At 66.8% G+C, this 56798-nt stretch carries 53 protein-coding genes (1 of these 53 cut by a window edge); 22 read left to right on the top strand and 31 right to left on the bottom strand.

Annotated elements, in window-relative coordinates; all coding sequences use genetic code 11:
• From ACYP33_RS20325 to ACYP33_RS20305, 5 genes are all read right to left on the bottom strand, one after another.
• Window positions 1–1147, bottom strand: the 5' portion of a protein-coding gene (locus ACYP33_RS20325) for an RAD55 family ATPase (RefSeq protein ID WP_414449072.1). Its footprint begins 395 nt before the window's first position; the window shows 1147 of its 1542 coding nt (coding positions 1–1147); it begins with the start codon at window positions 1145–1147; the stop codon falls past the left edge of the window.
• Window positions 1148–1490: 343 nt separating this feature from the next.
• Window positions 1491–1847, bottom strand: a complete 357-nt coding sequence (locus tag ACYP33_RS20320; RefSeq protein ID WP_459623628.1) for a hypothetical protein — start codon at window positions 1845–1847, stop codon at window positions 1491–1493.
• A gap of 16 nt (window positions 1848–1863) precedes the next feature.
• Entirely contained in the window at window positions 1864–2424 is a 561-nt protein-coding gene (locus ACYP33_RS20315) for a hypothetical protein (RefSeq protein ID WP_459623626.1), read from the bottom strand.
• A 14-nt stretch (window positions 2425–2438) separates the two neighbouring features.
• A complete protein-coding gene (locus ACYP33_RS20310) occupies window positions 2439–2789 on the bottom strand; it encodes a hypothetical protein (RefSeq protein WP_459623625.1) in 351 nt (116 codons plus the stop codon).
• 105 nt (window positions 2790–2894) lie between these two features.
• The gene (locus ACYP33_RS20305; protein ID WP_414440138.1) at window positions 2895–3209 is read right to left on the bottom strand and encodes a hypothetical protein; all 315 of its coding nucleotides are present in this window, start codon (window positions 3207–3209) and stop codon (window positions 2895–2897) included.
• Window positions 3210–3604: 395 nt separating this feature from the next.
• On the opposite strand from ACYP33_RS20305, the gene ACYP33_RS20300 reads away from it, so the two are divergent.
• A complete protein-coding gene (locus tag ACYP33_RS20300; protein ID WP_414440139.1) occupies window positions 3605–4192 on the top strand; it encodes a TetR/AcrR family transcriptional regulator in 588 nt (195 codons plus the stop codon).
• 110 nt (window positions 4193–4302) lie between these two features.
• A complete protein-coding gene (locus ACYP33_RS20295) occupies window positions 4303–5007 on the top strand; it encodes an SDR family oxidoreductase (RefSeq protein WP_414449068.1) in 705 nt (234 codons plus the stop codon).
• Between the two features lie 120 nt (window positions 5008–5127).
• On the opposite strand, the gene ACYP33_RS20290 is transcribed toward ACYP33_RS20295, so the two are convergent.
• A complete protein-coding gene (locus ACYP33_RS20290; protein WP_414449067.1) occupies window positions 5128–5841 on the bottom strand; it encodes a response regulator in 714 nt (237 codons plus the stop codon).
• 269 nt (window positions 5842–6110) lie between these two features.
• Between ACYP33_RS20290 and ACYP33_RS20285 the strand changes: the two genes are divergently transcribed.
• Entirely contained in the window at window positions 6111–7253 is a 1143-nt protein-coding gene (locus ACYP33_RS20285; RefSeq protein WP_414440142.1) for a porin, read from the top strand.
• 214 nt (window positions 7254–7467) lie between these two features.
• Here the strand turns inward: ACYP33_RS20285 and ACYP33_RS20280 are convergent, their stop codons facing one another.
• A complete protein-coding gene (locus tag ACYP33_RS20280) occupies window positions 7468–9033 on the bottom strand; it encodes a methyl-accepting chemotaxis protein (RefSeq protein ID WP_459623621.1) in 1566 nt (521 codons plus the stop codon).
• Between the two features lie 665 nt (window positions 9034–9698).
• Between ACYP33_RS20280 and ACYP33_RS20275 the strand changes: the two genes are divergently transcribed.
• From ACYP33_RS20275 to ACYP33_RS20225, 11 genes are all read left to right on the top strand, one after another.
• Window positions 9699–11342 (top strand): restriction endonuclease, encoded by a 1644-nt coding sequence (locus ACYP33_RS20275; RefSeq protein ID WP_459623620.1) that lies wholly within the window; start codon window positions 9699–9701, stop codon window positions 11340–11342.
• Between the two features lie 777 nt (window positions 11343–12119).
• A complete protein-coding gene (locus tag ACYP33_RS20270; protein ID WP_459623618.1) occupies window positions 12120–12845 on the top strand; it encodes a (2Fe-2S)-binding protein in 726 nt (241 codons plus the stop codon).
• Window positions 12845–13825 (top strand): FAD binding domain-containing protein, encoded by a 981-nt coding sequence (locus tag ACYP33_RS20265; RefSeq protein WP_459623617.1) that lies wholly within the window; start codon window positions 12845–12847, stop codon window positions 13823–13825. Before ACYP33_RS20270 ends, ACYP33_RS20265 begins: the two co-directional genes overlap by 1 nt.
• Before the next feature lie 49 nt (window positions 13826–13874).
• Complete coding sequence (locus ACYP33_RS20260; RefSeq protein ID WP_459623615.1) at window positions 13875–16106, top strand: xanthine dehydrogenase family protein molybdopterin-binding subunit; 2232 nt, start codon at window positions 13875–13877, stop codon at window positions 16104–16106.
• Between the two features lie 28 nt (window positions 16107–16134).
• Window positions 16135–17187, top strand: coding sequence for an XdhC family protein (locus tag ACYP33_RS20255; RefSeq protein ID WP_459623614.1), 1053 nt, complete (start codon window positions 16135–16137; stop codon window positions 17185–17187).
• 232 nt (window positions 17188–17419) lie between these two features.
• Window positions 17420–18016, top strand: a complete 597-nt coding sequence (locus tag ACYP33_RS20250) for a TetR/AcrR family transcriptional regulator (RefSeq protein ID WP_459623612.1) — start codon at window positions 17420–17422, stop codon at window positions 18014–18016.
• Window positions 18017–18066: 50 nt separating this feature from the next.
• Window positions 18067–19521 carry an MFS transporter gene (locus ACYP33_RS20245; RefSeq protein WP_459623610.1) on the top strand — a complete coding sequence of 485 codons (1455 nt, stop codon included), beginning with the start codon at window positions 18067–18069 and terminating at the stop codon, window positions 19519–19521.
• 58 nt (window positions 19522–19579) lie between these two features.
• The gene (gene vapB, locus ACYP33_RS20240) at window positions 19580–19837 is read left to right on the top strand and encodes a type II toxin-antitoxin system VapB family antitoxin (protein WP_459623608.1); all 258 of its coding nucleotides are present in this window, start codon (window positions 19580–19582) and stop codon (window positions 19835–19837) included.
• Window positions 19837–20238: a PIN domain-containing protein gene (locus tag ACYP33_RS20235; RefSeq protein WP_459623606.1), complete on the top strand. Its 402-nt coding sequence runs from the start codon at window positions 19837–19839 to the stop codon at window positions 20236–20238. The genes vapB and ACYP33_RS20235 overlap by 1 nt, the downstream gene beginning before the upstream one ends.
• Before the next feature lie 119 nt (window positions 20239–20357).
• Entirely contained in the window at window positions 20358–20663 is a 306-nt protein-coding gene (locus ACYP33_RS20230) for a hypothetical protein (RefSeq protein WP_414449055.1), read from the top strand.
• 6 nt (window positions 20664–20669) lie between these two features.
• Window positions 20670–21002: a PIN domain-containing protein gene (locus ACYP33_RS20225; protein ID WP_459623604.1), complete on the top strand. Its 333-nt coding sequence runs from the start codon at window positions 20670–20672 to the stop codon at window positions 21000–21002.
• Window positions 21003–21141: 139 nt separating this feature from the next.
• Here the strand turns inward: ACYP33_RS20225 and ACYP33_RS20220 are convergent, their stop codons facing one another.
• Window positions 21142–22080, bottom strand: a complete 939-nt coding sequence (locus ACYP33_RS20220) for a LysR family transcriptional regulator (protein ID WP_459623602.1) — start codon at window positions 22078–22080, stop codon at window positions 21142–21144.
• Between the two features lie 255 nt (window positions 22081–22335).
• Between ACYP33_RS20220 and ACYP33_RS20215 the strand changes: the two genes are divergently transcribed.
• From ACYP33_RS20215 to ACYP33_RS20200, 4 genes are all read left to right on the top strand, one after another.
• Complete coding sequence (locus ACYP33_RS20215) at window positions 22336–23448, top strand: NADH:flavin oxidoreductase/NADH oxidase (RefSeq protein ID WP_459623600.1); 1113 nt, start codon at window positions 22336–22338, stop codon at window positions 23446–23448.
• A gap of 211 nt (window positions 23449–23659) precedes the next feature.
• Complete coding sequence (locus ACYP33_RS20210; protein WP_459623598.1) at window positions 23660–24220, top strand: carboxymuconolactone decarboxylase family protein; 561 nt, start codon at window positions 23660–23662, stop codon at window positions 24218–24220.
• 28 nt (window positions 24221–24248) lie between these two features.
• Complete coding sequence (locus tag ACYP33_RS20205) at window positions 24249–24920, top strand: peroxiredoxin-like family protein (RefSeq protein WP_459623596.1); 672 nt, start codon at window positions 24249–24251, stop codon at window positions 24918–24920.
• A gap of 71 nt (window positions 24921–24991) precedes the next feature.
• Window positions 24992–25708, top strand: a complete 717-nt coding sequence (locus ACYP33_RS20200) for an SDR family oxidoreductase (protein WP_459623595.1) — start codon at window positions 24992–24994, stop codon at window positions 25706–25708.
• Window positions 25709–25846: 138 nt separating this feature from the next.
• Here ACYP33_RS20200 and ACYP33_RS20195 read toward each other — a convergent pair whose 3' ends face one another.
• Together ACYP33_RS20195 and ACYP33_RS20190 are read right to left on the bottom strand one after the other, a co-directional pair.
• Complete coding sequence (locus ACYP33_RS20195) at window positions 25847–26749, bottom strand: LysR family transcriptional regulator (RefSeq protein ID WP_459623593.1); 903 nt, start codon at window positions 26747–26749, stop codon at window positions 25847–25849.
• 653 nt (window positions 26750–27402) lie between these two features.
• Window positions 27403–28314, bottom strand: coding sequence for a LysR family transcriptional regulator (locus ACYP33_RS20190; protein ID WP_414449047.1), 912 nt, complete (start codon window positions 28312–28314; stop codon window positions 27403–27405).
• Window positions 28315–28431: 117 nt separating this feature from the next.
• Here ACYP33_RS20190 and ACYP33_RS20185 point away from each other — a divergent pair, with 117 nt between their 5' ends.
• Window positions 28432–29385, top strand: a complete 954-nt coding sequence (locus ACYP33_RS20185; RefSeq protein ID WP_459623592.1) for an NAD-dependent epimerase/dehydratase family protein — start codon at window positions 28432–28434, stop codon at window positions 29383–29385.
• Between the two features lie 15 nt (window positions 29386–29400).
• Here the strand turns inward: ACYP33_RS20185 and ACYP33_RS20180 are convergent, their stop codons facing one another.
• The 6 genes from ACYP33_RS20180 to mdh all read right to left on the bottom strand — a co-directional run bounded on the left by ACYP33_RS20180 (window position 29401) and on the right by mdh (window position 36460).
• A complete protein-coding gene (locus ACYP33_RS20180) occupies window positions 29401–30060 on the bottom strand; it encodes an HAD family hydrolase (RefSeq protein ID WP_459623590.1) in 660 nt (219 codons plus the stop codon).
• Window positions 30061–30297: 237 nt separating this feature from the next.
• Entirely contained in the window at window positions 30298–32268 is a 1971-nt protein-coding gene (locus ACYP33_RS20175; RefSeq protein ID WP_459623588.1) for a sigma-54-dependent Fis family transcriptional regulator, read from the bottom strand.
• A 95-nt stretch (window positions 32269–32363) separates the two neighbouring features.
• Window positions 32364–32681 carry a toxin-antitoxin system YwqK family antitoxin gene (locus ACYP33_RS20170; RefSeq protein ID WP_459623587.1) on the bottom strand — a complete coding sequence of 106 codons (318 nt, stop codon included), beginning with the start codon at window positions 32679–32681 and terminating at the stop codon, window positions 32364–32366.
• A 64-nt stretch (window positions 32682–32745) separates the two neighbouring features.
• Window positions 32746–33213 carry a hypothetical protein gene (locus ACYP33_RS20165; protein ID WP_459623585.1) on the bottom strand — a complete coding sequence of 156 codons (468 nt, stop codon included), beginning with the start codon at window positions 33211–33213 and terminating at the stop codon, window positions 32746–32748.
• 438 nt (window positions 33214–33651) lie between these two features.
• On the bottom strand, window positions 33652–35178 hold the full coding sequence (gene exaC, locus ACYP33_RS20160; RefSeq protein WP_459623583.1) for an acetaldehyde dehydrogenase ExaC: 1527 nt from the start codon (window positions 35176–35178) through the stop codon (window positions 33652–33654).
• Between the two features lie 109 nt (window positions 35179–35287).
• Entirely contained in the window at window positions 35288–36460 is a 1173-nt protein-coding gene (gene mdh, locus ACYP33_RS20155) for an iron-dependent methanol dehydrogenase (protein WP_459623581.1), read from the bottom strand.
• A 724-nt stretch (window positions 36461–37184) separates the two neighbouring features.
• Here mdh and ACYP33_RS20150 point away from each other — a divergent pair.
• Window positions 37185–38288, top strand: a complete 1104-nt coding sequence (locus tag ACYP33_RS20150) for an SAM-dependent methyltransferase (RefSeq protein WP_459623579.1) — start codon at window positions 37185–37187, stop codon at window positions 38286–38288.
• Window positions 38289–38399: 111 nt separating this feature from the next.
• Here ACYP33_RS20150 and ACYP33_RS20145 read toward each other — a convergent pair whose 3' ends face one another.
• The 8 genes from ACYP33_RS20145 to ACYP33_RS20110 form a co-directional block, all read right to left on the bottom strand.
• Window positions 38400–39737, bottom strand: a complete 1338-nt coding sequence (locus tag ACYP33_RS20145; protein WP_414440190.1) for an aminotransferase class V-fold PLP-dependent enzyme — start codon at window positions 39735–39737, stop codon at window positions 38400–38402.
• Window positions 39738–39795: 58 nt separating this feature from the next.
• Complete coding sequence (locus ACYP33_RS20140; protein WP_414440191.1) at window positions 39796–40683, bottom strand: EamA family transporter; 888 nt, start codon at window positions 40681–40683, stop codon at window positions 39796–39798.
• A 112-nt stretch (window positions 40684–40795) separates the two neighbouring features.
• Window positions 40796–42064 (bottom strand): ATP-grasp domain-containing protein, encoded by a 1269-nt coding sequence (locus ACYP33_RS20135; protein ID WP_459623577.1) that lies wholly within the window; start codon window positions 42062–42064, stop codon window positions 40796–40798.
• Between the two features lie 15 nt (window positions 42065–42079).
• Window positions 42080–43414 (bottom strand): ATP-grasp domain-containing protein, encoded by a 1335-nt coding sequence (locus tag ACYP33_RS20130; RefSeq protein WP_414449036.1) that lies wholly within the window; start codon window positions 43412–43414, stop codon window positions 42080–42082.
• A gap of 3 nt (window positions 43415–43417) precedes the next feature.
• Window positions 43418–44764, bottom strand: coding sequence for an ATP-grasp domain-containing protein (locus ACYP33_RS20125; RefSeq protein ID WP_459623576.1), 1347 nt, complete (start codon window positions 44762–44764; stop codon window positions 43418–43420).
• A 10-nt stretch (window positions 44765–44774) separates the two neighbouring features.
• On the bottom strand, window positions 44775–45527 hold the full coding sequence (locus tag ACYP33_RS20120; protein WP_414449034.1) for a hypothetical protein: 753 nt from the start codon (window positions 45525–45527) through the stop codon (window positions 44775–44777).
• A 29-nt stretch (window positions 45528–45556) separates the two neighbouring features.
• Window positions 45557–45850: a 2Fe-2S iron-sulfur cluster-binding protein gene (locus ACYP33_RS20115; RefSeq protein WP_459623575.1), complete on the bottom strand. Its 294-nt coding sequence runs from the start codon at window positions 45848–45850 to the stop codon at window positions 45557–45559.
• Between the two features lie 317 nt (window positions 45851–46167).
• The gene (locus ACYP33_RS20110) at window positions 46168–47421 is read right to left on the bottom strand and encodes an MFS transporter (protein WP_459623573.1); all 1254 of its coding nucleotides are present in this window, start codon (window positions 47419–47421) and stop codon (window positions 46168–46170) included.
• A 122-nt stretch (window positions 47422–47543) separates the two neighbouring features.
• Between ACYP33_RS20110 and ACYP33_RS20105 the strand changes: the two genes are divergently transcribed.
• Window positions 47544–47996: a winged helix-turn-helix transcriptional regulator gene (locus ACYP33_RS20105; RefSeq protein WP_414440198.1), complete on the top strand. Its 453-nt coding sequence runs from the start codon at window positions 47544–47546 to the stop codon at window positions 47994–47996.
• Window positions 47997–48058: 62 nt separating this feature from the next.
• Here ACYP33_RS20105 and ACYP33_RS20100 read toward each other — a convergent pair whose 3' ends face one another.
• Window positions 48059–49474 (bottom strand): purine-cytosine permease family protein, encoded by a 1416-nt coding sequence (locus ACYP33_RS20100; protein WP_459623571.1) that lies wholly within the window; start codon window positions 49472–49474, stop codon window positions 48059–48061.
• Between the two features lie 664 nt (window positions 49475–50138).
• Here ACYP33_RS20100 and ACYP33_RS20095 point away from each other — a divergent pair.
• A complete protein-coding gene (locus ACYP33_RS20095; protein WP_414440200.1) occupies window positions 50139–51062 on the top strand; it encodes a LysR family transcriptional regulator in 924 nt (307 codons plus the stop codon).
• Window positions 51063–51145: 83 nt separating this feature from the next.
• Here ACYP33_RS20095 and argE read toward each other — a convergent pair whose 3' ends face one another.
• The 6 genes from argE to ACYP33_RS20065 all read right to left on the bottom strand — a co-directional run.
• The gene (gene argE, locus ACYP33_RS20090; protein WP_459623569.1) at window positions 51146–52348 is read right to left on the bottom strand and encodes an acetylornithine deacetylase; all 1203 of its coding nucleotides are present in this window, start codon (window positions 52346–52348) and stop codon (window positions 51146–51148) included.
• Window positions 52341–53018 (bottom strand): DUF1028 domain-containing protein, encoded by a 678-nt coding sequence (locus ACYP33_RS20085; protein WP_459623567.1) that lies wholly within the window; start codon window positions 53016–53018, stop codon window positions 52341–52343. The genes argE and ACYP33_RS20085 overlap by 8 nt, the downstream gene beginning before the upstream one ends.
• Before the next feature lie 10 nt (window positions 53019–53028).
• Window positions 53029–53466, bottom strand: a complete 438-nt coding sequence (locus ACYP33_RS20080; RefSeq protein ID WP_414440203.1) for a RidA family protein — start codon at window positions 53464–53466, stop codon at window positions 53029–53031.
• Window positions 53467–53499: 33 nt separating this feature from the next.
• Entirely contained in the window at window positions 53500–53934 is a 435-nt protein-coding gene (locus tag ACYP33_RS20075) for a RidA family protein (protein ID WP_459623565.1), read from the bottom strand.
• A complete protein-coding gene (locus ACYP33_RS20070; RefSeq protein WP_459623563.1) occupies window positions 53934–55265 on the bottom strand; it encodes a flavin-containing monooxygenase in 1332 nt (443 codons plus the stop codon). Before ACYP33_RS20070 ends, ACYP33_RS20075 begins: the two co-directional genes overlap by 1 nt.
• Window positions 55266–55629: 364 nt before the next feature.
• On the bottom strand, window positions 55630–56798 hold a 1169-nt coding region (locus ACYP33_RS20065; protein WP_459623561.1), incomplete at its 5' end, for a M20 aminoacylase family protein.

Here is a 56798-nt window from a genome sequence, read left to right as displayed (position 1 = left end):
TCACGAGCCGATCCGCGCCCGAGCTGCGGATCAGATCGAGCGTGGTGGCGGCCAGTTCGTCCACTTCGAGTTCGACGGCCGGCTGCCACTGCATGATCAGCCGCCCGTCCGCGAAGCCCTCGCGCAGCCGGATGCCGACCGTTTCGGCCTTGCCCACCAGCCGCTGCGGCGATTCGTAGAAGCCCAGGTACACCACCTTCTCGCCGCGTTCGACGCCGGCCTGCAGGAACTGCAGCGCGAGCAGCGTCTTGCCGACGCCGGCCGGGCCGATCAGCGTGGTGGTCGAGCCGCGCACGAAGCCGCCGCCGAGCAGGTGATCGAGGTGTGGCAGGCCGGTGCCGAGCCGCTGGCTCAGGTCGCGTTCGTCCTCGAGATTCGCGTAGCGCGCCTCCAGGCGCGGATACATCGCGTGGCCGCGGCCGGTGATGCGGAAGAAATGCTTGCCGAGCATGTGATTGCGCGCGCGCATCTTGTGCACTTCGATCTCGCGCGCGCGGCGCATGCCGTCGCTGTAGCGGTTCAGTTCGATCAGGCCGTCCACCAGCGTGTGTTCGGGGTGCGGCTCGTTGCCGGACAGCGGCGCGAGCAGCAGCGTGGTGCAGCCCATGGCCGCCACCAGCGCGTTGAGCTCGTGGATGAACTTCGACAGCGACAGCTCGGTTTCGCTGAATTCGCGCGCGCTGCGGAAGCCGTCGATGATCAGCAGGCCCGGGCGGTAATGCGTGAGGCTGGACGCGATCAGCTTCAGGAAGCCGTCGAGGCCGTCCTTCATCAGCTCGTGATAGCCCGACACGAACATCATCTGCTGGGCGACGGCGGCCGGGTCGAAGAATTCGAGCCCGTTCAGGTGGCCGAGCAGCTTGTCGTGCGATTCGGCGATCAGCGTCATGTAGAGCACGCGCTCGCCGCGCTTGACGCGGTGGAAACCGATCTGGCTCGACAGGATGGTCTTGCCCGCGCCGGCCATGCCTTCGATCAGGTAAAGGCCGCCACGCACCAGGCCGCCGCCGAGGATCTCGTCGAGCCCCGGCACGCCCGTCTCCACGTTCTCGGGCAGCCCCATGCCGCGCGGTGCGAGCGCCCCGGACGGCGTGCTCGATTGTGGGTCGGGCGCCGGATGTTGCGGCTCGGATTCGTCCTGGATCATGTTCAGTCGTTCAGATGTCGATGGCAGTCCCGGCGGGCCGGGCACATGCGCGCCCGATGATGGCGGCGGCGTTTGAGTCCCGCGATTCTAACGTGCGCGGTGCGGGCCGCTCGTCTTTAATCGCAGCAAAAGCCGCGCCCGGCGGCAACCGGGCGGGGGGACGTCGGGGTGGACGCAGGCGCTGGGCGGGTTGGCGGTGGGCAGTTCGGCGCTGGTGCTCGGTGCTCGGTGCTCGGCTTTCGGCTTTCGGCTTTCGGTGCTCAGTGCTTAACCCTCGACGGTTCGCCGCTCGACCGCCCGCCACCACGCCCAGCCAAAGCCGGCACGATGGCCGGCACGACGCTCAGGCCGCCAGGCCCGTCATCAGGACGGATGCGACGGGCCGGTGGCTGACCATCTTGTTCCAGACCGGCGACGGCATCGCGTCGATCACCGTCGTGGCCACCACGCGCGCGGCGTCGATCGTCGGTTCGAGCACGCGGCGCAGGCCGCGGCCCGTTTCGATATCGGACACGGTGTAGCGCGGATGGCCGTCCGGCGCGAACAGCGGCGAGCGGTGGACCGCCCAGGTGCGGCCGCGGCATTCGAACGGCATGCCCACCGTTTCCAGCCAGCCGCCGTTCAGCGCGATATGGAATACCACGCCCTCGATCCGGCGCGGGGCGTCCGGTCGGGGGTACATCATCGATTTTGCGTTCATGGGGAACCTCGATTCGTCAAACCTGGATGTCTCGCCCACCGCTCGGCGGCGCGATTTTTTTCAATGCAATTGCAGAATTCGGTCTGTCACACGGGCCCGCCGGGATCGGCGAGCGCCCGGTGAACACGTAGTGGTGCAGCTCGGCCTGCGCGTCGAGATAGCGCTGCGACGGCAGCGTGGCGAGCCGCGCGTCGAACGCCGTCATCAGGCGCTCCAGCTCGCGGCGCTCGTCGTCGCGCAGCAACTCGGCCGCGCCGCCGCGCAGGCGGAGGTAGCACTGTTCGAGCGCGCGTTCCGCGCGGCGGTACGGCGCGGCTTCGTCGTCGATCTCGCACGCATCCCACCCATCGCCCGCCTCGTCGGCCTGCCGCGCGGCGGCCCGCGCCGCGCGCCCTGCTGCCGGCGAACGCAGCAGATAGGCGATCTGCACCGTGCTCAACAGCAGCGCCAGTTGCTCGGGCGCGGCTTGCGCGCCGCGCAGCGAGGCCAGCGCGAGGTGATGGCGCAGGCGCACGCGGCGCAAGGCTTCGGCCGGCAACGGCAGCAATTGCGAGCGGTTCAGCGGGCGTCGCTTCATGGCGGCTTCCGCGCTCAGGCCGCCGCGCGCAGAGCCGGCGTCACCGCCAGCGCCGCGATGCGCTCGGCAAGCGCGATCACCTCGTTGGCCGCGCCGGTCTCGAACGGCGTCAGGCGCAGCTTGTCGGCCTGCAACTCGCGGATCGCCACCAGCCCGTGCACGTTCACGTAGGCCGCCACCACCGCCCATATCTCGGTGTCCACCCAGGCGCTGGCCGGCAGGTTCAGGCCGATCCGGCCCGCCGCCACCAGCGCGCGGTAATCGCGGTCCTCGCGCAGCGGCGCGACCGACAGCGGCAGGTTCAATTCGAAGCCGGCGCGCGTAAGCGCCGTGAGGACGTCGTGGGCGGACTGCGTGGCAATCATCGGGAATCCTGTGAAGGGGCAGGCTCTGGGTGCGCGCTTCGGGCGCGCCAACAATTCGGGAAGCGGCACGCGGGCACCCGGCCCACCGTGCCGCCGCATTCACGCTCAGGCCGGCGGCCGCACGGTCAGGAAGCACCAGCCGAAGTAGCAACCGGTTACCCCGCCCGTGACCAGCAGCGTGGCCAGCGTCCACGACACCACCGACGACGCGAACCAGGCCTCGTAAGCGCCCCACGCAGACAGCACGTACAGCAGCGCCGCATACACCACCGCCCGCATCAGGCGGAACACCGTCTGGGTGCGACGCAGCGCGCCTTCCAGCGGGCTGCGCACAGCCACCCGGAGGGCATCCCACATCGACCAGCACACCATCGCGAACAGCCCGACGGCAATCAACCTCACTAACAGTGCTTCGTTCATTGGTCTCTTCCTTTTTGTAGAAATTACACCTCGGCTCGGTGCCGTAGTAATTCGGCACGCCGCCTCGCGACGACAAACGCCCGGCCCACAAGGTTTAGCGGGCGATTGGAGCTCGATGGGCGATACCTAAGGGCAAGAAACGGGCCAGCTTGAAACAGGGCGGGAGGACAGCAGAATGTCGAGGTGATTTCGGACAGACGTGCTTTTTTACGAACCGCGCAAACAAGGGAAAAACGAGCCAGGGAATCGCACTCAAACGCGAGCCGAAATCGACCCGGGCCGGCCACACGCGCCATCGCCCCCGATCGTTCGCGCCCCATGAAAAACTGCTTGCGCCGCCCTGGCCGCATCTCATATGATGCACGTCATATTACGATCATCATATGAACCCAGCGATGAAACCGTCTGCCGCCCGTACCCGCAAGGAAGCCACCCGCGAACGCATCCTCGATGTCGGCAGCCGCGCCGTGCGGCGCGCCGGGTTCCACGGCGTGGGCATCGCCGACGTGATGAAGGAAGCCGGCCTCACGCACGGCGGCTTCTATGCGCACTTCGCCTCGCGCGACGCGCTGCTGTGCGCCGCGCTCGACCAGGCGGCCGGCGACAGCATCGCCGTCATGGAGGCGCAGGCGGCGCGGCTGGTGGCGGCGGGCGTCGATCCGTTCCGCGCGATGATCGAAACCTATCTGTACGACGGCGTGATCGCCGACCGCGAGCAAGGCTGCGCGGTGGCGGCGCTGTCCTCGGAGATGCCGATCCAGTCCGAGGCCGTGGTCGGCGCCTCGCGGCAGGTCGTGCAATATCTCCACCGCCACGTGCAACGGGCGCTGCCGGACGGCCTCGCCGCCGACGCCGCCTGGGCCATCGTCAGCACGCTGCTCGGCGCGCTGCAACTGGCTCGCACGCTCGGCGACAACGACGCCGGCCGCGCCGTGCTGAGCGCCGCCAAGCAGGAACTGCTGCACCGCTACGCCCCCGCCTGATTCCGTTTTCCGCGCCGGCCGACGACGATCACGGCCGGCGCCCGGGTTCGCCCAAAAATATGATGATCGTCATATCAACACGACGCGCTCGGCGCGAAAGGATGCTTCTCATGAAACTCGAAGGTGCGGTGGTTTTCATTACGGGCGCGAATCGCGGCCTCGGCCTCGAACTCGCGAAACAGGCGCTGGCACGCGGCGCGAAGAAGGTCTACGCGGCGGCGCGCGACCCGTCGACGGTGACGCTGCCCGGCGTGACGCCGATCCGGCTCGACGTGACCGACGCCGCGCAGGCCGAGGCGGCCGCGCGCGAGTGCGGCGACGTCACGGTGCTGATCAACAACGCGGGGATCGGCCGGATCGGCAGCCTGCTGTCGGACGAAGGCCCGGCCGTGCTGCACGAGCAACTGAACACCAACCTGATCGGCATGCTGAACGTAACGCGCGCGTTCGCCGGCATTCTCGGGCGCAACGGCGGCGGCGCGCTGCTGAACATGCTGTCGATCCTGAGCTGGGCCAATACGCCGATGATCGCGGGCTACGGCGTCAGCAAGGCGGCCGCATGGGCGCTGACCAACGGCCTGCGCCACGAGCTGCGCGCGCAGGGCACGCTGGTGACGGGCTTCCACGCCGGCTATATCGATACCGACATGATTCGCGCGTTCGACGTGCCGAAGGCGCGCCCGGAGGACGTGATCCGCGTGGCGCTCGATGCGGTGGAAGCGGGCGAAGAGGAAGTGCTGGTGGACGAGCCGACGCGGCAGGTCAAGGCCGCGCTGTCGGGCGGGGTCTACCTGAAGGACGTGCTCGCCGGTTGAAGCTTGGCGATGGCGGGCGGCGCCACCCGATTGCCGCCCCGCCCGCCACGCATCGACGTTTCATTGACGTTTTCTTCACACCGGCCGCGCCATCATGCGCGCCGGGTCATCGAACCCCGCTCACGCCTCGTAGCCCACCTCGGCCACCAGCATGTAGCCCGCGTTGCGCACGGTGCGGATCAGCGTGGCCTGGCGGGCGTTGTCGTTGAGGGTCTGGCGCAGCCGGCTCACGCACACGTCGATCGAGCGATCGAGCGGCGTGAGGCCCTTGTCGAACACGCGGTCGAGCAGGAATTCGCGCGACAGCGGCCGGTTCGGATGGTCGAGCAGCGTGCGCAGCGTGCGGTAGTCGGAGCCGCCCAGCGACACCACCAGGCCGTCCGGCGCGAGCAGTTGCTTCATGCGCGTGTCGAGCCGCCAGCCGGCGAAGCGAATCCAGGCGCTGGCGTCGGCCGTACGCTCGCCCGGCATGGCGCGCGTGCGGCGCAGCACCACCTTGATCTTGGCGACCAGCTCGCGCGGATCGAACGGCTTGGGCAGGTAGTCGTCGGCGCCCATTTCGAGGCCGAGAATCCGGTCGAGCAGGCCGCCCCGCGCGGACAGGATGATGATCGGCACGCCGTGTTCGCGGCGCAGGTCGCGCGTGATGTCGAGGCCGTCCTCGCCGTCGAGCATCAGGTCGAGCACGATCAGGTCGATCGCGGTGCGCCGCAGGATTTGCTTCATCTGCGTGCCGTCGCTGGCTACCTGCACCTGGTAGCCCATTTCGCGCAGGTAATCCTGCAGCAATTGCCGGATATGGGGGTCGTCGTCAACGACCAGGATGTGATCCATCGTCATGTCTGGGGAAAGCGCGAGGGTCGCGCCAACGCAATCCATTACAAAAAGGCATGGCGCCAACACATCGCCATTACAAGCCGCCCTTAGAGTCTCGCGCTGTAAATAGAAATCGTTCGTGTTTCGGAATATAGCACGCCGTTTTGGCCGGTTTCACTGCTTGCAGCGAAACCGGCCAGGCCATTCCACGACACCGGACTTCTTGCGCCGCGACCCGCATCGGCCGGCGCCCGACCCTCGCTGTTCCTTTCCGACGACAGACATTCATGAAGCAGACGACCCTCGCCGTCGCCGCCTGTGCGGCCCTGATCACCTGCACGGCGCACGCCCAGAGCAGCGTGTCGCTGTACGGCATCATCGACGCCGGGCTCGTGTACACGAGCAACGCGGGCGGCAACAAGCAGTTCCAGGCGGCCAGCGGCTCGGTGACGGGCAGCCACTGGGGCTTCGCCGGGCGCGAGGACCTGGGCGGGGGCACCTCGGCGGTGTTCACGCTGGAGAACGGCTTCAGCGTGATGAACGGCTCGCTGCGCCAGGGCGGGCGGCTGTTCGGCTTTCAATCGTGGGCGGGCCTCGCGAACCGCGATCTCGGCACGCTGACGTTCGGCCGCCAGTACGACGCGTTGGTCGACTACCTCGCGCCACTGAGCTTCACGGGCCATCACCCGGGCGGCAACAACCTGTCGGCGCACCCGTACGACAACGACAACCTGAACAACTCGTTCCGCGTGAACAACGCCGTCAAGTACGCCAGCCCCGATTTCCACGGCCTGACGTTCGGCACGCTCTACGCGTTCTCGAACGAGGCCGGCGGCTTCAGCGACAACCGCGTCTACAGCGCGGGCGCCGCGTATCACACCGGCCCGCTGACGGTGGCGGCCGGCTATCTGCAGGCCAACAACGGCGGCAGCGCCAATACCAACGGCGCGATCACGCTGACCGAGCGCACCTTCGTGGCGGCGCTGCAGCGCACCTACGGCGCGGGCGTCAATTATCGGCTCGGCCAGGCGCTGCTTGGCTTCGTCTGGACCCGCACGCAACTGGGCGGCCTCGCCACCATCAACGGCGCGAACGGCCTGAGCCTCGCGCAGAACGGCCAGGGCGCGAGCTTCAGCAACTACGAAGTCAATGCACGCTATCTGTTGACGCCTGCGTTCAGCCTGAATGGTGAGTACACCTACACGCAGGGTGCGATCTCGAACGCGACGGGCGGGCATCGTCCGCACTGGCACGAGGTGTCGATGCAGGCCGATTACCTGCTGTCGAAGACGACCGATCTGTATGCGCAGGTCAGTTACGAGCGGATCGCGCCGGATGGTTCGGGGTTGGGGGCCGATGTCAGCGGGCAGACGCCGTCTACTACCAATCAGCAGACGGTGGTGGGGATCGGGATGCGTCATAAGTTCTGACGTTCTGACGGTGGTGTGCGGAGCGTGTGGTTGCGCCTCGCTTGGTTGTTTGCGGTTGGCGGTTGGCGCTTGGCGCTTGGCGCTTGGCGCTTGGCGCTTGGCGCTGGGCGCTGGGCGCTGGGCGCTGGGCGCTGGGCGCTGGGCGCTGGGCGCTGGGCGCTGGGCGCTGGGCGCTGGGCCGCTCAAGCACCCAGGTGCTTGAGCGTTCAGCCCTTCAAACCGCCGCGCCGTCGGCCACGCGGAACCACGACACGGCCGCGTGCAGGCTCTCGCTCTGCCGCTCCAGCGAAGCCGAGGTGGCCGACGCCGTTTCCACCAACGCTGCGTTGTGGGCGGTGCTGGCCTCCATCTGCACCACCGACGCGTTGACCAGCTCGATGCCAGACGATTGCTCGCGTGACGCCAGGCTGATGTCGGCCATGATCGCGTTGACGCTGCGCACCGCCTGCAGGATTTCGTCCATGGTCGCGCCGGCGCGCATCACCAGCGCGCTGCCCTCGTCGACATTGGTGGACGACGCCACGATCAATTCCTTGATCTCCTTGGCCGCCGACGCCGAGCGCTGCGCCAGCATGCGCACTTCCGACGCCACCACCGCGAAGCCGCGCCCCTGATCGCCCGCGCGCGCCGCCTCGACGGCCGCGTTCAGCGCCAGGATATTGGTCTGGAAGGCGATGGACTCGATCACGCCGACGATGCCGACGATACGCGTCGAGCTGTCCGAGATCGAATCCATAGTGCGGATCACCTGCTTCACCACTTCGCCGCCGCGCGACGCGATGTCGGATGCGCGCGTCGCCAGTTCGCTGGCGTCGTGGGCGTTGTCGGCGTTCTGGCGGACCGTCGCCGTCAGTTGCTCCATGCTGGCCGCCGCCTGCTGCAACGACGAAGCCTGCTCGCCCGCGCGCGACGACAGATCGCGGTTGCCGCCTGCGATGTCGCGCGCGTCGAGCCGGATCGCATCGGTGCCCGCGCGCACCTCGCCCACCACCCCGGCCACGCGCTGGCGCATCGCGTCGAGCGCGGTCAGCAGGCGATCCATCTCGTTGCCACGGCCGGTGTCGATGCGCCCGGTCAGGTCGCCCGCCGCGATCTTCGCGAAATGCCCCACCGCCGCATCGATCGGTCGCACGATCGCGCGCGTCAGCCCCCGATGCGCGACGAATCCCGCCACCAGCGCCACCACCCCGGCGATGCCGAACGCCGTCAGCGCCATGCCGAAGCGGCTTGCCGCCTGCTCGTAGCGCGCGCGCTGGCGGTCGACCTGGAGCGCCTCCAGCGCCGTCAGCGCCTGCTGGTATTCGTCGAACCACGCCGAAGGCATGTCGCGCTGGGTACCGAGGAAATCGACCAGGTTGTCGCTGTCGAGCTGCTTCAGCCCCTTCTCGAAGGCTTGCGACAACAGCCGATCGCGCTTGGCGAGCAGCGTGTCGAGCAGGGCCTTTTCGGCCGCGTCGGGCTGATGCAGCGCGCGGTAGGCGGCCAGCTCGCGGTTGCTGTCGTCGAGCAGCGCATGCAGGCGGTGGATGTCGTCGGCGGCCGGCTTGCCCGCGCTGATGATCTGTTCGACGTTGCCGAGGCCGACGCGCATCATCAGCATCCGTTCCGAGCTGGTCTTCAGATGCACCACCGAGGCGGTGTCGTCGCGGTACATCGCGTCGAGGGCGCCGTTGCTTTTGACGAGCGAGAACGCCGCAGCCGCGATTACCAGCATCAGCAGCGCGGTACAGCCGGCAATCGTGGCGGCGAGCCCGCCGCGGATCGTGAGGGTTCGAAACATGGTCGGCCAGGAAAGGCGCAGGCGCGGCGTGGCACGCACCGCCTGCGGGAATCGAAGGAAACGATGGCCCGGGCATCGCGCGCGGGAGCCGGCATGCGGACGCCGCATGCCTCATTGCGTGCTAACGGATGCGGGGATTTTTGACTTTTGCCGGGATGCGACGGGGATTGGTGGAATTGCGACGGGGGGTGGGGGAATGTGTGGCTGGTGATACCACGGTTGCGCGACTGTGGCATGAAGTCGCCGCGGCTACCTTGAGGGTAGTAGACGATGCCGGACTACGTCGTTGCCGGACGGCTGCTGCTCCCGGCCATGAAGCAGCCTTCGCCGGATGCAACGATCAGGCAGTCGCAAGACAATTTCACTCAGTAAGCGGTCACTCTCCGAAACGGCCTTGCCCCTACTCTGTTTTGGCGCACGGACGTCCTCGGGCGCCATGCCGATGGCATCTAGAACTCTTATTACGATTTCTTGAATTTTCGTTTCGATGGCTCTCAGTCAGGCTTTGGTATCTCAAATTACAAATGGTCCGAAAATGGCTTCGCAGGTCAACGATGCGTAATTTCAGATCGTTTCTTCGACGAAATACGCGGGAATGGCTGCCATCGATTATCGTATCTTCGGTACGATCGCGATCGGACACTAAAAGCACTGCTGGAGACCGTATGGCACGCCGGGGATTTGCAAGTACCTTGAACCGTATTTCTCGTGAAATGGAGCGTTCTGCTCGTGCTTCGCAGCGCGCCTATGCGAGCGAACAACGCGCACAAATTCGCGCGGCCCGAGAAGCCGATCGTGCCGAAAAGGCTTACCAGCGCGCTTTAATTGCCGACGAGAAGGAAAACAAGCGGCTTCACGTCGAATCTCAAATGGAAGATGCACAAAGCCAGAACCAAGAGCTTGAGGAGCAGGTGCAAGCGCTTGGGAAAATTCTGACTGATGGCATTCGACGTAATCCAGCCCTCGAATTCGCGAAGCTACGGATCAAGCCAACCTACAAGCCTCTGGATCTGGAACATTTCTCACTCATCGAAGATTCTCCTCGATGGGATGACTACGCTCCAGCGAAGCCTAATGGCCTGTCGAATTTCTTGCCCTGGGTGAAGAAAAAGCATGTGCAAGAAGAATCGTTGGCGCGGCAACGCTTCGAGGCCGAGGCCCATGCCCGCACGTCCCGAAATGCAATGCGTCAGGCTGAAGTAAAGAAGCGCCGCGACGCCCATGAACGTATCGTCGAACAAGCTAAACGTGCAGCGGACGAACACAATCAGCAAGTCGAACAGTTGGAGGCAGCGTTTCGTGCGGCAGACCCGAACGCAATTGCCTCTTACTTTGCAACGGTTCTGGAAAGCAGTCCTTATCCCGACGGATTTCCGCTGGCAACCACCGCAGAATATCAGGCCGAGTCGAAACAGTTGGTCGTGGCCTACGATCTTCCGGAATACGACGAAATCGTTCCAACGGTGAAATCCGTCAAGTACGTCAAAACTTCGGACTCTTTTACGGAAACAGCTCGCCCCGAAAGTCAACGGCGCACGATGTACGCCGATGCGGTTGCCCAAACGACACTGCGCTCACTGCACGAAATTTTTGCGTCTGACACGGCCAGCTACGTAGAAACGATCGTGTTCAATGGATACGTGGACACTATCGATAGAGGCAATGGCAAGCCCATTCGGCCCTGCATCATCACGGTTCGAACAACGCGTGAAATATTTCAAGACATGGACTTGGCAAATGTCGAACCGCTTGCTTGCCTGAAGTCGCTGAACGCGTCAGTCTCGAAGAGCGCCGCCGAACTGGCGCCGGTACGCCCCGTGCTCGAACTTAAAATGACTGATCCACGTTTTGTCCAGGAGGGCGATGTTCTCGCCACGCTCGATCAGAGGCCAAACCTGATGGACCTGACGCCGGGTGAATTCGAGTCTCTGATTACCAACCTGTTCACGACCATGGGGCTGGAATCTCGCCAAACTCAGGCATCTCGGGACGGTGGCGTGGATTGCGTAGCCTTCGATCCTCGTCCGATCTTCGGCGGCAAAGTGGTAATCCAGGCCAAGCGGTACAAGAACACCGTAGGCGTCAGCGCCGTACGCGATCTGTTCGGCACCATGCAGAACGAAGGTGCGTCAAAAGGCATCCTCGTTACGACCAGTGGCTACGGCAAAGCGGCTTTTGAATTCGCTAACGGCAAACCGATCGAATTGCTGGCAGGCAGTAACCTGCTGTATTTATTGAAAGAACACGCCAACACCGATGCAAAGATCGTTATGCCGGAAGACTGGAGAGATATTGGCCCCGACGCTTGACCGCGAGTTGCCCGTTCAGCAGTCGAGAGCAGCCGTCTAGGACAACTTCGGGTCGAAACTGGCCGAGACCGCGTCGGCCAGTTTCCGGTCAAAGGCATTCGTTCGACACATCGACCCAAAGCGTCGCTAGCGACGCTTGTCGAAGGTACGCCGTTAAACATCGAGACTCCGAAATACGCGTACCACGTCGATAAAGTGAACGCCGGAAATCCGCAAGATTTTGAAGGACCGCTTTCGTAAATTCTACCTACCCACTCCGGGCCGACGACACCCAATCAAATGCAACAAAATGCCGCTACGGTGATGCCGTTGCAGACCACTCGCGCTCACTCCGTCACCCCGCACTGGCGCCAATCGCGCGACTGCGCGTAAGTCGTCGGTTTTCTGCACACGTCGTTGCGAAGACTCTCACGCCTTCCACCACGGTCAGCGCGGCCGTTCACCTGGCAGCACGATGACCCCAACCTGACGCCACCGCCATCGCACAGCCACAACCGTAACTCCCCGCTCACCGCCCCCAGGCACACCACTTGCCCCCGCCCCCCCAATAAATCGCCCCCCGAAATATCCCCCCACATATAGCGCCACCTCCCCCACCCCCATCTGGTTGTACACGAAACCATTTCCCCCGCGATTGATGAGTTTTCCTTCACACCTCTTGCAACAAAACACGACTAGTCCCACCTCACGCGAAGCGGTTTAATCGACATCGCGCGCGCACTGCCGCACTTGCGACGCGCCCCCCACCGATACCGCACAAACACCGGAAGCCCGCCGATGACCCTCGATCCGAAACCGCTCGCCCCCGAGGCTGGAGGCGGCAGCGGCGCCACCGCATCCGCCCACCAGGACCATCCCACCGCGTCCCGCCCCGCGCTGTCGCGCCGCCGCTTCCTGCAGGCAGGCGCCTCGGGCGTGGCCGCCGCCGGCACCGGCGGCTGGCTGCCCGGCGCGGCCGCCGCCGAACTCGACGCACCACCCGCGCCCGCCGCACCGCCCACCGTCGCCGATGCCACCGATCCCAACCTGCACGTCACCGTCAACGGCGTCTCACATCAACTGCGCGTCGCGCCGAACGTGATCCTGCTCGACCTGCTGCGCGACACGCTGCAACTGACCGGCACCAAGAAAGGCTGCGACCACGGCCAATGCGGCGCGTGCACCGTGCACGTCAACGGCGTGGCCGTGAACTCGTGTCTGTCGCTCGCGCTGATGCATGACGGCGACGAAGTCACCACCGTCGAAGGGCTGGCCCGCAACGGCCACCTGCATCCGGTACAACAGGCGTTCTGGGATCACGACGCCTACCAGTGCGGCTACTGCACGGCCGGCCAGATGATGAGCGCGGTGGCCGTGCTGCGCGACGCACGCATCCCCGCCGACGACCACTCGGTACGCGAAGCGATGAGCGGCAACATCTGCCGCTGCGGCGCATACCGCAACATCGTCGCGGCGATCCAGGATGCGCGCGGCAAGCTCGGCAACGGCGGGAGGGACGCCTGATGCGCAACTTCGATTACGTGCGCGCCGACAGCGTCGCCAACGCCCTGGCCGCCCGCGCGCAGGATCACACCGTGTTCCTGGCGGGCGGCACCACGCTGCTCGATCTGATGAAGCTCGACGTGATGCGCCCGGCGCGCGTGGTGGACATCCACAAGCTCAAGCTCGACGCCATCGAGCCGCTGCCCGACGGCCGCGTGCGGATCGGCGCGATGGTCAGCAACACCACGCTCGCGCGCGACGAGCGCATCCGCCGCGATTACCCGGTGCTGTCGCAGGCGCTGCTGTCGGGCGCGAGCACGCAACTGCGCAACAAGGCCACCACCGCCGGCAACCTGATGCAGCGCGTGCGCTGCGGCTATTTCCGCGATGGCGTCTCGCCGTGCAACAAGCGCGAACCGGGCTCGGGCTGCGCCGCGATCGGCGGCCTGAACCGCAACGTGCACGCGGTGCTCGGCGGCAGCGAGCATTGCATCGCCGCGCACCCATCCGACATGTGCGTGGCGATGGCGGCGATCGGCGCGCGCGTGCAGGTGCAAGGCCCGCGCGGCGAGCGCGAGATCGATTTCCTCGATTTCCATCTGCTGCCGGGCAGCACGCCATGGCGCGAACACGCGCTCGACGAAGGCGAGATGGTCACGCATATCGTGCTCGACGCGCCGCTGGCCGGCAGCCGCTCGGCCTACCTGAAGCTGCGCGACCGCGCGTCCTACCAGTTCGCGCTGGCATCGAGCGCGGCCATCGTGGTGGTGCGCGGCGGCACCATCGAAACGGCGCGGCTCGCGCTCGGCGGCGTGGGCACCAAGCCGTGGCGCGCGCTGGCGGCCGAACGCGCGCTGGCCGGCCAGCCCGCCACGCTCGACAGCTTCGCGCGCGCCGCGGCGCTGGCGATGCAGGGCGCGCACGACTACGGCCAGAACGGCTTCAAGATCGCGCTCGGCCAGCAGGCCGTGGTGCGCAACCTGCAAACGATCACCGCCTGAGGCCCACGACGATGCCCCCTCTTTCCCCTACGACACCGCGGAGCCAAGCATGAGCGATACGATCGTCGGACAGCCGGTGAAACGCGTCGACGGCCGCCTGAAGGTGACGGGCGCCGCGCGCTACACGGCCGATCAGCATCCCGCCGGGATGGTCTACGCCTACGGCGTATTCAGCACCATCGCAAGCGGCCGCATTACCCGGATCGACACGCGCGACGCGATGCGCGTGCCGGGCGTGATCGACATCCTTCATCACGAACACGTGCCGCGCCTGTACCGCCCCACCAAGAGCCCGATCTCGCTGCCCACCGTGCTGCGCGCGAGCATCACCGACGAATCGCGCGTGCCGTTCGAGGACGCCACCGTGAACTACGCCGGGCAGTTCGTGGCGCTCGTGATCGCCGATACCTTCGAGCACGCGCGCGAAGCCGCCTGCCGGGTGGCCGTCAGCTACGCGTCGAACCCGGCGATCGCCACGCTCGACCAGGGCCTGGAAAAAAGCGGCACGCGCGACGGCGGCCGCGGCCACACGCGCGGCGAGCCCGAGCCGGCCTTCGACGGCGCGCCGTACCGCATCGACGTCACCTATCGCACGCCCGTCGAAACCCACAACCCGATGGAACTGCACGCCACCATGGCGAGCTGGGAGAACGGCCGGCTGCATGTCTATGAAGCGTCGCAGGGCGTGACCGTGCATCGCAACACGCTGGCCGGCGTGTTCGGCCTGACGCCCGAGCAGGTCACGGTGGAAGCGCCGTTCATCGGCTCGGGCTTCGGCAGCAAGCTGTTCATGTGGCCGCATTCGGTGGCGGCCAGCGCGGCGTCGCTGGCAGTCGGGCGGCCGGTTCAACTGCTGGTGCCGCGCGCGCAGATGTTCACCACCACCGGCCATCGCCCCGAAACCAAGCAGCGGCTGCGGCTGGCGGCCGACGCGAGCGGCAAGCTCACCTCGCTGCGGCACGAGTCGATCAACACCACGGCGATGACCGATTCGTTCACCGAGAATTGCGGCGGCGTCTCGCGCGTGCTGTATTCCTGCCCGAACGTGCTGGTCAGCCACCACACCACGCGCGTGAACCGCGGCTGCTCGACCTCGATGCGCGCGCCGGGCGCGGCGCCCGGCCTGTTCGCGCTGGAATCGGCGATCGACGAACTCGCGCTGGCCGCCGGGCAGGACCCGCTCGCGTTCCGCCTGAACAACCTCTCCACGCGCGACGAAACCGTCAACCTGCCGTGGTCGAGCAACCATCTGCCCGAGGCGATCCGCACCGCCGCCGAACGCTTCGGCTGGGCCGCGCGCAATCCGGCCACCGGCGCGATGCGCGACGGCCGCGAGGTGATCGGCTATGGCATGGCCGCCTGCAACTGGGACGCCTATCGCGCCCCGGCCGAGGCGCGCGTGCAACTGGGCAGCGACGGCGGCGCGCAGGTCAATTGCGCGATCCAGGACATCGGCACCGGCACGTACACGATCGCGGCGCAGATCGTCGCGAGCCTGACCGGCCTGCCGGTCGAGAAGATCAAGGTGAAGCTCGGCAGCTCGGATTACCCGCCCGCGCCGATGTCGGGCGGCTCGTGGGCCACCTCCAGCGTGTCGCCGGCGATCGCCGAGGCCACCCGCAACGCCATCGCGCAACTGAAGACGCAGGCCACCGCCGACGGCGCGCCGTTCGCCGGCGCGAAGCCCGACGACCTGCGCGTCGACAACGGCCGCCTGACCGACGGCAAGCGCAGCGCCACGTTCGACGCGATCCTGAAGTCGCGCCGCATCGCCAACGCGGAAGGCTTCGCCAGCAGCCCGGCCGCGCCCACCGGCAAGTTCTCGTTCCGCTCGTTCGGCGTGCATTTCGTGGAGGTGCGCTGGGATCCGGGCATTTCGCATCTGCGCGTGGCGCGGGTGGTCAGCGCGATCGACGTGGGCCGCGTGATGAACCCGCTCACCGCCCGCAACCAGGTGGAAGGCGCGATCGTGATGGGCGTGGGCATGGCGCTGTTCGAGGCCACCGAGTACGATCCGCGCACCGGCCTGCCCGGCAACAACAACTACGCCGAGTACCCGGTGCCGGTGCACGCCGATCAGCCCGAGATCGAGGTGATCTTCCTCGATCATCCGGACTACGAACTGAACGAGTTCGGCGCGCGCGGGGTGGGCGAGATCGGCATCACGGGGCTGGCGGCGGCGGTGGCGAACGCCGTGCATCACGCCACCGGGCAGCGCATCCGCGAGTTGCCGATCACGCTCGACAAGCTGCTCGACCCGGCCGCGCCGGTGTTCGTCTGAGCGGCGCACCTTCGAACCGGGAGCCGATGTGGACAATCTCGATCTCGACGTACTCGCCACCCTCGCCGGCTGGCTGCGCGATGGCCGCGGCGCGCTGCTCGCCACCGTGGTGCGAACCTGGGGCTCGGCACCGCGCCAGGCCGGCTCGATGCTGGCGGTGCGCGACGACGGGCTGGCGGTGGGCTCGGTGTCGGGCGGCTGCATCGACGACGCGCTGATCGCCGACGTGCAGCGCGACGGCCTGCCGGTCGGCACCCCGTTCGCCACCACCTACGGGCTGGCCGCCGACGACGCGCACCGCTTCGGCCTGCCGTGCGGCGGCACGCTCGAACTGGTGCTGGAGCCGCTGCCGGCCGGGCGGCACGCGGCGCAGTTCGCGGCGCTCGCGGCGCGGCTGCGCGACGGCGAACTGGTGGCGCGCACGCTCGATCTGGCCAGCGGCGCGGCCACGCTCGCGGCCGGCCACGCCGACCGCGGGCTGCGCTTCGACGGCCGGCGCCTCGTCACGCTGCACGGCCCGCGCTACCGGCTGCTGCTGATCGGCGCGGGGCAACTGGGGCGCTACGTGGCAACCGGCGCGCTCGGGCTCGGCTACGAGGTCAGCGTCTGCGACCCCCGCGTGGAGCACACCGGGCAGTGGGACGTGCCCGGCGCGCGGCTCGTCAGCGGCATGCCCGACGACGCGGTGATCGCGCTGCGGCCCGACGCGCGCACCGCCGTGATCGCGCTTACGCACGACCCGAAGCTCGACGATCTCGCGCTGCTGGAGGCGCTGACCACGCCCGCGTTCTACGTCGGCGCGATCGGCTCGCGGCGCAACAACGCGGCACGGCGCGAGCGGCTCGCGCTGTTCGATCTCGATGCGGCGGCGATTGCACGGCTGCGCGGGCCGATCGGGCTGTATATCGGCAGCCGCACGCCGCCCGAGATCGCGATCTCGATCCTGGCCGAGCTGACGGCGTGCCGCAACGGCGTGCCGATCGGCCGGCAGCCGAGCGACGTGGCGACGGGCAAGCAGGCCGAGCAGGAGGACGAGGCCGCTGATGCGATTGCGCGGGCGTGTGGGGTGGTAACGGCTTAGGGCGGGTTCACACGATCGGCGGCCCCGTCGACGAACGGCCGGCCGCTGGGGCTGCCTCCCGCGATCAAACGGAAAATCCCGCGCCGCGACCACGACCACGACCTCGATGGAAGATCGCGACCTTTCCTCGCCGCACCCTCCGTGGCACACGGCGCTTCCGGCGTCCGCCACCTCGGTTGACATAGAAACCGATCAGTCCATATAATCCGCGCATCTTCCACGAGGTTCATCCATGGCAAACCCCGCTGGTCTTGGCCGTCCTCGCGAGTTCGAACTGGAGGACGCCGCGCGCGACGCAATGAACGTCTTCTGGGACCGAGGTTATGAAGGCGCATCCCTGCCCGATCTGATCGCGGGCACCGGGCTGTCGCGCGGCAGTCTCTACAAGGCGTTCGGCGACAAGAAGGGCTTGCTGCTGGCGGCGCTCGATCTGTATATGGCCACTGGGCTCAAGGCGTCCGCCGACATCCTCTCGCAGCCCGGCGCCGTGAAGCCCGCCATTCGCGATTCGCTGCTGCGCTACGCTCGCCTTTCGATCGGCGATGCCGGGCGACGCGGGTGCCTCGTGGTGGCCATGGCTACGGAAATGGCGGCACACGATGCCGAGGTCGCGGAACGCACCGGCCGCATGTTCCGCCGCCTGCAGCAGCTTTATGCCGGCGCGATCGTGCGAGGCCAGGCAAGCGGCGAGATTGCGGAACGCGACGAACAGGTCCTGGCACGCTTCCTGGTCTGCCAGATCGAGGGAATGCGCGTGCTGGGCAAAACCGGCGTGCTCGAAGCGGACATGCTCGCGCTGGTCGACAGCGCGATGCGCATCCTCGATTGAAATTTTTTTGTCCATTTTGGAACCGAATGGTTCCGTATATAGGTGCATCGATGCCCCCGAACACGCTCTATTCACCCGATCCGCGCCGCTGGGCCATGTTCCTGGTCCTGCTCGTCGGCGCTTTCCTGCCGCCGCTGGATTTCTTCATCGTCAATGTCGCGCTGCCTTCGATCCAGGGAGAGTTGGGCACCACGTCCTCGGCCGAACAATTGGTCATTTCCTCGTACGCCACGTGCTACGCCGTGACGCTGATTACCGGCGGCCGACTGGGGGATCTGTTCGGCCGCGGACGCGTATTTTTCCTCGGCCTGATCGGCTTCGCGGCGGCATCCTTGCTGTGCGGCGTCGCCGGGTCGCCGTGGGCGCTCATCATCGGACGCGCCTTGCAGGGCGTGACGGCCGCCATCATGGCGCCGCAGGCACTCGCGTCGATCCAGGCGATCTTCCCGGAAGCGGAAAAGCCGCTCGCGTTGAGCCTCTATGGCGCCGTCTTCGGCCTGGCCTCGGTGATCGGGCAGGCGCTGGGCGGCATCCTGATTTCGCTGAACCTGTTCGGCATGGCATGGCGCACGATCTTCCTCGTCAACCTGCCGGTGGCGACCCTGGTCGTGCTGTTCGGCATCCCCCTGTTGAAGGAAACGCGCGCGGAGCACGCCCGCAAGCTGGACTTGGTCGGCATGGCCCTGTCGATGGCGACGCTGGGCGCGCTGATCCTGCCGCTGATCGAGGGGCGTGAAGCCGGTTGGCCGCTGTGGTCATGCCTCTGCCTGGCCGCGGCGCCGGTATCGGCATGGATTTTCTGGCGCTACGAAAGCCGGCTCGCCGACCAGGGCGGCGCCCCGCTGCTCGATCCCGCCACCCTCCGGGCGCCGGGCCTGGGCCGCGCGTTGCTGGTCGCCCTGCTGTTCTATTCGATCGCCGCTTTCTTCCTGCTGTTCTCCGTCTACCTGCAAAATGCCCTGCATGTCGACGCCTTGAGCGCGGGCCTCGTGTTCCTGCCGTTCGGCGCGGGCTTCCTGCTGGGGCCGTTGTCGACGCCGCTCGCTGGGCGCCTGCTCGGCACCTATGTCAATGCGTTCGGCATGGGCCTGGAAGTGGTCGGCTTCGGCGGCCTGGCCTGCTTGATCGAGGCATCGCCGGCCGGCATGCCGCTCGCCTTCGCGCCGCTTGCCATCGCGCTGTTCACGATCGGCTTCGGACAAGGGCTCGCGCTGCCGACGCTGATGCGGATGGTGACCGGCCGCGTTGCGCCGGCCATGTCGGGCATGATCGCCGGCATCGCCAGTTCGACCCTGCAGGTCAGCACCGCGCTCAGCGTCGCGGTCATCGGCGGGATTTTCTACACCGTGCTCGGTTCGCGCCACGACCCGGCCTCCATTGCGCACGCCTTCGTGGTGGCGGCGCTCTGTATCGCCGCCTGCCTCGCCGTCGGCGCAACGCTGAGCCTCACCCTCGCCCGGAAACCCGCGATACGGCGTTCGGCGGTGGAGCGCTCCCGGATCTGAGGGCGCAGGGGCTTGATTGAAATAGGGGGGCGTCTTGTGCCTATCGGTCAGCCTGGTCATGACGTGGAAAGCATCGGTGCCAGCCGTGGCACGTCGGCACGGCGACCTGAATTCGCAAGCCGTTCGCATTCCTGCCGACCTGGCCTACGATCGCAGCGATGTCGAAGTCGAAATCGAGCGTATCGGCGATGAGATTCGTATCCGCCCGGCGCGTCGTCCGCTCGCGGGCGTGCTCAAGAAGTTCGCGAAATTCGGGCCGGATTTTATGGCCGACGGCCGCGGCGAGCATGAGCAGGCCGAGCGCGAGTGGCTGTAATGCCGCGCTTCATGCTCGACACGAACATGTGTCTCTACCTGATGAAAAATCAGCCTGAAGAAGTCGCGAGGCGATTTGCGCAATGCTACGTCGGGGACGTCGTGATGTCGGCCATCACCTACGCCGAACTTGCCTACGGCGTTGCCGTTTCCACGAACCCCACTCGTGAGCGACGGAATCTTGCGGCGCTGATCGAAGATATTCCGGTTGCCCCATTCGACACGGCCGCAGCCACGGCATACGGGCCGGTTCGAAAAGCGACGCGCGAGCGCAAGCAGGATGCGCTCGACAAGCTGATCGCCGCGCATGCGATTGCGCTCGACGTGGTTCTGGTGACCAACAACGAGCGCGACTTCACCAGTTATCCTGGCATCCGGCTTGAAAACTGGATCGAGACGTAGGAAAGTCAGGATCAATGCAACGATCTGCGCCGAGCGGTTCTTCTCAGATAGTCGTTGTTGATCGCCGGCCAAGCCGACGACCAACAACAATCACCCTGACATGAGATTTGGAGGGATTTGTGATTAGTTTCGAAAAGGCAATTCAAATCGCAACCGACAATGCAAAGTTGTTGGTGAAAAATGCGAGAAATATCGAACTTGAAGGGGTTGTTCTGTCCAGCGACAACAAGCTATACGAAGTATCGCTTAGCTATGACATGCAAGGAAAAGATCCTCTAAGTATCGACGACGGCATCGGTGGGGCTGGAGAGAGCAATATTCGCCGGCTTGCGAGAATAATGAGCTACCGAAGAGAGTATAAAATTTTCTTGGTAGAAGTTAAAACCGGCATATTCAAAGGATTTAAAAACCAGAAGGATAGGTGATCTGGCATGGCGAAGAGATTAATCATCGACACCAATCTCCTTTTGCTTCTGGTCATCGGCGCGGTAGAGGAAGGAAGACACATTCGCAACTCCAAGAGATTGGGTGCATTTAGCTTAAGAGACTACGACAATGTGGTGAAAATCATGTCGGAATACGAGATGGTTTTTATAACACCCTACATAGCGACCGAAGTTTCAAATTTAATTGATCTGGACGGTTATGCGAGGAATTTGGCGTATGATTTCGCCAGAAATATGTTTGCTGTTTTTTTCCAAAATAGAAATCGACATAGACGAGGACTGCGGGTCAAATTTTTTCTCGACGTTTGGAATAACTGATAGCTCGTTGATCAAACTTTCCACGGACTATTTTGTGCTGACCAATGATCACCGGATGCTGAATGTCTTATATGAGGCGAGCCCGGAAAAAATCCTTCCTTACGTTGCTGTTGGCAAATGATGTAGTTTCATCGATCCGTTACACGCCCGCCCCCTTCCCCTGCGCCACCTCGGCCAACCCGATCACGAAATCGAGAAACACCCGCGTGCGCGCCGGCAGGTGCTGGCGCGACGGGTAATAGGCATAAAGCGGAAAGCGCTCGTCCGACCAATCCGGGAACAGGTTCACGAGCTGCCCGGCGGCGATCATCGGCTCGGCCGCGATCGCCAGCATCTGCGCCACGCCCAGGCCCGCGAGGCACGCATTCACCTGCGCCGACGGATCGTTGAGCGTGAGCCGCCCGCGCGTGGCCACCTGGAGATGGCGGCGCTTGCGATGAAACTCCCAGCGAAACGGCCGCCCCGTCAGCGGATCGCGGAACTCCAGCACGCGATGCGCGCCGCCGCCGGCCAGATCCTCGGGCTTGACCGGGCGGCCATGACGCGCCAGATAAGCCGGCGCGGCCACCGTCACCACGGCCGTATCGAGCAGCTTGCGGGCGATCAGCGTCGAGGCCTTCGGCTCGCCGAACTGGATCGCCAGATCGAAACCGTCGAGCACCAGATCGCCCACCGTGTCACGCGCGATGCATTCGAGATCGAGCTCGGGATGCGCATCCAGGAAGCGGCCGAGCGGCGCACCGAGCACCAGCGCGTAACACACCGGATCGAGATTGACGCGCAGCCGGCCGCGCACCCCGGCCGCATCGCCCGCCGCGGTTGCGGCCGCTTCCTCCAGCCCCGCCAGATGCGGCAGCACGCGCTCGTGAAAGCGCCGCCCCTCGTCGGTCAGCGACACCGAACGCGTGGTGCGGTTGAACAGGCGAATGCCGAGGCGCTTTTCGAGCCGCGCGATCGCGCGGCTGACGCCGGGCGGCGTCATGCCGATCGCCTCCGAGGCGGCGGCGAAGGTGCCCGTCTCGACGACGGCCACGAACACGCCGATTCCACTGGACAGATTGTCGTGACGCGAGCGCATGGTAGAGGGCCGGACGGGGCGGCCAAGGCTGGAACAGTGGCGCACGGTATCACGCCCGGTGGCCGGCGCGGCAGTCCGGCGCGCGCACGATGCGCCGCGCCGCCCTGCCGCAATAAGCCACGTTTATCAAAATGATAATCGGCAGATAGTTTTCATTATGGCAAGGCTCCACTAGACTCAGTGAAAACCCTGATTCGTGCACCCGCCCTGGGCGGCCTCATGCACGAACCGCCATCTGACCGAGAGGCATACCGCATGACTGCTCTGTTTACCCCCTTCACCCTGAAAGACGCCAAGCTCCACAACCGCATCGCCGTGCCGCCGATGTGCCAATACAGCGCCGTCGACGGCTTCGTTACCGATTGGCACCTGGCCCACTACACCGGCCTGGCGCGCGGCGGCGCGGGCCTCGTGATCGTCGAGGCCACCGCCGTGGCGCCGGAAGGCCGCATCACGCCGGGCTGCACCGGCCTGTGGGACGACGCGCAGATCGAAGGCCTCGCGCGCATCGCCGCCGCCATCAAGGCCGCCGGCGCGGTACCCGGCATCCAGATCGCGCACGCCGGCCGCAAGGCCAGCGCGAACCGCCCGTGGGAAGGCGACGACCACATCGCCAACGACGCCCCCGGCGGCTGGCAAACCATTTCGCCGTCGGCAAGCGCGTTCGGCCGGCATCTGCCGAAGGTGCCGCAGGCCATGACGCTCGACGACATCGCCCGCGTGCGCAGCGATTTCGCCGCCACCGCGCGCCGCGCGCTGGCCGCCGGCTTCGAATGGCTCGAACTGCACTTCGCGCACGGCTATCTGGCGCAGAGCTTCTTCTCGCGGCACGCCAACCAGCGCACCGACGAATACGGCGGCGACTGGGTCAAGCGCGGCCGCTTCCTCAACGAGACGCTGGCGGCCGTGCGCGAAGTCTGGCCCGAACGCCTGCCGCTGACGGCGCGTTTCGGCGTGCTCGAATACGACGACAACGATGCGGCCACGCTCGACGCGTCGATCCGCCTGGTCGGCGATTTCAAGCGCGGCGGCCTCGACATGTTGAGCGTGAGCATGGGCTTCTCGACGCCCGACACGCACATTCCCTGGGGGCCGGGCTTCCTCGCGCCGATCGCCGAGCGCGTCAGGCGCGAGACCGGCCTGCCCGTGTCGTCGGCCTGGGGCATCGACGATCCGGTGGTCGCGAACCGCGCCGTGGAGAACGGCCAGCTCGACCTGGTGATGGTGGGCCGCGCGCACCTGGCCGATCCGCACTACCCGTACTACGCGGCCAAGAAGCTCGGCGTCGAACGGCCGTCGTGGGTGCTGCCCCCGCCGTATGCGCACTGGCTGGAGCGCTATGCGCCGGCAATCCAGGCGGATGCTTGAGGCAGTGCGCAATGAACGGCCGCGAGCGTCATAACCGGCCGTAACCCGCAGCAAACGCCAGACGGCGGCACGACACGTGCCGCCGTTTTTTTCGCTCGTTCTTCCACGTCCCATTCCTGCCGGGAATGGCTGTTATCGCCCCGCCCCGCCTTCTTCGCTGGCCGCCCGCCACGCATCATTCGCTCACCCCAACCCGTAACAGGAGCGAATCATGAACCCCTTCCAAGCCCACACGATCGACACCGCCCCGGCCGCCTCGAAGCCCCTGCTCGAAGGCGCGAAACAAGCCTTCGGCTTCGTGCCGAACCTGCAAGCGCACATGGCCGAATCGCCGGAACTGCTGGCCGGCTACTCGGCGCTCTGGGATTTGTTCGGCAAGAGCACGCTGACGCCGCACGAGCAGCAGGTGGTCTACCTCACCGCGAACTTCGAGAACGACTGCCACTACTGCATGGCGGGCCACAGCACGCTGGCGAAGATGATCGGCATGGCCCCGGAGACGATCGCCGCGTTGCGCGCCGGCACGCCGCTGCCCGAGCCGAAGCTCGAAGCGCTGCATCGCCTGACGACGATCGTGGTGCGCGAGCGCGGTTTCGTGCCGGAGGCCGATGTCGCGGCCTTCCTCGCGGCCGGCTACACGCGCCGCAACGTGCTCGAAGTGGTGCTCGGCGTCGCCACCAAGGTGATGAGCAACTACACGAACCACCTCGTTCATACGGAGTACGACGCGTTCATGAAGGGCAACGAGTGGACCAAGCCGGCCGCCGTCTGACGGCCTGACCCAGCGACCGGAGAACCTCATGTCACTGCAACAAGCCCTCGACGCCTTCAAGGCCGATTTCCGCGCCGGCAAGCCGCCCTATCGCGCACCCGCCGAGATCCATCCGATCATGGAGCGCGCCACCGCCGAACTGGTCGCCAGCGGCCAGGCCGGCCGCGCCGTGAAGGCCGGCGATCGCGCGCCGTCGTTTACGCTGCCCGACCCGAACGGCAAGCCGGTGTCGTCGGCCGACCTGCTCACGCAGGGGCCGCTCGTCGTCACGTTCTATCGCGGCGTGCGGTGCCCGTACTGCAACCTCGAATTGCAGGCGCTGAACGCGGCGCTGCCCCGGCTGCGGGAATACGGCGCGAACCTGGTGGCGATCTCGCCGCAAACGGCCGCGAACAGCCGCAAGTCGGTGCGCGAGAACCACCTCGATTTCCCCGTGCTCAGCGACACGCTCGGCGCGACGGCCGAGGGGTTCGGCCTGCGCTTCGCGTTGCCCGACTATCTGGTGGCGCTCTATCGGCAGTTGAAGAACGACCTGCCGGCGTTCAACGACAATCCGTCGTGGACGCTGCCGATGCCGGCCCGCTACGTGATCGGCAGCGACGGCACGGTGCTGTACTCGGAGGTTCATCCCGATTACACGCATCGCCCGGAGCCGGAGGACATGTTCCCGGTGCTGGCGCGCGCGGCCGCCTCGCGCTGAGGCATCGCACGCATCACACGCGAGGCACGCGGCGTGAGCCGCCGCGTGCCTCGAATCGACAAGGAGAACCCATGCAGCAACGTACGTTTCTCATCACCGGCGCGTCGAAAGGCATCGGCCTCGCGCTCGGCCGACGCCTCGCGCGCGCCGGCCATCGCGTGGTCGGGCTGGCGCGCGGCCCCGGCGATTTTCCGGGCGAACTGGTGAGTGTCGATCTGGCCGATCCGGCCGCCACCGATGCGGCACTGCGCACGCTGGCCGCGCGCCACGCCTTCGACGGCGTGATCAACAACGTCGGCCTGGTGCGGCCGCAGAAGCTCGGCGAGGTCGATCTCGCCACCCTCGACGACGTGCTCGCCGTCAACCTGCATCCCGCCGTGCAGGCAGTGCAGACGCTGTTGCCCGGCATGCGCGAGCGCGGCTGGGGCCGGGTCGTCAACGTCTCCAGCCTGACGATCCTCGGCATCGCCGAGCGCACCGCGTACGCGGCGGCCAAGGCGGCGCTCGTCAGCTTCGCGCGCTCGTGGGCGCTCGAACTGGCCCGCACCGGCATTACCGTCAACGCGGTGGCGCCGGGGCCGACCGAAACCGAACTGTTCCGCGCCAACAACCCGCCCGGCAGCGAAGGCGAGCGCCGCTATCTGTCGGGCGTGCCGATGGGCCGCTTCGGCACGCCCGACGAGATCGCCGCGGCGATCGCGTTCCTGCTGTCGGACGACGCGGGTTTCATCACGGGCCAGACGCTGTTCGTCGATGGCGGGGCTTCGATCGGCAGGCAGGCGTTTTAGCTCGTGGATGGCGCGCTTTGAGCGGCGGGCCGACGTTCTAGTTCGCCTGTGTCGCTCCTCGATCAGCAGGCAGCCGTTCGAGTCGGCCAATCACGCGCCCGGCTCGACCCGCGCGCACTCCAACCCGGCATCCAACACTCAGGCCAATTTCACCTGCGCCTCCGCCATCACTTCCTCGACAAAATCGACAAACGCGCGCGCCTTTGACGTCACCATCCGCCCGGCCGGAAACACCGCCCACAGATCGACGCCCGGCAGCGTCCAGTCGTTCAGCACCGCGCGCACCTCGCCGCGCGCCAGCTCGGGGCCGAACATCCATTCCGACGCGATCGCCAGCCCCATGTGCCCGAGCACCGCGGTGCGCATGCCCTCGGCGGCGCTGACCCGCACCCGGCCCGACACGGCGACGGCCACCTCCGCACCGTCGCGGCTGAACGACCAGGCTTCGCCGCCGCCGCGCTGCGAATAGACGATCACCTGGTGGCGGCTCAATTCGGCGGGCGTCGCCGGCGTGCCGGCCTCGGCCAGATAGGCCGGGGTGGCCACCACCCGCCGCCGGCTGCTGGCGATATGGCGCGCCGTCATCGACGAATCGTCGAGCGTCCCCATCCGCAGCGCCACGTCCACGCCTTCTTCCAGCAAGTCGATCGAGCGATCGTCGAGGATGATGTCGAGCTGCAGGTCGGGATGGCGATCGACGAAGCGCTTGAGCATCGGCAGCACATGCAGGCGCGAAAAGGTGACGGCCGCACAGATCCGCAGCCGGCCCGACAAACCCCTCGACGAATCGCGCACCGCCTGCTCGGCCTGATCGGCTTCCGCGATCGACAGCCGCGCGTGCTCGTAGAAGCGCCGGCCCGCGTCCGTCGGCGTGAGGCCGCGCGTCGAGCGCAGCAGCAGCCGCGCGCCGAGATGCGCCTCCAGTTGGGCGATCGATTTCGATACGGCCGGCTGGCCCAGTTCCAGGCGGCGCGCGGCGGCCGAGAACGAGCCGGCGTCCACCACCGCGACAAAGGTTTCCATCGCTGCCATTCGGTCCATCGGATCGTCTCTCCCTGAGTCGGACGGGTTGCGGGTGCGCGCGAGCGTGCAGTCTAGCCCGCAACGGGCGAACCGACGAACGTACCAACGGACCAACGGAGACGGACGCAAGAAAAGAAACGCCCCGAGGCGCGGCGTCATGACGGGCGAAACCGCGTTCGCCAGGACGCCGCGCCTCGGGGCACGGTGGTGCTCTCAGGTTCGGAGGCTTTTTCAGCCTCTCGGATTATCGGCTCCGGAACGCAGGTTCCTCGGCTCGCTCGGAATGCGGGAGGACATGGCTCCCTGGCTATTGTTCGGTGATGAAATTCGGGGAAATCGCTTATGCGGAAATCGTCATCGCACACAATTCGGAATGCAGATTAACAATCTGACGCCCGATGAACAAGAAGAATTTCTCGAGTGTGTTCAGCATTTTTCAGGCAACTGACTATTCGGACAGGAAGCGCCGCAGCCCCATGCGCACCCGGCAAGACGCTCGCCCTTGCGGCACAAGGCCCGCCACGCAGCGAGGCCGCACCGCACTATCAAATCGCCAGCATCAATCGATTCGATTCACAACGAATCTCGTATGACGTTTCACCAACAATCATTAGTTTCGATATTAATCTGCGATCGCACGCCACTCGCCGCGATAATCGCCGTCACGATTTTTATTTCCCCCGGGCATTATCGGAACGCGCATACGCCGCCAGGCCTTCCGCGAGTGCCGTGAACGCGGCCATGCAGCGCGCGCTGCGCCGCAAATCCTCGTGCATCGCCACCCATGTCTGCAGCGGCATCGACACCGCGCGGCGCAGCACCCGGCGCAACGCCGGATCGCGCGCCGCCAGGCCCGCCTGACAGAAGCCGATGCCGAAGCCCGCACGAATCGCGGCCAGTTGCGCGAGATCGCTGTCGGCGCTGAACGCGAAATCGTCGCGGCCAAGCGGCGCGAAAATGCCGCCGACGGCGCGCGTGAAGGCCGTCTCGCGGTCGTAACCGATCACCGTGTGCCGCTTCAGCTCGGCCAGCGTGCGCGGCGTGCCGCAGCGCGCCAGGTAGCGCTCGTGCGCATGCAGGCCGATCTCGATGGTGCCCGCGCGGCGCGCCACCAGCGCCGCCTGCTCCGGCCGGAACATCCGCACGGCGATGTCGGCCTCGCGGTGCAGCAGGTCGTCCACGCGGTTCGACAGCACCAGCTCGATCGACAGCGCCGGATGCGCCTCGCGCAGCGCCACCAGGATCGGCGGCAGCACCTCCACGCCGATCACCTCGCTGGCGGTCAGCCGCACCGTGCCGCGCACGCCGTCGCCCTGCCCGCTCGCGGCGCGCCGCAGCGCCGCCGCCGAAGCGGCCACGCCGGCCGCGTGCGGGGCCAGCTCGCGTGCGGCGTCGGTGGGCGCGTAGCCGTCCACCGAGCGCGTGAACAGCGTCAGCCCGAGCGCCGCCTCCAGCCCCTCGATATGCCGCCCGACAGTGGGCTGCGCGATGCCCATCGCGCGCCCCGCCGCCGACAGCGAGCCGGTGTCGAGCACCTGAAGGAAGGTCCGGTACCACTCCCAGTTCGGTTCCGCGTCGCGCATGGTATGCATTTTCGTATGGATGACCCACGATATTAGCCAATTTTCATGGGCCTTCCGCCTGCGCATACTGCCTGACATCGAACGCGGCAACCGGCCGCGTGTCTTCAGGAGTCCGCCATGTCGACCCTTGCCCTGTTCGGCGCCGCCGGCGCGATCGGCCGCAGCATCGCCCAAGCCCTGCGCGCCGAGCACCGCGCCTACCGCGTGGTGGGCCGCCGCGCCGACGCGCTGCGCGCCACCTTCGGCGACGATCCGCTCGCCGAGATCGCCACCTGGAACCCCGATTCGCCCGAATCGATCCGCGCCGCGATGGCGGGCATCGATACGCTGGTCTATCTGGTCGGCGTCAATTATTGGCAGTTCGAACTGCATCCGCAGATCATGCAGCGCACGCTCGACGCGGCGATCGCGGCCGGCGTGCGCCGCATCGTGCTGATCGGCACCGTCTATCCGTACGGCCGCTCGCGCGGCAACCCGGTGCGCGAGGATCACCCGCGCGAGCCGCACACGTTCAAGGGCAAGATGCGCAAGGCGCAGGAAGACCTGCTGATGCAGGCGCACGCCGACGGCCGGATCGAGGCCACGGTGCTGCGGCTGCCCGATTTCTACGGGCCGGGCGTGGAGGCCAGCATGCTGCACGGCGCGATCCGCGCCGCCGTGCTGGGTGGCCCGGCCGATATGCTCGGCCCGCTCGAACGCGAGCACGAATTCGTATTCGTGCCCGATGTCGGGCCGGTGGTCGCACGACTGCTCGATACGCCGGCCGCCTACGGGCGAATCTGGCATCTGGCCGGCGCGGGCGTCACGACGCAGCGCGCGCTGGTGGACGAGATCGAACGGCAGAGCGGGCGCACGCTGAAACTGCGGGTGGCCGGCAAGACGCTGCTGCGCGTCCTCGGCCTGTTCAAGCCGATGATGCGCGAGATGGTGGAGATGAACTATCTGATCACGGAGCCGCTGATCATGGACGACAGCGCGTTGCAGCGCCTGCTCGGGCCGATCCGCAAGACCCCCTACGCGGAGGGCATCCGGCAATCGCTGGCGGCCGTGCGGGAGCCGGTGCGGGCCTGAAATACAGGCCCAAGTTCAGCCCGCCGTATCGAAGCGCATCAGCTCGGCCAGGTCGCGCTCGACCGACAGGCAGCCGCGCTCGCGCCACTGCGCCGCGCCGATCTCGCCCGTGACAGCGCCGACGAAGCGCGTGCCGGCCGCGGCCGCCGCCTGGGCATCCATCTCGTGATCGCCGACATAGGTGGCGTCGGCCGCCGCCACGCCGAGCAGGTCGAGCGCCTTGCGCAGCCCCTCCGGATGCGGCTTGTGCTGCGTCACGTCCTCGCCGCCGACGATCGCCGTCACGTAATGGGCCAGGTTGGCCTGCGCGAGGATCTGCTCGATCCGGTAGCGGAACTTGGTGGAGACGATCGCCACCGGAATGCCCTGCGCGTGCAGCGTGAACAGCAGCGACGCCGCCTCGGGGTAGATGCGCGTCATGCGCACCATCGCTTCGTCGGCATGCGCGACGAAGCGCGTGGCATACACGGCGGCTTGCGCGGCATCGTCGAGGCCGGTCAGGAATGCGAAGGTTTGCGCGAGCGTCAGGCCGATCGAGGCGACGATGCGCTCGCGCGGCGGCACCGGCAGGCCCATGTCGGCCAGCGCGCCGCCGGCGCAGAACACGATGGCGTCGCGCGAATCGGCGAGCGTCAGGTCGAAGTCGAACAGGTAGGCGCGGCTGGCTGGAAACATGGCGGGCGGAGAGGGAAAAGGCGGGAGCAAGGGGCGAAGCGACGATCATAACGGATGCGGCAGGCCGGCCGAAGTGCGCCGTAACGGAACACGGCTGCTCCGAATCGGAACAGCGGTGCAACACTCGCGGCGGGGGCTTGATCGGCTTGATCGACTTGATCGACTCAACCGGCTCCGTCAGCGCAATCGCCTCAACCGGATCAACCGCCCCAATCGACCCAATCAGCCCCAACCCGCTCAACCGCCCTCGCCACCCCCGCCCTGGATCTTCCGGTAGACCGTATTGCGCGACACGCCCAGCTCGCGCGCCGCCGCCGACACGTTGCCGCCATGCCGCGCCAGCGTGGCCACCACCACCGACGCCGCCACGTCCTGAAGCCGCCCGCCCTCCGCGCCGAAGCCGTCGCCGCGCCGGGCCGCCAGCCCCGCATCAAGCGGTGAGCCCTTGCCCGGCAGGCTCGCCCGGCGCAGTTCGTCGAAGAAATCGTCGGGCAGGTGCGCGTGGCGAATCTCGCCATCGTCATCCACCATCGCGGCGGCGGTGCGCAGCAGGTTGCCGAGCTGGCGGAAGTTGCCGGGCCAGTCGCAGCGCTCGAACAGCGTCATGACGTCGGGCGCGACGCGCAGCGCCCGCGCGCGGCCGCTGGCCTGCGCTTCCTGCTCCAGCATCCGCGCCACCACCACGCGCAGGTCGCTGCGCTCGCGCAGCGCCGGCAGGCGCACCGTCAGCCCGTTCAGGCGGTAATACAGATCCTCGCGGAAGCGTTGCTGCGTCAGCATCTCGCGCAGGTCGCGGTGGGTCGCGCAGATGATCGTCACGTCGATCGGGATCGACTTCGACGAGCCGAGCGGGTTCACGTGCCGCTCCTGCAACACGCGCAGCAGCCGGGCCTGCAGCGGATACGGCATGTCGCCGATCTCGTCGAGAAACAGCGTGCCGCCGTTGGCCTGCAGCAGCTTGCCCGCCGCGCCGCGCCGCCTGGCGCCGGTGAACGCGCCTTCCTCATAGCCGAACAGCTCGGATTCGATCAGCGTCTCGGGGATCGACGCGCAGTTGACCGCCACGAACGGCGCATGGCCGCGCGGCGAATCGCCGTGGATCGCCTGCGCGAGCAGGTCCTTGCCCGCGCCGGTCGGGCCGGTGATCAGCACCGGAATATCCTTGCCGATCACCTTGCGCACCTTCGCGATCACCGAGGCCACCTGCGCGTCGCCGGTGTCGAGCGCGGCCAGCAGCGAGCCGCGCGACGCGGCGGGCACCGCCGGGGCCGGCGTCATGGTCCGGACGGGCCGCGTCGCATCGGCGCGCGGGCCGAGCCGCGTCTGCACACGCGCGCAGGCCACGGTGCCGTTGCTGAGGTTCAGCATCAAGTGCGCGTCGTGGCTGGTGCGCTGCCAGTCGACGAGCTGCGCCCAGGTGGTCTGGAACAGCGACGACACCGTCTGCGCGCGCAGCGCCGGCAATTGCAGGCCGAGCTGGAACTGCGCGCTGCGATTCGCCGAGACGATCCGCCCGTCCTCGGTGAACGCCACGATGCCCTCCATCAGCGTGCCGAGGAATTCCGGCCGGCCGTGGAACGACACCTGCAGCATGTCCTGGAACGTGGTGGCGAACAGGTAGTTCTCGATCATCTGCACCGACATCTTCGCCAGCGCCATGGTGTGCTGGTGATAGCTGCGGTGGTCGCCCGTCACGTCGAGCACGCCGGCCATCTCGCCGTACGGATCGAGGATCGGCACGCTGGAGCAGGTCAGGAAGCGGTTCACCGACAGGTAGTGCTGCTCGCCGTGCACGACCACCGCACAGCGCTCGGCCAGCGCCGTGCCGATGCCGTTGGTGCCCTGGCGGTTCTCGGCCCAGTTCGCGCCGGGCATCAGCGCGACGCGCTCGGCACGCTGCAGGAAATCGTCGTCGCCGACCGAATGCAGGATCAGGCCGTCCGCATTGGTCAGCACGATCATGCTGTGGGTGTTGGCGATCTGGTCGTGCAGCGTTTCCATCACCGGCATCGCGTGCGCGCACAGGATGCGGTTCTGCTCGCGCTTGAGCGCGAGCGCCGAGTCGGACAGGATCTCGTAGTCCGGCTGCACCGAGGCGTGCAGCCCGAACATCTCGGAGCGCTCGTGCGCCTTGCGGATCGCCGTGACCGGCCAGTTGCCGGATTGGCCCGCCTCGCGCAGGGCGGCGTGATCAAACCTGTCGTGCATCGTCTCCTCCAGAGCGGCCCGGTCGTGGGCCGGGCGATCGCGGGATGGGATGCAAGCTCCGTGCCACGGCGGCGAGGGCAGCCGCCGCGCCGCGGTTAATCGCCGAAGCGTTCGGTCCGCTCCTCGGCGCCATCCGCGCTCCAATATCGCCAGAGCCCGGATTGCTCGCCACCGAGATACGCGCCCTCGGCCGCCAATTGGCCGTTTTCGTGAAAATCCCGCCACACGCCCTCTTCCTTGCCGTGGGCATAGTGCCCCTCGGAGGCGAGCGCGCCGCTTTCATGAAAGGCCGAGAAGAGTCCGTGCCGAACCCAGCGGGTTTTATCGGCAGACAACATCCGCGAGTAACGGAATTTGATGCCGCCGGATTCGAAGGGAATTTCGGCGATATGCAGATCGGCTTCGACGGACATGGTGTTCCTTTGATTTTGATGCACCGGCATGCACGGCTCGTCGCGCGTCGCCGGTGACGTTTTCTTATTCGGGCAGGCCGTTTTCCACGGTTTTGGCGAGCCGTTCGTAATAGGCCGCCGAACGTGCATTGCCCGCTGCCTTGAAGCGCTTGGCCGTGGCATGCGCGGCGTGCCCCCCCAGTTGAAAGATCGGGTACATATCTCGACCTTCGGGTTCGCTCTGCGCTTTCAAGGCTTTGTCGAAATGGCTTGCCGTCATCCAGCCACCGCTGAGTTTCAGCAAGCCGCGCACGGGAAGCCCCGCCTTCATTTCGCCGAGAAAGAACTGATACGGCTCCGCGGCACCGATTCGCATCACGCCGAGCCCATCGGCCACGCCGCCAGGACAAGGCCCCTGCCAACGCGACGGCCCTGCGTCGAAATCCGCCGGCGTCGCGGCACGACACGCAGCGCCATCGGCCTCCGCGGCGAAGCTGGTTGCGGCGCCCAGCGATATCGCCAAACCCATGACGGTGATCCAGAAACGGCTCATATCAAGCTTCCCTTTATCGATGAGCTTGGTTGTTTCAGCTTTGAAATGACGAAGATTGCCTTGCGGCGCGAGTGCCCGCTTTAGCGGCGGGTATCGAATCGATCGGAACGCGGGACTTCCGGGGGCAGATGGTAATGCTTAATTCGATATTTCTCCAGATTATCGAACGGTATTCGCGCGTTCATCAGAAGCAGGTAATGGCGACCGATTATCGCTATCGAATCACCACGATATTCCAGTAAATTTTTCTTTGTCGAGCATTGGATAGCTGCGGGCGAACCCCCCTTATTGCCAGCGCTGCCCATTCAAAATACGGCTGCTTGATCCACTCGCCCCCCTCAATGCAACAACGGCCTGCCGGCAGGTCGCCGAACAGGCCGTCGTCACCGACGCAGTGCTACGCATGCGTCGTCCAACCAGGAACGGGATCGCCGTTCTTCAGAAGAAGCCGAGCGCGTCCGGCTGGTAATTGACCAACAAGCACTTCGTCTGCTGGTAATTCGACAACGCCATCTTGTGCGTCTCGCGGCCGATGCCCGATTGCTTGTAGCCGCCAAACGCCGCATGCGCCGGGTACAGGTGATAGCAGTTGGTCCACACGCGGCCGGCCTCGATCTCGCGGCCCATGCGATAGGCGCGCGTGCCGTCGCGCGTCCACACGCCGGCGCCGAGCCCGTAATACGTGTCGTTGGCGATCTCGATGGCTTCCTGCTCGTTCCTGAACGTCATCACCGAGGCCACCGGCCCGAAGATTTCCTCCTGGAACACGCGCATCTTGTTGTGGCCGAACAGCATCGTCGGCTTCACGTAGAAGCCGTCGCCGAGGCTCGCATCGAGGCTCGCGCGGCTGCCGCCCGTCAGGCACTGTGCGCCCTCCTCGCGGCCGATGTCGATGTACGACAGGATCTTGTCGAGCTGTTGTTGCGAGGCCTGCGCGCCGATCATCGTTTCGAGATCGAGCGGGTTGCCGCTCTTGATGCGCTCCACGCGCGCCACCGCCTTCTCGATGAAACGCTCGTAGATCGATTCCTGGATCAGCACGCGCGACGGGCAGGTGCAGATCTCGCCCTGGTTCAGCGCGAACATCGCGAGGCCTTCGAGCGCCTTGTCGAGGAACGCGTCGTCCTGATCGAGCACGTCGGCGAAGAATACGTTCGGGCTCTTGCCGCCCAGTTCCACCGTGGACGGAATCAGGTTCTCGGCGGCGGCGTGCAGGATGCGCTTGCCGACCGGCGTCGAGCCCGTGAACGCGATCTTGGCGATGCGCGTGCTGGTGGCGAGCGCCTCGCCCGCTTCGCGGCCGAAGCCGCTGACCACGTTGATGGTGCCCGGCGGGAACAGGTCGCCGATCAGTTCCATCAGCACCAGGATCGACGCGGGCGTCTGCTCGGCCGGCTTCATCACCACGCAGCAGCCGGCGGCCAGCGCCGGCGCGAGCTTCCACGCCGCCATCAGCAGCGGGAAATTCCACGGAATGATCTGCCCGACCACGCCGAGCGGTTCGTGGAAGTGATAGGCGACGGTGTTGTCGTCGATCTCGGAGATCCCGCCTTCCTGCGCGCGGATGCAGCCCGCGAAATAGCGGAAATGGTCGATCGCGAGCGGCAGGTCGGCCAGCATCGTTTCGCGCAGCGGCTTGCCGTTGTCGATGGTTTCGGCCACGGCCAGCACGCGCAGGTTCTTTTCCATGCGGTCGGCGGCGGCCAGCAGCAGGTTCGCGCGGTCGGCGGCCGAGGTCTTGCCCCACTTGCGGCGCGCGGCGTGCGCGGCGTCGATCGCCAGCTCGATGTCGGCGCCGGTCGAGCGCGGTACGCTGCAGAAGGTCTGGCCGTTGATCGGCGAGACGTTGTCGAAATAGTCGCCACCGACGGGCGCGACCCACTTGCCGCCGATGTAGTTCTCGTAACGCGTGTGGTACGGATACTCGATGTCGATGCCGTGGCGCTTGAGGTCAAACGGATTCATGGTGCATTCCTGTTCTGCATGAGGATCGGGAGGCCCGCGCGTCACCTGTGTCACGTGTGCGGCGCGGGCCCTTGCCCCCTCGCGGGCCAGGCCGGCGAGGGGCTGCGGCTTACATGGCCGCTTCGAAAATCGCGATGACCTGCGCCAGCGTGGCCCGGCGCGGGTTGGTCAGCATGCAGGCGTCCTTCTGCGCATTGACGCCCATCACTTCGTGATCCTCGGCTTTCACGCCGAGCCCGGCGAGGCCCGACGGAATGCCGACCGAGGCCGACAGGCGGCGGATCGCCGTCACCGCCGAGGCGGCTGCATCCACCGTGGAGAGGCCCGCCGTGTTCACGCCGAGCAGCGCGGCGATCTGCGCGAAGCGCTCCGGCGCGGCGATCAGGTTGAACTCCGAGACATGCGGCAGCAGGATCGCGTTGCACACGCCGTGCGGCAGGTTGTAGAAGCCGCCGAGCTGGTGGGCCATCGCGTGCACGTAGCCGAGCGATGCGTTGTTGAACGCCATGCCGGCCAGGTACTGCGCGTAGCACATGGCCGCGCGCGCTTCCATCGATTCGCCGTTGGCCACCGCCTTCGGCAGCCATTCGCCGATCAGCGCGATCGCCTTCTCGGCGCAGGCGTCGGTGATCGGCGTGGCGGCCGTCGAGACGAACGCCTCGACCGCGTGCGTCAGCGCATCCATGCCGGTGGCGGCCGTCAGCGCCGGCGGCATCGCCACCATCAGGCGCGGATCGTCGATCGCGATCAGCGGCGTGCAGCGCCAGTCGACGATCGCCATCTTCACGTGGTTGCTGGAGTTCGTGATGATGCAGAAGCGCGTCATTTCCGCGGCCGTGCCGGCCGTGGTGTTGATCGAGATGAGCGGGGTCATCGGCACGGTCGATTTGTCGACGCCTTCGTAATCGCGGATATGCCCGCCGCCCGCCGTGACCAGGCCGATGCCCTTCGCGCAGTCGTGCGAGGAACCGCCGCCCAGCGACACGATGAAATCGCAGCCTTCCTGCTGATACAGCTTCACGCCGTCGTGCACGTTGACGTCGGTGGGGTTCGGCTCGGCGCCCGCGAAGATCACGGCCTGCAGGCCCGCCTCGCGGATGGTGCTCGCGATCTGCTCCGACAGCCCCATCTTGTGCAGCCCGGCATCCGTCACGATCAGCGCTTTCTTCGCGCCCAGCGATTTGGCGCGCGTGCCGGTTTCCCGGGCGCAGCCGGGGCCGATCAGGGTGATGCAGGGGATGAAGAAGCTGTCGGTGCGATCTGCGATGCTGAGGTAGCTCATGTCGTCTCCAAAGTTTTGTGGGGGCATCCGGGTACCCACAGCGCTTTTCGCAGGAACCGTACCAATCGTGAAAAGCCTTGCCGGACAAGGGTTTCGCGAAATCGGCCGGGTGCCCGCGCTGTTGACGATCGCCACAGGTGTTGCGTTTCGAAGCAACGCCGCAACAGTGTTGCAAGCGGGCCGAACCGCGTCCGGCCCCGTTTTTCCGGCGGTCGCACCGTTTCGATACGGTCAATTCCGGCCCCGAATCCTGCCGTTTGCGGGTGGGCGTTCCCCCGTATTGACCTGCCGCGCCAGTTAATGAAAATGGAAGCATTCATCCGCCGGGAGAGGCGATGCGTAGCGTATTCAGGTCCGATCACGCGAATCGCGCAGCAGGCACGCCGCCGGCGTCGAATGCGTCCGTGCGCGACCGCTCTCCCGCCGCACCGCAACAGCCTCCGTTCGGGGCGCCTGTCGCGCTGGTGCGCCGCAACCTCGGTTGTCCTGATTATTCCCGCGAGCCGCGCGCAGCCGGGTTCGCGCGCGATGCTGCAGCCGCACGCTGCACGGTTCCCGGTTCCCCTTCCCGCTTCTCGTTCCGGCACCTTGCCCGGAACGCGCACCCGGCCTCGTCGAATCGGGGCCGGCCATCCGGCGTGCCGCGCGGCGCGCCGTCCGAGCTTCTCTCACGGCCGTTCCGAGCGGCCGACCATAACGATCCCTACTCACGGAGCCACCGACCATGACCGCGACCACCTTCGATTCGAAATCCGTCATTGACCAGGACGGCTGGCTGATCCGCTATTGCGAGCGCGGCCGCGTGTCCGACTCGGTGATTCGGGGCGGCATCAGCGCGCTGCTGTGGCAGAAGCTGCGCACCGAGCACGTCGACGACGACGTGGCCCGCATCGACGCGCTCAATACCTTCGTCGACGACCTGAACCGCAGCCCGATCGCCACCGATTCGCAAACCACCAGCCGCGAACTGCACGACATGCCGGCCGCGTTCTTCGAGGCGCATCTGGGGCCGCGCGTGAAGCAGTCGTGCTGCTATTTCCCGCAGGGCGAGGACACGCTCGCGCACGCCGAGGACGCGATGCTGGCGCTCTACGCCGAGCGCGCGGAGCTGGCCGACGGCCAGCGCGTGCTCGACCTCGGCTGCGGCTGGGGCGCGCAATCGCTGTGGCTGGCCGAGCGTTATCGGCAATCGCATATCGTGGGCCTGACCGTTTCGCAGCGGCAGCGCGAATTCGTCGAGCAACGCGCCAAGGCGCGCGGGCTGACCAACCTGACGATCGTGACCGGCGACATCGCCACCTACGAGTTCGCGCCCGGCGACGCCCACTTCGACCGCGTGCTGTCGATCGAGAACTTCGAGCACATGAAGAACTACCGCGCGCTGCTCGCCAAGCTCTCGCACTGGATGAGCGACGACGGCAAGCTGTTCGTGCATCTGTTCGCGCACCGGCTGGTGGCGTATCACTTCACGGCGCAGGACGGCAACGACTGGATGTCGCGCCATTTCTTCGGCGGCGGCACGATGCCGTCGGCGGACCTGCTGCTGCGCTTCCAGGATCATCTGCGCGTGGAAAAGCAGTGGTGGCTCGACGGCACGCATTACCAGCGCACGGCCAACCACTGGCTCGCGTCGCTCGACGCCGCGCACGAGCAGATCCTGCCGATGCTGCGCGAGACCTTTGGCGAAGAAAACGCGCCGATCGTGTTCCAGCGCTGGCGCATGTTCTACATGGCGGTGGCGGGGCTGTTCGGCTATCGCCACGGCAAGGAATGGGGCGTGGCGCATTATCTGTTCGACAAGCGCTCGGCGGCGGTGGGGAACGCCTGAGGAGCCTGAATTCGGGCCGGCGGTTTTCCGCAGGCCCGATAGCGAAAAAAGCGCGTGCCATCGAAGGCACGCGCTTTTTGTTGCCGATCCCGCCGAGCGACGCCGCCGCCGTCAGGCGAGCTTGCGCACCTCGCTCAGTGCGCGTTCGATATCGGCCGGCGAATTGACGATGCCGGCCGAAAAACGTGCATACGACACGGCGTACGGCGTCGTGCTCGCGACCACGCCGCGTTCGCGAAGCCGGTCCACCGCGGCGGCCGGCGTCCAGCCCTTGACCTCGAAACAGACGAACCCGGCCGACAGATCGCGCCGACGCGGCGTGTGCAGCGTCACGTGACGCATGCCGGCCAGCCCTTCCTTCAATTGCCCGTTGAGATCGAGAATCCGGTTGGCGATGCGCGTGCGCCCGATGCGCTGGTGAAACTGGAAGGCCTCCACCGTGGCCCATTGATTCTCGTACGCGAAGAAGCCGCCCGGGCTGACCCAGGCCGCCTGCGTCGGGCCGCGCGGGTCGCGGCCCTCGCGCCAGGCCGCGCTGGTCTCCGGCGACATCAGCGACGGAATCGTCGGCTGCACCAGCGCCCAGCTCGCGGGGCGGCCCCAGACGATGCCGTTGCCGTGCGGCCCGAGAATCCACTTGTGCGTGCCGGCCGAGAAGAAATCGCTGCCTTGGCGCGCGACATCCTCGTCGAGCACGCCGAAGCCGTGCACCCCGTCGACCACCAGCAACACGCGATCCGCCTCGGCACGCTGGGCGTTGATGGGCGCCAGCGCGGCCGACACCTCGCGGATCGGCAGTACCACGCCCGTGCCCGAATGCACCCAGGTCACGCCGAGCACACGCGTATTCGGACGAATCGCGGCGATCAGCCGCCCGACCATCTGATCGGCGGAGGCCGTCGCGCTCTGTTCGTACAGCGCGATCTTGCGCATGCTGCCGCCCCACTTGTTCACGGCAAGGCGGATCGATTCGTGATGCGGATAGAAATCGTGCGTGGTGGTCAGGATTTCCTGGCCCGGCTTCAGCGACAGGCCGTTGTAGATCAGCGCGAGCCCGACCGTGGTGCTGCTGGTCAGCGCGATCTCGTCGGGTTGGCCGCCCACGTATTGCGCGGCGGCGGCGGCCACGTTGCGCCAGAGCATGTCCTCGGGCTTCGCGAACATGTGATCGTCGAGATAGGCATACGGGTTCTCGTCGAGCGCGCGGCGATGGCGATCGATCGCGGCGCGCACCGGCGCCGGATACGAGGCGAGGAAGAAGTTCGACAGATGCGCGAGGCGCGGGTCCAGATTGAACTGCGCGCGCACCGACGCCCAGTCGTACGGATCGAACGCAAGCGCGGGCGCATCGGCGGCGCGCGCGAGGGGCGCGACGCCGGCCCCCAGCGCCAGGCCGGCGGCGGCGGCACGAGAGCCGTGAGTCAGAAACTGGCGGCGATTGGTAGTCAACGAATGCTCCAGTAAAAGGTCGATTGCGCGGCGGCGCGACGCGCCCCGCGCGCCCTGCTCATGCGCTGGCGCGTCCCGCGAACAGCGCGCCGATCCGCTTTCCGTACAGGCCGATCGCCAGCCCCAGCACGATGAACAGCGTGGCGAGGATCTTCGGCAGCCCCACGTGCTCGCCGAAGATCGCCACCGAGCCCAGCATCCCGAAGATCGGCACCAGCAGCGACAGCGGCGCGACCGTCGACACCGGGTATTTCTTCAGCAGCACGTTCCAGATCCAGTAGCCGAACAGCGTGGTGGGATAGGCCTGGAACAGGATCGAGAAGATCGCCTTGCCGTCGAAGTGGGCGAACGTCGCGGCGTAGCCGGCCGCGCCGTGCTGCAGCCAGGCGATCGCGAACAGCGGGATCGGCGCGAACAGGCTCGACCACACGAGGAACGCCAGCACGTCCTTGGTGCCCGATTTCTTGATGATGATGTTCGCCGTGCTCCAGGCGATCGCGCCGACGATCACCAGCGCCACGCCGAGCGGCGCCACGCTGCCGTCGGTGATCGTGATGATGCAGGCCAGCCCCAGCAGCGCGATGACGATGCCGGCGACCTGGTAGCGCGACAGGCTTTCCTTGAACACCACCGCGCCGAGCAGGATCGTGAAGAACGCGCTGAACTGCAGCACCAGCGATGCGATCCCGGCCGACAGGCCGGCCTGGATGCCGAGGTTGACGATGCCCCACAGGCCGATGCCGAAGATCAGGCCGTACGCGGCGAGATAGCGGAATTCGACCTTCGGCCGGCGGATCAGCAACACCGCCGGGAACGCGCTGAGCGTGAAGCGGATGCCCGCCAGGATGAACGGGTCGACCGATTGCAGCCCGAGCTTGATGACCGAGAAATTCAGGCCCCAGATGGCCGTGATGAACACGGCGAGCAGGATGTCGCGAAGCTTCATGATGATGTCCGATGGTGACGGAAGTGACGGAAGTGGCGGAAACGGGAATGCGGCGCGCGTGGTTCGCACGCGCGCCGCGTTTCGGGATGGGCAGGATGGGCGAGCACGACGCTCAGGCCGCGTGCGCGACGGAGGCCGCGACCGAAGCGGCGACGGCCGGCGCGGTGCGGGCCGCGTCGAACAGCCCGCGCAGCCAGGCGTCGGTCTCGACCGCGTCGACGCACGCAACGATCCCCGCGAGCGGCGCCTCGTGCGCCGAATAGGTGATCCGCTGCTGCAACGTCGTGCCGGGCGTCAGTTCGGCCCAGCGGCGCACCACCGGATCGCGCCGGAACGCGTCGATGCCGTCGATGCCGCGATAGGTGCCCGGGCCCCCGGCATGGCCGGGGAACACGAACCAGCCGTGCCATGCCGCTTGCGTCTGGGTATCGGGCAACGCGTGCGAGGGCGGTTCGCCGGTCAGGATTCGCAGTTCCTCGGACGGCAGATGCACGCCGGTCGCCAGCTCGAAAGTGGCCACCACGTCGGCGCCCCCCACCCGATTGCCGACTTCGAGGAACACCGGGCCGGCCGGCGTCTCGATCGCTTCCAGGTGGAAGCTGCCGTGTCGGATGCCCACCGCCGCGAGCGCGCGGCTCGTCCACTCGCGCAATTCGGGCGTGAGCGGGAAATGGCAGGAACCGAGCGGCTTGCCCTGGGCGAACCCGAGGCAGGTGCCGACATAGCGGCTGGCGGTGACGGTGGCGAGACGGCCATCGGCGATCAGGCCGTCGAAATGCAGCACGTCGCCGTCCACGAATTCCTCGACCTGATAGGCCTGCGCATCGAGTTCGCCACGGTCGAGCCGCACCGCGCCCGAAGCGCGCGCCTGCACCGCGCGCAAGGCCGCCTGCGGGTCGGCGAACACCACCACGTCCTCGCTCGATGCGCCGCTGTGCGGCTTCAGCACGGTCCGGCCCGACCAGCGCGCGGCGCCCGGGTTGTCGAGCCATTCGGGAAGCCGCAGGTAGCGCGGCACGCGCAGCCCGGCCTGCTCGGCCTTGTGCTTCATGCGGACCTTGTCGCGCACGCATTGCACCGCGTCCACCGACGGCCCCTCGACGCCGAGCCATTCCCGCAGGCGAGCGGCATCGAGCAGTTCGTACTCGGACAGCGACAGGATGCGGTCGAAGCGGCGCGGCTGCGCGCCGAGCCAGGCGCGCGCCTCGTCGTAGGCGCTGTGCTCGCCGGGCCGCACCACCGCTTCGTGGCGCAGGTCGGGCGGCAACGTATCGATGATCGGCTGGGTGCCGAAATACGTCACGTCGTGACGCGTGTGATCGATGCCGCGCGCGTAATCGATGCGGGCGTACGGCACACGATGCAGGATCAGAATCTTCATGATCGGAATCTCCTCTCAGGCCGCGAGCGTGACCGATTGCGGAACATGGAAACCGGCGCTGGCGAGCTGCGCGACCCAGGCCGCGCGCACCGCCTGCACCACCTCGCGGATGTCGGCGCGCGCGCCGTCCACGGCGAGGCAGGCCTGCGCCGCGAAGTCGCCGTTTTCACGCGCGACGGCGGGAATGAAACGCGTGTGCGGCGACAGCCAGCCCCACTCGATCAGATGCAGCGCCGAAGCCGGCAGCCCGCAGCGCTCGGCCGCCTGCGCGAGCGTCGCGGCGAGCAGCGCCTCGCCCTGCGCCGTGGCGGGCGGCGTGAACTCGCCGTCCTCGGGCACGCCGAGCATCACGGTGGCCGCATGCGTGCTGCCCGCTTCGAGCCGGACGTCGCGCGGATGGCCGAACGCCGCATCCACCCAGAGCGCATAGAAATCGACCGCATACACCGCCTGCGCGATGGTCCAGATCTTCATGCCGGCGGGGCGACGGTTGGGCTCCACCACGGCGGCGCGCGTGCCGTCGTCGCTCAGTTTGATTTCGTTGTGGAACGGGCCGTCGCGCTGCCCCACCAGCAGGTTCGCGATGCGGCCGGCCCGGCTCAGCGAAGCGCGCTCGGCCACGCTCAGGCGCGCCGGGAGAATTTGCGCCACCTCCACGGGGTACTGGCCGTCGGCGCTGACCTTCTCCGTGATGAAGGCCGTGTCGCCCACGCCGTCGAACGAGTATTCGCGACGGTACGGAATCAGCGCCTCGCAGATCGCGCCGTTCGCCAGATACGGCTCGACCAGCGCGAACGCCGCATCGAGCCGGTCGCCGGCGCGCACCACCGCCACGCCGCGGTTGTTGCCCTCGCACGACGGCTTGATCACGAAGCCCGCCGGATGCGCTTGCGCAAACGCCTGCACGTCGGCCAGCGAGGCGATTGCCGCGCTGCGCGGCGCCATGATCCGCTGCGCATCGAGCAGCGTGCGCACCGCGTCCTCGGCCAGCCGGTAGTCGCGCTTGCTGAACGCGCCGGCCGCCAGCGCGGCCGAATCGACCGGCAGGCCGAGCCGTTCGAGCAGCGCCGCGCCGCGCTGCACGGCGTTGTCGGAGAACACCAGGCCCGCGCGCAGGCGCGCCCGGTAGGGTGCCAGCGCGGCCTCGGCCGCCTCGACGAAATCGTCGGCCAGCGGATCGAGATCGATCACGTAGCGGCAGATTTCGCGATCGCGCGGGCCGGGCGCGGCGCGAATCAGCAGCGTGTCGACACGGTGATGCGCGTGAGCGACACGCACGAGATGCGCGACGTCGGCGATGCGCGTCAGGTTGTAATCGACGATCAGCAACAGCGGGCTCGTTTCGCTCATCACTCAGGCTCCTGCGGTGGTTTCGCTGGTTTGGTAGCGCACCGCGAGCGTATCGGCCGTGACGGCCAGCAAGCGCGGCAGTTCGGCGTCGCGCCGCTCGCGCGGCAGATGCCAGAGGATCTGCCCGAGAAACACCTCGCGCGCGGCCGGCTCGATCTCGTCGCCGGGCTTGAGCAGGATCTGGGTCAGCAGCGGCGGCGGATCGGTCGGCTCGACGTCGATGCGCTCGATGCGGCCCGGCTCGGCGAAATAGACGCGGAAGAACGTGGCGCTGGTGCCGGGCGGCACGCCGTCGGCGCGATAGGACACGCTGGCCAGGGTGTCGAGATAGGCCGGCGACGGCACTTCGTCGACCTGCGAGACGAGCAGGTCGAGCCAAAGCTCCAGCACGCTGGCCTGGCCGTTGAGCGCCTTCACGCTGCGCGAGATCAGCGCGCCGCCCACTCGCGGGTTCACCTCGATCAAGTCCCAGCGCGCACCGTCGAAGCGCGCCTCGATGTGAAAGCAGCCCCAATCGAGCGCCAGTTCGGCCAGCACCTCGCCGATCCAGGCGATGCCGGCCGCGTTCTGCGCATCCGACAGCGAATGCGGCGGGCTGGTGCAGCTATCCTCGAGCACCGTGCCGTCGCGCTCGGTCAGTTGGCACTTCTCATGAATGCCGACCACGTAGGGGCGGCCGTCGGCCACCAGCACCTCGAAGCTGAACTCCTTGCCGCTCACATAACCTTCGGCCAGGAACTCGATGGTTTCGCCAAGCACGGACGTATAGACCGTGTCGGCGCGCGCCTTGGCGGCGATCGCGTCGAGCGCTGCCCAGGTCGTGTCGCGCGCGAGCCGGAACGCACCGTAGGATGCGATGCCGCGCACCGGCTTGACGAAATACGGGTGGCCGCTGCGCTGCAGCTCGGCCAGCGTGGCGGGCGTCAGCTTGTGCGCACGCACCCGGGACAGCCCCGCGTCGTGCAACTGCGTGCGCACCTTCAGCTTGTCGCGCAATTGATCGGCACGCTGCCAGGGCAGGTCGCCCACGCCCTGCAACGCGTTGCCGTAGGCCATCAGCGCGCGATAGCCTTCCCACACGCTGATGCAGCCCTTGATCGTATGGCCCTGCTCATGCAGGGCCGCGAGGGCGTTCTCGAGGTCACGGGTACCCAGTTCGTGAGCATCCGTGGCGAACACCGTCTCCGCCAGTTCGCGCAGCGCGGCGAGCCGGGCTTCGCCGTGCTCGGGAAGCGGCCGCGACGACAGCACCCATGCGGCGAGGCCGCGTGCATGACACGCCGCGATCAGATCCTCGGCGAAAGAGAAACCGCAGTGACTCAGAATGAGAACGCCATCGGTTTTCATCATCGCTCCCCGATCAGGCCGCGGCTTTCAGCGTGGCGGCGATCTTGTCTTCGTAGAGTTCCTTGAAGTAGAGCGCGAGCACCGTCTGATGTTCGTCGAGGTAGCGCTTGAGCGCCTGGATGTCGTCATCGCTGCGCAGCAGGTGACGGATCGCGGCCCACACTTCGCCCGGGTGATCGTCGTTGATATCCGTGTGCGAGTGCGAGATCTGGCCGCCGATGTTGCCTTCGCCCACCGAGCCCTTCAGCGCTTCGATCTTGCGCGGTTCGAGCTTCACGTTCACGTATTCGACCAGGTACGAATAGGCGACCACGCCCAGCGGCCCTTCGTGATCGAGTAGATAGGAGAAATAGCCGGTCAGCAGCTTGGTCGACAGGTACGGCTCGGTGGCGAGGAATTGCTCGCGGCTCACGCCCGCCCGTTCGAGATCCTGAATGAACAGTTCGTCGTGCAGCATTTCCTCGCGCTCGTAGTTCGCCCAGATCTGCGCCGCTTCCGGGCTGCGCTTGGCGATTTCGACGAGCGCCTTCGATTCCGACACGCGCAGCAGGCGAATGCGCCATGCGGTTTCGATCAGGTGACGCTGGTAATAAGTCGAATCGATCGTCTTGCCTTCGAGGTGCGCGGCATACGGCACGGTTTCATACCATTTGTCGATTTGACCGTCGATGATGGCATCGATTTCTGCGCGCAATTCAACCGATCGTGCAGCATTGATGAACGGAATGCGATTCTCGAAGCCGACGTTTTTAACGCGATTGCTCATGATTACCCTCGTCAATAGAAGTGGAGTTTTCAATAATCACGTGCGAGAGAAGCCGCACGAATTCGTACTTCGCCATTCAGCCGGCATTGGCACGCCAGCCTGAATTCATCGCCCGGATAACCGAGCGCGTCGAGGAATTCCGCTTCCGGGGCATCTCGGGTGCCCAGATGCGGCAAGCCTTCGACGACCTCGATCACGCACGCGCCGCACGCGCCGGATTTGCAACCGAACGGGATCGATTCCTGGTCGTACAGCTCGAATTCCAGTTCGGTCAGGCTGCTGCCCGGAGGCAGCCAGGCCTCGGCGTTCTGCGGCAGGATCACGATCTTGTGCACACGCATCCCTCCCGGCCTGCGCAGGGCAAGCCGCGATAACAGTTGATCAGTATTGCGAAACGTGAGTACCGAAGCGGATACCGCTTCAGTCGGGCGAACGGAACATACCGCCGTGGCAATTGCAGGGGTTCATTTATTTATCGGAATCAGGTGTTTTTTTCACGCGCCCCGATAATTATGTTTTCATCGGTGAGCGCGCGCTCTCAGGTGCGAAGCCATGCTCACATATCCGGTTGCTACTTGCAATCAGATTTTTTGCATATCCATTTCGCTCTACGGACTTTCAGGCTGTCATCATGACTACATCAAACATGATCCACATCCCGCCGCATCGCGCCACGAGTCGCCGCCCAAAACACCAGCGCGACGAAACTGATGCCCGCGCCCAGCGCGCACACGCCGAGCCACCCCGCGCGCGCATACACGGCCGTCGATGAAATCGCCCCCAGGCCGCTGCCCACCGAATAGAACAGCATGTAGCAACCCACCAGCCGCGCATGCGCCTCCGGCCGCGTGCTGAAGATCATGCTCTGATTGACCACGTGGATCGCCTGGCCGCCGATGTCGAGCAGGATGATGCCGGCGATCAGCAGCCAGATCGAGGTGGTCATGAACGTGATAGGCAGCCACGAAACCAGCAGCAGCGCCAGCGCGATGCCGGTCGTCACCTGGCCGAGGCCGCGATCGGTCAATTGCCCGGCCCGCGCGGCGGCCAGTGCGCCCAGCGCGCCCACCAGGCCGAACGCGCCGATCGTCGTGTGCGACATCGAGAACGGCGGTGCGCTGAGGGGCAGCACCAGCGCACTCCAGAACACGCTGAACGCGGCGAACATCAACAGGCCGAGCATGCCGCGCACCTGCAACACGCGCTCATGCCACAGCAGCGCCCCCATGGAGCGCAGCAGCGCGCCGTAGCTCAGTTGCGCACGCGGCGTGCGCGGCGCGGGCAACAGACGCGACAGCACGATCAACATCACCACCGCGAACAGGCCCGACACCAGATACACCGCGCGCCAGCCCGCGATGTCGGTCACCACCCCGGCCAGCGAACGCGCCATCAGCAAGCCGATCACCACCCCGCCCTGCGCCGCGCCCACCACCCGGCCGCGCTCGCCGTCACCCGCCAGCGTGGCCGAATAGGCGATCAGCCCTTGCGTCATCGCGGTGCCGAGCAGGCCGACGCCGACCATGCCGGCGAGCAGCGCCAGCGGCGAGGCCGAAATCGCGACGCCGACGCAAGCGAGGATCAGCAGCACCAGTTGCACGGCGATCAATCGCTTGCGGTTCAGCAGGTCGCCCAGGGGCACCACGAACAGCAGCGCCAGCGCGCAGCCGAGCTGGGTGGCGGTGATCACGCCGCCCACGTCGGCATGCGAGATCTGAAAATCGTTCGCGATCGAATCGAGCAGCGGCTGCGCGTAATACACGTTCGCAACACTGGCCGCGCAGCACACGGCCAGCAGCGTGACGATGGCCGTGGGCAGCCGGCCAACCGCACCGCCCTTATTTTCTGCATCGCCAAGCCGGCCTTCCCTGGCGGAATTCGCGGGTGAATTCATCAGTACTCCCCTGGTAAAGTGGTTGCAATTTGAAACTGGATGCAGTGTAGGGAAGGATGTTTTAAAATGCAACGAGTTGTGCGCGGCACCCAAGCCCGCGCAGGCGCGTCGAGGAGGTCAGAATGGTCAAGCAGAAGAGCGCGGCGGATTCGCCGTGCCCGGTGGCGCGGGCAACCGATATCGTCGGCGACCGGTGGGCATTGCTGATCGTGCGCGATGCGTTCGACGGCGTGCGCCGCTTCGGCGATTTCCGCAGCAGCCTGGGGGTCGCCAGCAACATCCTGTCGGCGCGTTTGAAAATGCTGGTGGATGCCGGCATCTTCGAGATCGTGCCGGCGTCGGACGGCACCGCTTATCAGGAGTACGTGCTGACGAGCCGCGGCGAGGCGCTGTTCCCGGTGATCGTGATGCTGCGCCAGTGGGGCGAGGCGAACCTGTTCGAGCGCGGCGAGAAGCACTCGGTCATGGTCGAGCGCAAGAGCGGCCGCGCCGTGCGCAAGCAGGTGCTGCGCGACGCCGACGACAAGCCGCTGAAGGCCGCGCACACGATCGTCAGGAAAATCGAGGCGTCCTGAGCGCCCATGAAAAAACCGCGCACGAGGCGCGGTTTTTTTTGGTCCATCGGTGATCGGCGGCTTCAGCGCACCACGGCTGCCCGGGCGCTGTCCTGACGACGGCGATACGCCGTGTCGCGCGTCGCCAACCAGTAATACAGCGGCGAAGTCAGCAGCAACCCGACGATCCACGACAAATCCGCGCCATCCAGGTAGCCCGGCACCGGGCCGGCATACATCGGCGTGTTCATGAACGGGATCTGCACCGCGATGCCCACCGCGTAAGCAATCAGCGCCTGCGGGTTGAAGCGGCCGTAGATACCGCCATCCACGCGGAAGATCGACTCGATGTCGTAGTCGCCCTTGTGGATCACGTAGAAGTCGATCAGGTTGATCGCCGTCCACGGCACCAGCACCACCAGCAGCGCCAGCACGAGGTCCACCAGGTGGCCGATGAAGTTGGTCGACACGCCGATCGCGCCGTAGCACGACGCCAGCAGGATCACGATCGAGAACACGGCACGGGCGCGCGCCGTCGGAATCCAGCGCCACACGAAGGTCTGGATCGACGTGATGGCCGACAGCACGGCGCCATACAGGTTCAGCGCGTTGTGGCTGATCACGCTCAACAGGAACAGCACCAGCATCAGCGGACCAAACGGGCCGGTGGCCTGCTTGACGGCATCCATCGTATCGGCGCCCGGCGCAACCGCCAGCACGGCCACCGCACCGAACGAAAACGCCAGCGTCGAGCCGATCGCGCAGCCGAGGTAGGTGGCCCAGAACGTCGAGGACACCTTGACATTGGCCGGCAGGTAACGCGAGTAGTCCGATACATACGGGGCGAACGCGATCTGCCAGAGCGCCGACAGCGACACCGTGGCGAGCCAGCCGGCGAAGCTGAAGCCGCCGCGCGTCAGGAAGTCGGCCGTTTGCACATGCGTGAAGATATAGCCGAAGCCCACCACGATGCCGATGCCGAGCACCCAGGTGCCGATGCGGTTCAGGATGTGGATGAAACGGTAGCCGATGATGCCGATCAGGCCCGAGCCCACCGCGCCGACCACGATGCCCACCGGCACCGGCACGGCCGAGGTAATGCCGTGCAGCGACTTGCCGGCCAGCACGATGTTGGACGCGAAGAACGCCACGTACATCACGCCCGCAATCAGCGTGACGAGCAGCGCGCCGAGCGAGCCGAACTGCGCGCGGCTCTGGATCATCTGCGGGATGCCCATCTGCGGGCCTTGCGCCGAGTGCAGCGCCATCAGCACGCCGCCGACCGCCTGGCCGACGATGATCGCGATGATGCCCCACACCAGGTTCAGGTGAAACACCTGCACGCCGAGCGCGCCGGTCACGATCGGCAGCGGCGCGATATTGCCGCCGAACCACAACGTAAACAGGTCGCGCACCTTGCCGTGGCGATCCTCGGGCGGCACATAGCCGATCGTATGCTTTTCAATCAATGGGGACGCGGTGCGCTCCGGGGTGGTCACGATGATGTCTCCTTGCGTGCGCGGCGGGCCGCGCTGAAGCGGTTGGGGCCAACCGGCGCCCCTCGTCAGGCATCAGCAGGCGCCCGGGCGAATCGCTCCCGCCCCGAATCCGTTCATATTTCGAAATCCGAACCATTTGCGAATGCGCGGCGAGCGTTGCGCCCGGTGCCACGGCCTGCCGATGAAAACCTGCTGGTCCGGCCGCGAAACCCCTGTTTCGCAACCGCCCGGCATACGCGCTTTCATCGGTAAGCCGTTGATGTGAGCCAAAATTTAGCGAAGCCGATAACATTTGAGAATTATCGTTTTAGTGTGTCTTGCAAAGCTTTTTGCTATGTCCAGAGATGAACCATGCGGAGCACAAAATCGGTGCCTAAACGCACCAGAACGCACCAGAACGGGCCTCGGGCGGGCATCCTCGGCCGATCGCCGACGAGCTTTCACGTTGCAAGGCGGCCGCCCGTGCGCACGTGGCGAGGCACATTCGCGCGCCGGACCAAAAATAAAATTTATGCTCGCGTCATAAGATAAAAGTCGGCAGCAGGCCGCGCGCGGGTGCGCGGCCTGCGGTAAGGTGCTAGCCGATCCGACCGACACCCACGCGCGCGCGGGGCCGCCAGCCCCCTGCCTGCCCCACTCCGGCGCGCGAGCAGCAGAGGTTTCCGTGGCTTTCTATACATTGCGACAACTGAAGTATTTCGTGACGACGGTCGAGGCCGGCAGCGTGGCCGAGGCCTCGCGCCAGCTATTCATCGCGCAGCCCTCCATTTCGAACGCGATCAAGGGGCTGGAGGAAAGCTTCGGCGTGAAGCTGTTCATCCGCCATCACGCGCAGGGCGTCTCGCTGACGCCGAGCGGCACGCGCTTCTACCGCAAGGCGCAGGAACTGCTGCGCATGTCGCACGAGTTCGAGCAGAACGCGCTGGCCGACAACGACGTGGTAACCGGCCAGATCGATATCGGCTGCTTCGAGACGGTCGCCCCGCTCTATCTGCCGCAACTGATCGCGGGCTTTCGCGAGCTGTATCCGGGCGTCAACATCCGGATTCGCGACGGCGACCAGCAGGAACTCGTGCAGGGCCTGACGGCCGGCACGTTCGACGTGGCGTTCGTCTACGAGCACGAACTCGACGGCACCATCGAGACCGAACCGCTGATGCCGCCCCAGAAGCCCTACGTGCTGCTGCCCGAAAACCATCGCTTCGCCAGCCAGGCGCAGGTGTCGCTGCGCGACCTGTGCGTCGAACCGATGATCCTGCTCGACGTGCAGCCGAGCCGCACCTATTTCGTCAGCCTGTTCCATGCGCTCGGCCTCACGCCGAACATCGTGTTCGGCTCGCCGTCGATCGAGATGGTGCGCGGCATGGTCGGCCAGGGCTTCGGCTTTTCGCTGCTGGTCACGCGCCCCCACTCCGAATGCACCTATGACGGGAAGAAGGTCGTGACGATCGACATCGCCGAGCCGGTGGCGCGCTCGGGCCTCGTCAGCGCGCGCCTGAAGCGCGGCCAGTTGACCAAGCCCGCGCAACTGTTCGTGGATTTCTGCCGCGAGCGGCTCACGGCGTTGAGCGCCGCGCCGCGCGGCTGACGCCCACGCCAATGAAAAACGGCCCGCTCGAAAGCGGGCCGCCTACGTCAGTACGTCAGGATGACTGAGCAAGCCTCGATGGCTCAGGCCTCGCGTGACGTGAGATGCGTCACCAGCCGCGCCAGCATCGCATCGCAGCCGGCCAGTTGCTCGACGCTGACGAACTCGTCGGGCTTGTGCCCCTGATCCATGCTGCCGGGGCCGCACACCACGGTAGGCATGCCGGCCTGCTCGAACAGGCCGCCTTCGGTGCCGAACGCCACGGTGCCGAACTCGGTCGAGCCGGACAGCAACGCCAGCAGTTGCGCAGCTTCGCTGTCGGGCGGCGTGGCCAGGCCCGGGTAGGCACTGAGCGGCAGGAAGCGGATGCCGGTGTCGGGCTTGACGGCCTGCATCTTCGGCAGCAGCTCGGCGTCGGCGTAGCGGTGCAGGTCGTCGGCCACTTCCTGCGCGTCGTAGCCGGGCAGCGCGCGCACCTCGAAATCGAATTCGCACTCGGCCGGCACGATGTTCAGCGCGCGGCCGCCGTGGATCACGCCCGTCTGCACGGTCGAGAACGGCGGGTCGAAACGTTCGTCGTGATGCTCGGGCGCCGCGAGCCGCGTGCCGATCTCGCCGAGATGGCCGATCAGCTTGGCCGCGTATTCGATCGCGTTGACGCCGTACGGCGCGTAGGCCGAGTGGCAGGCCGCGCCCTTCACGTGGCAGCGCATCGCCAGCTTGCCCTTGTGGCCGAGCACCGGCTTCAGTTCGGTCGGCTCGCCGATCAGGCACAGGCGCGGGCGCACCGCGCGCCGCTCCAGTTCGGCCAGCATCGGCCGCACGCCGAGGCAACCCACTTCCTCGTCGTACGAGAACGCCAGGTGCACGGGCAGCGCCAGTTCGCGCTCGCGCGCGACGAAGGCCGGCACGGCGGCCAGCACCGAGGCCAGGAAGCCCTTCATGTCGGCGGTGCCGCGCCCGTACAGCTTGCCGTCGCGCTCGGTCAGGCGGAACGGCTCGACCGTCCACGCCTGGCCGTCCACCGGCACCACGTCGGTGTGGCCGGACAGCACCACGCCGCCGCGATCGCGCGGGCCGATCGTCGCGAACAGGTTGGCCTTGGTGCGCGTGTCGTTGTAGAACAGCTCGCACTCGACGCCGTGCCCGGCCAGATAATCGCGGATGAACTCGATCAGCGCGAGGTTCGAATCGCGGCTGACGGTGGCAAAGCCGATCAGCCGTTCGAGCAGATCGCGGCTGGACAGCGCCACGCCCGCCTGGGTGAGGTGGGCGGACTCACTCATCGCCGGGCACCCCGTAGCTCGGCGCGGCGGTCGGGTTGATCGCGCGCGTCAGGTAATCGGCCATTTGCGGCTTGTAGGCATGCCACAGGCCGGCAAGCTGGCCGATCGGATCTTCGTCGGCCCAATCCACGCGCAGGTCGACGATCGGCCAGACCACGTCGCCGGCAATCTTCAGCGCGGCCGAGTGCACCGGGCCGGCCTCGCCGCCCGCCGCCAGCGCCGCCTGCATGGCGGCCAGCAGCCGGTCGGCCAGCGCGCCGGGCGCGTTCTCGAAGGCCGGCACCATCGCTTCGATCACGTTCAGGCCGGACAGCATGTTGCCGGCCGCGATGCACTGGTCGCCCGCCACCGCGTGATACAGCCCGAGCGCTTCCTTGCCGCTGAAGAACGCCGAGCGGCCCTGGCCGTCGATCACCGTGACCTGCCGGTACTGGCTCCAGCCGTTCGCCGACAGCGCGCGGTCGAGCGCGGCGGCCGGATCGAGTTGGCCGGCCTCCAGCAGATCGAGGATTTCCGGGCCGAGCGCGGGCAGCGTGACGTTCTGCGTGGCCACCACGCCGACACCGGCGCGTACCCACGGGCAGCGCGCGCCCACGGCGATGCTCGACGAGCTGATGGCGATGCCGAGCTGGCCGGTTTCCTGACACCGGCCGACGATCGAGAAAGTCATGCGTGCCTCCTTAGGCCTGTTGCGGCGTCCAATTGTCCGGGATCACGGCGATCACGTCGATCTCCATCAGCCATTGCGGCTGGCCCAGCGCGGCGATCACCAGGCCGGTCGAGATCGGATACACGCCCTTCAGCCACTTGCCGACCACCTGATACACCGGCTCGCGATAGCGCGGATCGATGATGTAGGTGGTGGTCTTGACGATGTGCGAGAGATCGCTGCCGGCCTCTTCCAGCAGTTGCTTGACGTTCTTCATCGCCTGCTCGGCCTGCGCGGCCGGGTCGCCGAGGCCCACCAGGTTGCCGTCGAAATCGGTGCCGATCTGGCCGCGCACGTACACGGTGTTGCCGGCCTTCACGGCCTGGCACAGGTCGTTGTCGAGCGTCTGGTTCGGGTAGGTATCCTTCGTGTTGAACATCCGGATACGGGTATGCGTGGTCTGGCTCATGGGTTCAGTTCACCTAAAAATGGGGGATGGCGCTCAGGCGGCGGCGGGCGGCGTCCAGCCGTCCGGCACCACCGCGATCACGTCGATCTCCATCAGCCATTGCGGCTGGCCCAGCGCCACCACCACGATCCCGGTCGAGATCGGATGCACGCCCTTGAGCCACTTGCCCACTTCCTGGTACACCGGCTCGCGATAGCGCGGATCGATCAGGTAGGTGGTGGTCTTGACGACGTGCGAGAGGTCGCTGCCGGCTTCCTCCAGCAGTTGCTTGAGGTTCTTCATGGCCTGCTCGGCCTGCGCGCGCGGGTCGCCGAGGCCCACCAGGTTGCCGTCGAAATCGGTGCCGACCTGGCCGCGCACGTACACGGTATTGCCCGCCCGCACGGCCTGGCACAGGTCGTTGTCGAGCGTCTGGTTCGGATAGGTGTCCTTGGTGTTGAACATCCGGATACGGGTATGGGTGGGCATCAATTCACTCCGATTTCGCTGGTTTGGGCCGCTTGCGGCGCGGCTGCCACTGCGGCTGCTGCGGCTTCGCGCTGCGTGCTGTCGCGGTAGGTCTGGTACTGGCGCTGGATCGCGATGTGGTCGGCCACGTGCTTGGCGTCGTGCCAGACGCCCCAGATGAAGCTCGAACCGCGGCGCGACTGCCACGGCAGGCCCAGGAAATAGATGCCCGGTTCGACCGACACGCCGCGCTGGTGCTTCGGCTTGCCCTTGGCGTCGAACGCGTCCACCTGCAGCCAGCGGTAATCGGTGGCGTAGCCGGTCGCCCAGATGATCGACGTGACGCCGGCCTGGGCCAGATCCAGTTCCAGCAGCGGCTGCGTGAGGCAGGCCGGATCGGCCGGGATCTCGCGCGCCTGCGGCTCTTCCGGCAGGTCGAGGCCGTTGCGGGCGATGTAGGCGTCGGCTTCGTCGAGCAGCGACAGGTAGTTCTCGTCGCCGCGCGCGATGTTGGCGGCCAGGTCTTGCTGGAAGCGCACCACGTTGCCGTCGAACGATTCGGTCAGGCCGACCAGGTTCACGCCCTGATGCGCGAGGCGGCGGAAATCGACGGTATGGCCGCCGCGCGCGCCGCTGACGGCGATCGTCACGTGCTCGCGGCCCGGCATCGCCGCTTCGGCGTCCCACTTGCCGAGCACGCCGAGCCACCAGCAGAAATCGCGGTTGCGATAGGCGCGCGGCGGGCGATCGTGCGGGCCGACCGACAGATAGACGTCGCGGCCCGCGCGCTGCAGTTCGTCGGCGATCTGCACGCCCGACGAGCCGGCGCCCACCACCAGCACGCCACCGGCCGGCAGTTGCTGCGGGTTGTAGTAGCTGGCCGAATGCAATTGCGTCAGCGCCGACGAGGACGGCGCGATCGGCGGGATCACCGGCGTCTGGAACGGGCCGGTGGCCACTACCACGCGGGTCGTCTCGATCGTGCCGTCGCTGGTTTCGACCGTGAAGCCGGGGCGGCCGACGTTGCGCACCACCTTGGTGACGTCCACGCCGGTGCGGATCGGTGCGTCGTACTTCTTGGCGTAGGCCTCGAAGTAATCGGCCACGCTGTCTTTCGAGGCGAACGCATCCGGGTCGAGCCCTTCGAATTCGAGGCCGGGGAAGCGGTCGTGCCAGGCCGGCCCGTTGGCGACCAGCGAATCCCAGCGGCCGGTGCGCCAGCGCTCGGCGATCCGGTCGCGTTCGAGCACCAGATGCGGCACGCCGAGGCGGCTCAGGTGTTCGCTCATCGCCACGCCGGCCTGGCCGGCGCCGACCACCAGCGTGTCTACGACTGTGTTCCCGACTGTCATCGCGCGTTCCTCTGAAAAGCGGTTCAACCCGGCACGCCAACCGCGGCCGGGTTCGGTTTCTGGTTCGCGGCTTGGCGCGCCGCGAATGGCATGCCTGGAATTCTGTTCAGAGGTGGGGGTTAAGGAAATGATGTTTTTTGTGGTCGCTGGTTAGGAAAAAGTTGCGAGAGGGCGGGAAGCGCCGCCCGGCGCGGCGCGGCGAGGAAAATGGCCGCCTGGGAAGGCCGCGCGCGGGGCCGCCGGACAGCCTTTGGCGCGCCTCCGAAAAGGGGAAATCGGGGAATTTTGGCGAGCTTTTTACAGCGGGGCGCCAAAAACAAAACGGCCGGGACAAACCCGGCCGTCGCTCATGCGTCGCGTGCTATCACCCCAAAAACCGCTCCACCAGCCGGACAAAATAACTCGCCCCCACCGGCAGCAACGCATCGTTGAAGTCATAACTCGCGTTATGCAGCAGGCAAGGCCCACCGCCATGCCCATGCACGCGATGGTCGCCGCTGCCATTGCCCAGGAATGCGTAACACCCCGGCTTCTCGCGCAGCATGAACGAGAAATCCTCGGCGGCCATGGTCGGATCGGCCGCCGCGTTCACGTGCGCGTCGCCCACCAGTTCGCGCATCACCTCGACGGCCAGCGCCGTCTGCGCCGCATCGTTGATGGTGGCCGGATACTGCCGCTCGAACCACACCTCGCACTCGCATTCGAACGCCGACGCGGTCGCCGCGGCCACGGCGCGCATGCGCGTCTCGATCAGGTCGAGCGTGGCGTCGGAGAACGTGCGCACGGTGCCGCCGAGCCACGCATCGGTCGGCACCACGTTGAGCGCCTCGCCGGCGTGGATCTGCGTGACCGACAGCACCGCGCCGTCGATCGGATTGCGGTTGCGCGTGACGATGCCCTGCAACGCGTTCAGCACCTGCCCGGCGGCGAACACCGGGTCGCGGCCCAGATGCGGCATGGCGGCGTGGCAGCCCGCGCCGCGCAGCGTGATCTTGAACAGGCTGGTGGACGCCATCAGCGGCCCCGGCCGCACGGCGAAATCGCCGGCCGGAATGCCGGGCCAATTGTGCAGCCCGAACACGGCATCCACCGGAAAACGCTCGAACAGGCCGTCCTCGATCATCGCGCGCGCGCCGCCGCCCGCTTCCTCGGCCGGCTGGAAGAACAACTGCACGGTGCCGTCGAAGCCGCCATGCAGCGCCAGATGGCGCGCCGCGCCGAGCAGCATCGCCGTGTGGCCGTCGTGACCGCAGGCGTGCATCGCGCCGGGCACGGTCGAGCGGTGCGCGAAGGTGTTGACCTCCTGCACCGGCAGCGCGTCCATGTCGGCGCGCAGCCCGATCGCACGCGCGCCGCTGCCGCGCTTGAGCGTGCCGACCACGCCGGTCTGGCCCACGTTCCGCGTGACGGCGTAGCCCCAGGCTTCGAGCCGCTCGGCCACCAGCGCGGCGGTGCGGTTCACCTCGAAGCCGACTTCGGGATGCGCGTGGATATCGCGGCGAATCGTCTGCAGTTCGTCGGCGTGGGCGAGGA

The sequence above is a fragment of the Burkholderia sp. 3C genome (genome assembly GCF_054589155.1).
Note: the sequence above shows the minus strand (reverse complement) of the source record. Positions and strands in the feature narration are given on the sequence as shown.

Bases quoted from the DNA above. Each gene is read 5' to 3' on its own strand.
- ACYP33_RS20135 (WP_459623577.1), bottom strand. From the start codon at position 42,064: ATGAAGATTCTGATCCTGCATCGTGTGCCGTACGCCCGCATCGATTAC.
- ACYP33_RS20110 (WP_459623573.1), bottom strand. From the start codon at position 47,421: ATGAATTCACCCGCGAATTCCGCCAGGGAAGGCCGGCTTGGCGATGCA.
- ACYP33_RS20130 (WP_414449036.1), bottom strand. From the start codon at position 43,414: ATGAGCGAAACGAGCCCGCTGTTGCTGATCGTCGATTACAACCTGACG.
- ACYP33_RS20220 (WP_459623602.1), bottom strand. From the start codon at position 22,080: ATGCGCTCGCGTCACGACAATCTGTCCAGTGGAATCGGCGTGTTCGTG.
- ACYP33_RS20210 (WP_459623598.1), top strand. From the start codon at position 23,660: ATGAACCCCTTCCAAGCCCACACGATCGACACCGCCCCGGCCGCCTCG.
- ACYP33_RS20140 (WP_414440191.1), bottom strand. From the start codon at position 40,683: ATGAAGCTTCGCGACATCCTGCTCGCCGTGTTCATCACGGCCATCTGG.
- ACYP33_RS20260 (WP_459623615.1), top strand. From the start codon at position 13,875: ATGAGCGATACGATCGTCGGACAGCCGGTGAAACGCGTCGACGGCCGC.
- argE (WP_459623569.1), bottom strand. From the start codon at position 52,348: ATGAGTGAGTCCGCCCACCTCACCCAGGCGGGCGTGGCGCTGTCCAGC.
- ACYP33_RS20180 (WP_459623590.1), bottom strand. From the start codon at position 30,060: ATGTTTCCAGCCAGCCGCGCCTACCTGTTCGACTTCGACCTGACGCTC.
- ACYP33_RS20175 (WP_459623588.1), bottom strand. From the start codon at position 32,268: ATGCACGACAGGTTTGATCACGCCGCCCTGCGCGAGGCGGGCCAATCC.
- ACYP33_RS20200 (WP_459623595.1), top strand. From the start codon at position 24,992: ATGCAGCAACGTACGTTTCTCATCACCGGCGCGTCGAAAGGCATCGGC.
- ACYP33_RS20225 (WP_459623604.1), top strand. From the start codon at position 20,670: ATGGCGAAGAGATTAATCATCGACACCAATCTCCTTTTGCTTCTGGTC.
- ACYP33_RS20185 (WP_459623592.1), top strand. From the start codon at position 28,432: ATGTCGACCCTTGCCCTGTTCGGCGCCGCCGGCGCGATCGGCCGCAGC.
- ACYP33_RS20280 (WP_459623621.1), bottom strand. From the start codon at position 9,033: ATGTTTCGAACCCTCACGATCCGCGGCGGGCTCGCCGCCACGATTGCC.
- ACYP33_RS20120 (WP_414449034.1), bottom strand. From the start codon at position 45,527: ATGAGCAATCGCGTTAAAAACGTCGGCTTCGAGAATCGCATTCCGTTC.
- ACYP33_RS20205 (WP_459623596.1), top strand. From the start codon at position 24,249: ATGTCACTGCAACAAGCCCTCGACGCCTTCAAGGCCGATTTCCGCGCC.
- ACYP33_RS20295 (WP_414449068.1), top strand. From the start codon at position 4,303: ATGAAACTCGAAGGTGCGGTGGTTTTCATTACGGGCGCGAATCGCGGC.
- ACYP33_RS20250 (WP_459623612.1), top strand. From the start codon at position 17,420: ATGGCAAACCCCGCTGGTCTTGGCCGTCCTCGCGAGTTCGAACTGGAG.
- ACYP33_RS20245 (WP_459623610.1), top strand. From the start codon at position 18,067: ATGCCCCCGAACACGCTCTATTCACCCGATCCGCGCCGCTGGGCCATG.
- ACYP33_RS20075 (WP_459623565.1), bottom strand. From the start codon at position 53,934: ATGCCCACCCATACCCGTATCCGGATGTTCAACACCAAGGACACCTAT.
- ACYP33_RS20105 (WP_414440198.1), top strand. From the start codon at position 47,544: ATGGTCAAGCAGAAGAGCGCGGCGGATTCGCCGTGCCCGGTGGCGCGG.
- ACYP33_RS20275 (WP_459623620.1), top strand. From the start codon at position 9,699: ATGGCACGCCGGGGATTTGCAAGTACCTTGAACCGTATTTCTCGTGAA.
- ACYP33_RS20195 (WP_459623593.1), bottom strand. From the start codon at position 26,749: ATGGACCGAATGGCAGCGATGGAAACCTTTGTCGCGGTGGTGGACGCC.
- ACYP33_RS20290 (WP_414449067.1), bottom strand. From the start codon at position 5,841: ATGGATCACATCCTGGTCGTTGACGACGACCCCCATATCCGGCAATTG.
- mdh (WP_459623581.1), bottom strand. From the start codon at position 36,460: ATGAGCTACCTCAGCATCGCAGATCGCACCGACAGCTTCTTCATCCCC.
- ACYP33_RS20170 (WP_459623587.1), bottom strand. From the start codon at position 32,681: ATGTCCGTCGAAGCCGATCTGCATATCGCCGAAATTCCCTTCGAATCC.
- ACYP33_RS20070 (WP_459623563.1), bottom strand. From the start codon at position 55,265: ATGACAGTCGGGAACACAGTCGTAGACACGCTGGTGGTCGGCGCCGGC.
- ACYP33_RS20190 (WP_414449047.1), bottom strand. From the start codon at position 28,314: ATGCGCGACGCGGAACCGAACTGGGAGTGGTACCGGACCTTCCTTCAG.
- ACYP33_RS20215 (WP_459623600.1), top strand. From the start codon at position 22,336: ATGACTGCTCTGTTTACCCCCTTCACCCTGAAAGACGCCAAGCTCCAC.
- ACYP33_RS20320 (WP_459623628.1), bottom strand. From the start codon at position 1,847: ATGAACGCAAAATCGATGATGTACCCCCGACCGGACGCCCCGCGCCGG.
- ACYP33_RS20235 (WP_459623606.1), top strand. From the start codon at position 19,837: ATGCCGCGCTTCATGCTCGACACGAACATGTGTCTCTACCTGATGAAA.
- ACYP33_RS20300 (WP_414440139.1), top strand. From the start codon at position 3,605: ATGAAACCGTCTGCCGCCCGTACCCGCAAGGAAGCCACCCGCGAACGC.
- exaC (WP_459623583.1), bottom strand. From the start codon at position 35,178: ATGAATCCGTTTGACCTCAAGCGCCACGGCATCGACATCGAGTATCCG.
- vapB (WP_459623608.1), top strand. From the start codon at position 19,580: ATGACGTGGAAAGCATCGGTGCCAGCCGTGGCACGTCGGCACGGCGAC.
- ACYP33_RS20270 (WP_459623618.1), top strand. From the start codon at position 12,120: ATGACCCTCGATCCGAAACCGCTCGCCCCCGAGGCTGGAGGCGGCAGC.
- ACYP33_RS20315 (WP_459623626.1), bottom strand. From the start codon at position 2,424: ATGAAGCGACGCCCGCTGAACCGCTCGCAATTGCTGCCGTTGCCGGCC.
- ACYP33_RS20265 (WP_459623617.1), top strand. From the start codon at position 12,845: ATGCGCAACTTCGATTACGTGCGCGCCGACAGCGTCGCCAACGCCCTG.
- ACYP33_RS20285 (WP_414440142.1), top strand. From the start codon at position 6,111: ATGAAGCAGACGACCCTCGCCGTCGCCGCCTGTGCGGCCCTGATCACC.
- ACYP33_RS20150 (WP_459623579.1), top strand. From the start codon at position 37,185: ATGACCGCGACCACCTTCGATTCGAAATCCGTCATTGACCAGGACGGC.
- ACYP33_RS20165 (WP_459623585.1), bottom strand. From the start codon at position 33,213: ATGAGCCGTTTCTGGATCACCGTCATGGGTTTGGCGATATCGCTGGGC.
- ACYP33_RS20080 (WP_414440203.1), bottom strand. From the start codon at position 53,466: ATGAGCCAGACCACGCATACCCGTATCCGGATGTTCAACACGAAGGAT.
- ACYP33_RS20125 (WP_459623576.1), bottom strand. From the start codon at position 44,764: ATGATGAAAACCGATGGCGTTCTCATTCTGAGTCACTGCGGTTTCTCT.
- ACYP33_RS20305 (WP_414440138.1), bottom strand. From the start codon at position 3,209: ATGAACGAAGCACTGTTAGTGAGGTTGATTGCCGTCGGGCTGTTCGCG.
- ACYP33_RS20310 (WP_459623625.1), bottom strand. From the start codon at position 2,789: ATGATTGCCACGCAGTCCGCCCACGACGTCCTCACGGCGCTTACGCGC.
- ACYP33_RS20085 (WP_459623567.1), bottom strand. From the start codon at position 53,018: ATGACTTTCTCGATCGTCGGCCGGTGTCAGGAAACCGGCCAGCTCGGC.